A 56,862-nucleotide genomic window follows, 5' to 3' on the forward strand; every position below is an offset into this window, starting at 1 on the left:
TTGAGTTCTCAAGGAACGGACGCTTCCTTTGTACTCACCCTCTCGGGCTTTCCTCCGGGCGCTTCCCTTCGGTCTTGCGTTTCCGACTCTATCAGACCGTTTCCGTATCCGATTTCCTCGGTGCTTTCCAGGTTCCCGCTTCCGCGTTTCCCTTTCCGGCGAGTCCGACTCTATCAGATCCTTTCGGGCCTGACTCCCAGTCAGCGGGGCTTGTCTTCGGGCCTTTCAGCGCTTTCGCGTTTCGCGGCCTTTCGACATTCACTACGCTAGCCGATTCCCTCGGCGACTCATAATCGAGTTCCGCGAGTTCGAATTCAGGCATGCAGGCATGCCGAATAAGCCCCCGCTGGAGGGAAGTCGTAGGTAGTGGGTTGGCCGCTCTCGGCTGCTGGCTAAACGCCGTAACCGGTTCAAGCGGCTCGGGCTACATTACGGATCCCCCAGGGGCGCGTCAAGTTGAGCAGCGGCGGGGCGCATGGGCTCGATAAGGGCTCACCGTCAGGTCGTCGACGACCCGGAAGCGCCAGAGGTGGACGCCTCCGTCGCGGGAGACTCCGGTGTGCAGGCCGCTACGCACCTGGTCGGCGCGGACGGGGTACCCCTGAGCAGGGTCAAGGGCGAGTCCTCGGGGCCTCAGGCGTCCGCTCCGTCGAGTGAACGGTCGGACCGGTCCGCCCCCCGGTCCGATCGCGAGGCGTGCCGGCCCTTTGGCCCGTTCCTTGTCGTATCGGGCCGAGAGTCGACGTTTGCGGGCGAGGTCCGCGCCCTCGGTGACCTCGCCGGCCCGGCGAACCCATGCGGGCACAGCACTGGCTCGTCCCCTTGACCGCCCGCTAGCGCTTCCCGATGACCGCACGTTCGACGGCGTCGGCCACGTCTGCCCGGAGCCCGTCGCCGGTGTGGACGGACGTCACGTTGGTCTTGGAGTGTCCGCCACCGACGAGGATGAAGTCGGTCTTCTTGTACTGCGGTGCCGTCTCGGCCGCGGCCGAGACCTCGGGTCCGCCGACGGCGAGAACGACCTCGCAGGACCCCTGGAGCATGCCGTTGAGGAACGGCCGCGCGTTGCCGACGCTCTGCTCCCCGACCACCTGCTGGTAGTTGACCCGGGCGTGGGTCTTCAGGGAAGCGTCCTGCATGCCCTGCCAGACGGTCGCGGCGGTGGTGCCGGCCAAGATGCCGTCCTTGCCAGTGAGCAGGCAGGCGTCGACCTCGGTGTAGTGCCGCGCCGTGGTGTCGGCGATGGGCGGCCGCTCGTCCCCCCCGAAGAGGAAGGCACACGCCACGACGACCGCGGCGACGACGGCCAGGGCACCCGCGGCGAGCGTGATGGTGCGCCTGCTGAGGGAACGCAGCCAGGAGACGAGGCCGCGGCCGACGCGGGCAAGCCTCGTCTGCGTCTGCTGCGTCTGTGCCGGACGCGACCGCGTCACTTGCCTGACCTGCTTGGTCACGATGTACCTGCTCTCCTGCCCTGGACCGGTCCCGAAAGCTCAGCTCTTCCGACCGGTCTTCTCGTCCTGCTCTTCTTGCCGTTGCCGGTTCGGCCGATGACGGCGATCGGCCCGTCCCACACGTCGCGGTCGACGGTGATCGTGGCGCGCACGTACGCCGACGCGGCGTCGTTGCACGCCGTGTTCGCGGTGTCGTACGACTCCATGTCCAGGTGGCCCGGGCCGCCCGCCGTCATGCCGAGCGCGGCCGCTGAAGTTCTTCTGTGCCGCCAGGTGGTGTCGATAGGAACGCATACGCCGGACACATATGCGCTGCTGGAGCGGCGCACGACGGCGGTCGGCCGATGTACGTCCACTGGATCACTCGCTGCCCCCTGATACGGCGCGGGCTCTACGGCCGCTGACACGCATCCACGACGCCGAAATCGATTGGCACGGTAGCCGACGACGGTTCGACGTTCGGGAAAGATCTTGCCATGGATGTCACAGGACTCACTTATGCAACAGCAAAAAACGTGAGTGCCGCCAGGCACGGCCCCAGGCACCCCGGACAGCACAGGCCCTCTCTCCGGTCGGGTGTCTTCGCGCCCGGGCGGCGTGCCTGCCTGCCCGGGCGGCGCGGTTTCACATCCGGGTGGTGCGCCGCAGGATCCGTGCGGCGGGCCACGCCAGCAGGGCGCTGACCGCCCACAGGAAGCCCGAGAAGGCGATCCACTCGCCGGTGCTGATCTCCGGATCGCCGGCGCCGAAGACCGTGAGCGCGAGGGCGAGGAAGGCGAAGAAGCCGCTCAGAACGCAGAAGAGGACCACCGCCACCGTCTGGCCCCCGGTGCGCCGCCTGCGGGCGGCCTGCGCCGGCGCGGCGGCGGGGGCGGAGTCCGCGGAGCTCCCGGAACCCGCGGAGGCCCTTGCGGCGGCGGCCTTCTCGCGTGCCGCTGCTACCGCGCTCGCGCCCATGCCCCCGCCCGGGTCCCGTCGTGGCGGGTCCCGGGGATTTGTCAGCGGGCAGCGCGGGACAGCGGCGCCGGACGGCCCGCCTTCTCCCACCCGACGAAGGTGTTCGTACGGGCGTGGATGAACGCCTTGGCCGGGTCCGCCGAGTACGTCCACGGCACGCTGCCGATGTAACCGCCGATGGCCTGGAACTGCTCGACGCCCTCCGCGGACCGCTCGGCGCGGAAGCAGGCGTTGGCCAACAGGTGCCGTACGAGCGGAAGACGGTGGTGGCCGGCCGGCACCCGGGCGACCGCGTCGAGCGTGGCGTCGATGGCCGTCGTCATGAACGGCTTCGTGTAGACGGACAGATCGCCCTCGCGATGCTGGTGCTCGAAGGCCGCGTACAGCCGCAGTACCGGCAGCAGGCTTCCCTGGGGAGCGGAGGCCACGGCCTGCTCCGTGAAGGCGTACATCAGCTCGTCCGAGCCGCGCCACTTGGCGCACCAGTACTGCAGGGCCGACGTGTGCGCGGCGAAGTGGTGCGGGTCGCGGGCCACGATCTCGGCCCACAGCGCCCGGAAGTGCTCGTTCGACCAGCCCAGCCCCAGCGCGATGGAGATCTGCGCGACCCAGGGACTCGGGTCCTCGGGTGCCATCCGGGCCGCCTCCTGGCAGGCGGGCAGCGCTTCGGCGAGCAACTCGTTGAAGCCCGCGAACTGTTCGGCCGTGGTGTGCTTCGCGGTCTTGGCACCGCGGGCGTCGGCCGCGAGCGCCACCAGCGCGTCGGCGTGGACGAGGGCCACAGCCGGGTCGTACGGGTATTCGCTGCGCCAAGCCTGCAGCCAGCCGTCGTCCTTCACGGCCGCGTCGGTGAGGATGCCGAGCCGGTACCACCTCAAGTCCCAGTCCTGGCCGGCCCCCGCGAGGTAGGCGGCCGCCTGGCGCCAGTCACCGGCGATCGCCGCTGCGGCGACGGCGTCGGCCTCCGGGTCGGACCCGGCGAAGCGCGTGTCGAGCTGGTCCCCCGGTACGAGCCCGAACTCGGCGGGATCGATGACCACCCGCTTCTTCTTGGCCGCCTCGGCGGCCCGCTGGGCACGGGCCTTGCGGACGTTGCGGGGGATGGAGACGGCGGCGTAGCCGAGCAGGCCGGTGCCGGCTATGGCGACGAAGGGGTTCACGGGGCTTCCTTGAGAATTCGAGGAGGGTGAGGGACGGGATCATCGGGTTGCCGGCCCTGGGTCAGTACCGCGTCGAGCAGAGTCTCGCAGCAGTCTTCGTAGCGTCCGATGCCCAGTGCGCGGTGGTAGTGACCCAAGGAGCGGAGGAAGGTCTCCCCGTCGACGACGAGGCGCCGGGCCTTCTTTTCGCTGCGAGCCACCCGCAGATGCTAGCCGCACCCTCATGTCGGGTCCGGCCTCTGGGGCACAGTCGGTCTCCCCCTCGAAACCCCTGAAGGGGAGAGTCGTTTCCTCTGGGTGAGCGCGGGCTTGAACGGCTCGTCAGTAGGGCTCTTGGGCCGTGGGCTGGTGATTGACCCTCACCCCGCCCTCCCGTCCCCAGTGCCCGGCGCCGCCTTCCTGCGGCGCGGAGTGTGCCGCCGGTAGGGGCTGACTGTCGGATCGGCCGAGATCCAGAAGCGCCAGGGGATGTCGTGAGCGCGGGAGACGCCGGTCCGGGGACCGCTCATGACGAGGTCCGCCTGAACCGGGGCGCCGCGGGCGATGCGCACCTGCGAGTGCGGGTCGCAGACGTCCACGCCGTCGAGAGCGCGGGTGATGCCCAGTGCGTCGGCGAGGCGCCCGGGGCCCTTCGCCAGTTCCTTCGGGGAACGGGCGGCAGGGCGGCGGCAGGCGGCCTCGGCCTGCCCGGCAACAACCTCGCCGGCTCGGACAAGCACCGCGTGCGCCTCGCCGTCCGTGCCGCAGACGAGATTCGCGGCGTGGTGCATCCCGTAGATCCAGTAGACGTAGAGATGGCCCGGAGGGCCGAATATCGAAGCGTTGCGAGGAGTCCTGCCGCGCCAGCCGTGAGAGGCCGGGTCGTCCCCGCCCTCGTATGCTTCGACCTCGGTGATGCGCAGGGCCACGGCAGCGTCGCCCTCCCCGGAGACGAGGAGACGGCCCAGAAGTTCCGGTGCGACGACATGGGCGGGCCGGGAGAAGAACGAGCGCGGCAGCGGCGCGTCGGGGACGGGTGTCATCACATCGCTTCCCGCGGCCGACCCGGACCTGAGATGATCATCAGTCGAAGCGTGCACCTGCCGGCCAGGAGGAACAGCTTGCGAACCGTCACTCCCACTTGAGCCGGCCCATGTCCGGTACGCCTGGCATGCCGCTCAACTTTACCAGGAGCGGGGAGTCGCCCCTGAGGTCGTCAGGGGCGTACGGTCAGGGGCCCTCATCCACTTGTAAGGGTGAGGGCGCGGAACCGGTCGGGGCCGGATCGCGTTTGTAGGGATCAAGGGATCCATACAGACAGAGGACGAAACAGGCGTTGCCTGGGGAGGAAGTGACGACATGGGGTTCAAGCGGCTGCTTGCGAGCTTGGGGGCCGGTGGGGCTTCGGTCGAGACGGTGCTGACCGAGGCCAACACCGTTCCGGGCGGCGTCGTCCAGGGCGAGGTGCGGATCCAGGGTGGTTCGGTCGACCAGGCGATCGAGGGTCTGTCGGTCGGCCTTCAGGCCAAGGTCGAGGTCGAGGGCCACGACGACCAGGAGTACAAGCAGAACATCGAGTTCACGAAGCTGCGGCTCGGCGGGGCCTTCCAGCTCCAGGCCGGCGCCGTGCACACGGTTCCGTTCGGTCTGGAGATCCCGTGGGAGACGCCGATCACCATGATCGACGGGCAGAGCCTGCGCGGGATGAACATCGGTGTCACCACCGAGCTGCAGATCGCCCGCGCCATCGACCCGGGTGACCTCGACCCGGTCAACGTGCACCCGCTGCCGGCGCAGAAGGCGATTCTCGACGCCTTCATCCAGCTCGGCTTCCGCTTCAAGAACGCGGACATGGAGAAGGGCCACATCCGCAACACCCGTCAGCGGCTGCCGTTCTACCAGGAGATCGAGTTCTACCCGCCGTCGCAGTACCGCGGGCTGAACCAGGTGGAGCTGAGCTTCGTCGCGGACGACCGTGCGATGGACGTCATCCTGGAGATGGACAAGAAGCCGGGCCTCTTCAGTGAGGGCAGCGACTCGTTCCGCTCCTTCCAGGTGGGGCTGCACGACTTCCAGGGCACGGACTGGGCCGGATACCTGAACCAGTGGCTGTCGGAGGTCGGCAGCAAGCGCAGCTGGTTCTAGGCTCGGAGCACGGATTCCGCCGTTCAGGAGGTACTGACGTGACCGAGCTCAAGAGGCCGCCGCTCCCGCACGACTTCCATCCGCCGGTGCCGGCGTTCACGGTCGCCAGCGAGGATGTCGAGCCGGGCGCGGTGCTGAAGGACGCGCAGGTCCACGCGGCCGGGAACACCTCGCCGCAGCTGAGCTGGGAGGGCTTTCCGCCGGAGACCAAGAGCTTCGCCGTGACGTGCTTCGATCCGGACGCCCCGACGGGGAGCGGATTCTGGCACTGGGTGCTGTTCGACATCCCGGTCTCGGTGACGGAGCTGCCGACGGGCGCGGGCAGCGGCAAGTTCGAGGGGCTGCCCGACGGCGCGGTCCAGGTGCGCAACGACTACGGGTCCCGGGACTTCGGGGGCGCGGCGCCGCCGGCCGGCGATCCCGCGCACCGGTACGTCTTCACGGTGTACGCCGTGGATCAGGAGAAGCTCGGTCCCGACGCGGAGGTGTCGCCCGCCGTGGTGGGCTTCAACCTCCGGTTCCACACGCTGGCGCGCGCCCAGTTGATCGGTGAGTACGCCGCTCCCGCCGCAGACTGACGTTCGCCGAACGTTTGCCCGCCTCTGGTCATGGAAGTGATCAGGGGCGGGCATTTTTATTGCGTTGTCCATCTCGGCGTGCCCGGCCAGAGTTGATCCCAGCCCGCCGCAGGTGGGCCGGTGCGCAGGAGGAGGTGGGCTGGATGCGGGACACGCTGGTACTGAACGCGAGCTTTGAGCCGTTGTCGACGGTGACGTTGAACCGAGCCGTCGTTCTGGTGCTGCAGGACAAGGCCGTCGTCGAGCAGGCCCACCCCGAACTGCGCATGCGCGGAGCGGCGTTGGACATACCCGTGCCCCGGGTGATCCGGCTCTGCCGCTACGTCCGGGTGCCGTTCCGAAGACAAGCACCGTGGTCGAGGCGGGGTGTGCTGATACGTGACCGGCACAGGTGCGCCTACTGCGGCCGACGGGCCACGACCGTGGACCACGTGGTCCCGCGTGCCCAGGGCGGCCAGGACTCGTGGCTGAACACGGTGGCCTCCTGCGCGGAGGACAATCACCGCAAGGCGGCCCGTACGCCGGAGCAGGCCCAGATGCCGTTGCTGCGGCAGCCGTTCGAGCCGACGCCCGCGGACGCCATGCTGCTGGCGCTCGGCCAGGACGACTTCGACGCACTGCCGGAGTGGCTGGCTCAGCCGGCCGCGTAGCCCGTACGGCGCCGGTACGACGATGGGGCCCACCTCTCGCGGGAGGCGGGCCCCATCGTCGTACGGCATCAGCCCGTGTACGGCTCAGTCCGTGTACCGCATCAGTCGGTGATGGACGGCTTCTCGCGGCGTTCGTTGCCGCCACCGCCGGAGTCGCCGGAGGATCCCCGGTTGCCCGAACCCCCGCCCAGGTTGCCGAAGTTGCCCATGGCGCCACTGAGGCCCTTGAGGGCGTCGCCGATCTCGCTGGGCACGATCCAGAGCTTGTTGGCGTTGCCCTCGGCGATCTTCGGGAGCATCTGGAGGTACTGGTAGGAGAGGAGCTTCTGGTCCGGGTCTCCGGCGTGAATGGCCTCGAAGACCGTACGGACGGCCTGGGCCTCGCCCTCGGCGCGCAGGGCCGCGGCCTTGGCCTCACCTTCGGCGCGCAGGATCGCGGACTGCTTCTCGCCCTCGGCGGTGAGGATCTGCGACTGGCGGATGCCCTCCGCGGTGAGGATCGCGGCTCGCTTGTCGCGGTCGGCGCGCATCTGCTTCTCCATCGAGTCCTGGATGGAGGTGGGCGGTTCGATCGCCTTCAGCTCGACGCGGTTGACGCGGATGCCCCACTTGCCGGTGGCCTCGTCGAGGACGCCGCGCAGGGCCGCGTTGATCTCCTCGCGGGAGGTCAGGGTCCGCTCCAGGTCCATGCCGCCGATGATGTTGCGGAGGGTGGTGACGGTGAGCTGCTCGATCGCCTGGATGTAGCTGGCGACCTCGTACGTCGCGGCTCGCGCGTCGGTGACCTGGTAGTAGATGACGGTGTCGATGTTGACGACGAGGTTGTCCTGGGTGATCACCGGCTGCGGAGGGAACGGGACGACCTGTTCACGCAGGTCGATGCGGTTGCGGATCGAGTCTATGAACGGGACGACGATGTTCAGGCCGGCGTTCAGTGTCCGCGTGTAGCGGCCGAAGCGCTCGACAATGGCGGCGCTGGCCTGTGGGATGACCTGGATGGTCTTGATCAGGGCGATGAAGACCAGCACCACCAGAATGATCAGGACGATGATGATCGGTTCCATCGATGCTCCCCGTACCCTTCTCCACTCGGTAATTCCGAAAGATCTCATGGGTGTTGAAGATCTTGCTGGACGAGTGTGACAGAACGTCGTCTGCCACGTGGGGCGTTCGGTTCACTTGCGTTGTACGAGGTCACATGACGATCGCCGTGGCTCCGTCGATGTCCACGACATCCACTTCCTGGCCCACCTCGTAGGCCTGTCCGGCGTCGAGGGCACGCGCCGACCAGATCTCTCCGCCGAGCTTGATGCGGCCCCCGCCCGAACTGTCCACGCGTTCCAGGACGATGGCCTGCTTGCCCTTCAACGCCTCGATGCCGGTGGCGAGTTGGGGGCGTTGGGCGCTGTGCCGGGCGGCGATGGGGCGTACGACCCCTATGAGCGCGACCGACACGGCCACGAAGACGAGCACTTGGAGTACGACACCGCCACCGAGGCCCGCCGCGACCGCCGCGGCGACGGCACCCACGGAGAGCATGCCGAACTCCGGCATCGCGGTCACCACGAGCGGGATGCCGAGTCCGGCCGCCCCGACCAGCCACCACACCCATGCGTTGATGTCGTTCACGTGGTCATGGTAGGACCGTGCCCCTCCGGCGGACAGAGCGCACGATCAAGTCGGGTACGCCGGGTGAGGGGCGTGTGTCCGCATGCCGCTGCGGTTCAGGCCATCGGGAGGCCCTGCGCGGTCCAGCGCTCGCCGACCTGCTCGACGACGAGCGGGAGGCCGAAGCAGAGGGAGAGGTTGCGCGAGGTGAGTTCGAGCTCCAGCGGGCCGGCGGCGAGCACCTTGCCCTGACGGATCATCAGGACGTGGGTGAAGCCGGGAGCGATCTCCTCGACGTGGTGCGTGACCATGATCATGGAGGGGGCGATCGGGTCGCGGGCGAGGCGGCCGAGGCGGCGCACCAGGTCCTCGCGGCCGCCGAGGTCGAGGCCGGCCGCGGGCTCGTCGAGGAGGAGCAGCTCGGGGTCGGTCATCAGGGCGCGGGCGATCAGGGTGCGCTTGCGCTCGCCCTCGGAGAGGGTGCCGAACCTGCGGTCCAGGAAGTCGCTCATGCCGAGGCGGTCGAGGAAGGCGCGGGCGCGCTGCTCGTCGATGTCCTCGTAGTCCTCGTGCCACCCGGCGGTCATGCCGTACGCGGCGGTGAGGACCGTCTGCAGGACCGTCTGGCGCTTGGGGAGCTTCTCGGCCATCGCGATGCCGGCGATGCCGATGCGCGGGCGCAGCTCGAAGACGTCGACCTGGCCGAGGGTCTCACCGAGGATCGTGGCGGTGCCCGAGCTGGGGAAGAGGTAGCTGGAGGCGACGTTCAGGAGGGTCGTCTTCCCGGCGCCGTTGGGGCCGAGGATGACCCAGCGCTCCCCCTCCTTGACCGACCAGGAGACCTGGTCCACCAGAGCCCGGCCCTCGCGGACCACGGATACGTCCACCAGCTCCAGTACATCGCTCATGAGCGCGTTGTCTCCCATTGCAGTCTCGGCCGTCGCTTACGTCTGTGGACGAAGCCCCCAGGGAAAACCTACGCCACCGGTCGGCCGCACCGATCCATCGGCCGGTCCTTAGGGTGGGGGCATGCTCTCGAAACCACGCTCAGGACAGCTGGCAGCATGGGGAAATGCCCTATTGGCCGGACTTGTTTCTCCGGACGACGCCGTGCTCGCCATCGTCGGGGACGACGCGGTGCACCGGGTCGAGGGGTTGCCCGGTGAGTCGGGGCCCGTCGGGCTCACGCTCGCCCTCGGCCGGCTGCGCAGGCTCGGGGTGACCGGGCTGCGGGTCGCGCTGCCCGCGCCGGGCCATCCGCTCGGGCTCAGCGGACCGCCCGCGTTCAACGCGCGCGCCCTCGACGCCGAGGAGGCCGTGGTCTGTCACGGCGGGGCGCTGGGGCTCGTGCCCGAGGTGTACGAGGCCGGGCCCGTCGGCGATGTACATGTCGAGGTCGCCTGGCACTGCCTCGCCGTCCGCGAGGCGCCGCCCGCCGATGTGCCCTCGCTCGGGGAGGCCGAGCGGGAGCTGGCGGAGGCCCTCCGCGACGCGACGGAGGTGCTGTCGCGGCTGGACGTGGCAGGGTCGGGGCCGGTCGCGGCCGCGGCGATCGAGGCGTACCGGGCGCGGGCCGAGCGGGGGCGGGAGGTGCTGGCCCCCGGGTACCCGCCGCGTGCGGTACGCGTCCTGGAGCTGGCCCAGCGGGTCGGGATGCTGATTTCCGTGGCGCACGAGAGCGGGCACGGCGGCGCGGTGAGCGCTTCGGAGATCGCCGCTCGGGCGGAGGCCCTGCGGCCGGTGGAGCGGACGGCCCGGCGGGCGCAGGTGGCCGCGTACAACGCCTTCGTGGAGGAACGCGAGCGCGGGGTGCGCTGAGCGCCGCTCGGCGCGGAGTGCGGATGCCTTGCGTGGCCCGGTTCCTCAGGTGCGCGGGCACCTGGTGCGGCCCGCCTCCGGGGGCTTGCGCGTATCGCCGGGTCCTCGGGCGCACGGGTATGTGCGGTGCCCTGCTCGCTCGGGGGCTTGCGTGGCTCGCGTTCCGGGCCGCGCCAGCCTCCGTGCGCCCGGGGCCTTCGGCTGCCCGGGCACTTGGGGTCGTCCTTCGGCGCCCAGGCGCACGTACCGGACCCCAGCTCACGCCCGCCGCCGAGGCACCGTCGGCACGTGCGACCTGCGACCTGCGACCTGCGACCTGCGACCTGCGACCTGCGACCTGGTCCGAACGACAGCCCCTGGCCCGGGGCACGCGCCCGGACGCTCCGGCCGCCGACGGCGCGGACCCTCGGCGCCCGAACGCTCGGGTGTCTCCGGCGCTCGGGCCGGTGCGACGCGGAAGGGCCCCGCGAAACGTTTCCGTTCGCGGGGCCCTTGTCGCTCGTGGTGGCTCAGCCGTTGACGCCCACGTTGCCGAACGTCGGGTTCAGGGCGCCGATGACGTTGACGCTGTTGCCGACCACGTTCACGGGGATGTGGACCGGGAGCTGTACCACGTTGCCGGAGCCGACGCCCGGCGACTTCACGGCCGCGCCCTCGGCGCCCGCGTCGGCGACAGCGGCACCGGCACAGGCGCCCGCGGCGATACCGGCGACGGTGACGGCCAGGGCGGCCTTCTTGGCGATGTTCATGGGAAACGTTCCTCCTGCGTTCACGGATCCGACCCTGCCGCGGGTCGTACGCTGAGCAACGCCGGGGAGGCGAGGACGGCACGGGAAGGCCGTAACGATTGCCCCGACCGGTTCAGTCCACCGATGAGCCGACAAGCCGACCGGCCCCCCAGGGACTCCCTGGAAGGCCGGTGGTCGTGGTCGTTCCGGTGGGGAACCTCAGTGGTTGAGGCCGAGGTTGCCGAAGGCCGGGTTCAGGGCGCCGATGACGTTCACACTGTTCCCGACCACGTTCACCGGGACGTCGACCGGGGCCTGGACGAGGTTGCCGGAGACGACGCCCGGGGAGCCCACAGCCTTGCCGCCCGCCGACGCGCCGTCCGTCGCCGAAGCCATGCCCGCACCGGCGGCGACCAGGCCGCCCGCCACCATCGCGACAGCCGTGAACTTCTTCAGGTTCTTCACTTGCGAAACCCCTCCTCGCGAACGCCGCGGCAGACCGCCACGGCGCACTGGAGAACGGCCGGAATCCACGGAGGATGCGCCATCCGGGTGACATACACACGACGGTATGAATCTCATCCCGGAGCGGAACCCTCCGGGTTGCCGTGCGGTGGCACCGTTCCGTCCGCGCGCCACGCAACCGCGCCGACCACGGATCCCCTGCTGAGCGGCTCCTGACGATCAGTCCGCGATCCCGTGCCGTACGGCCCAGAGTGCGGCCTGGGTGCGGTCGGCGAGGTCGAGCTTCATCAGGATGTTCGAAACGTGGGTCTTCACCGTCTTCTCGGAGAGGACGAGGGCGCGGGCGATCTCCCGGTTGGAGCGGCCGTCCGCGATCAGGCCGAGCACCTCGCGCTCCCGCTCGGTGAGCGAACCGCTTCTCCCCTGGCCCGAGTTGACCTCCTCCTGGGACAACAGGGCGCCCGCTAGCTCGGCTTGGAGGACGACGTGCCCCGCGTGGACCGAACGGATGGCTCCGGCCAGCGCGTCGGGGTCCACGTCCTTGTAGACATACCCGGCGGCGCCCGCGCGCAGTGCCGGCACCACCGTGCGCTGCTCGGTGAAGCTGGTGACGATCAGCACGCGCGCGGGGTTGGCGAGTTCGCGGAGCTTGCGCAGCGCGTCGACGCCGTCCATCCCCGGCATCTTGACGTCCATCAGGACGACGTCAGGTTTCAACTCCTCGGCACGGTCGACGCCTTCGGCTCCGTCGGACGCCTCTCCGACGACCTCGATGTCGTCCTGCACTTCGAGGAAGGTGCGCAGTCCCCGGCGGACGACCTGGTGGTCGTCGACGAGCAGCACCTTGATTGCGTCAGCCACCAGGAACCTCCATTTCGATCACGGTGCCCTTTCCGGGCGCCGATTCCACGGTGAGTGTGCCGCCGACCCCACTCGTCCGGTCCCGCATCGACACCAGGCCGAGATGGCGGCCGGCGCTGCGTATCGCAGTGGGGTCGAAGCCGCTGCCGTCGTCGGAGACGTGCAGGACGGCGCCGGGGCCGCGCCTGTCCAGGGTGACGTCGACGCGGGTGGCGCCGGAGTGCCGCAACGCGTTGTGCAGGGCCTCCTGGGAGACCCTCAGCATGGCCTCCTCCTGGGAGGCGGGCAGCGCTCGTACACCGCGGCTGGCGAAGGTCACGCGCGCGGAGTGGGCGCGGTCGAGGACCTGGATCTGGGTGCGCAGGGTGGCGACCAGGCCGTCCTCGTCGAGGGCGGCGGGGCGCAACTCGATGACGGCGGCGCGCAGTTCCTCGGTGGCTTCCGCGGCGAGCGCGGCCACGTGCTGGAGTTCGCCCTTGGCGCGGGAGGGGTCGCGGTCGACGAGGGTGGCGGCGGCCTGCGCGGTGAGGCGCAGGGAGAACAGCTTCTGGCTGACCGCGTCGTGCAGTTCGTGCGCGAGCCGGGAGCGCTCCTCGGCGATGGTGAGCTCGCGGCTGCGTTCGTAGAGCCGGGCGTTCGTCAGGGCGATCGCCGCGTGCTGGGCGAGGATCGTGAGGAGTTCCTCGTCGTCCTCGGTGAAACCGCACCTGCCGTCCGGCGCGGGACACGGCTGTCCCCCCGAACGCACCTTGTTCGCGAGGAAGAGTGCGCCGATGATCTCGTCGCCGTCGCGGATGGGCAGGCCCAGGAAGTCGGACATGTCGGGGTGGGCCTCGGGCCAGCCCTCGAAGCGGGGGTCCGTGCGCACATCGGCCAGGCGCTCGGGGCGGGCCTCGCGAAGCATCGCGGCGAGGATGCCGTGCTGGCGCGGGAGCGGTCCGATGGCTTTCCACTGCGCGTCGCTGACACCGTCGACGACGAACTGGGCGAAGCCGCCGTGGTCGTCGGGCACGCCCAGCGCCGCGTACTGCGCGTCGAGCAGCTCTCGGGCCGAGGCGACGATCGTCTTGAGGACGTCGCGCACTTCGAGATGCCTGCTCATGGCCAGCAACGCGGAGCTCACCGCGTACAGGCCCGACCGGGGTCCGTGACTCATGAACCCAAACTACCGGCGGGGTGTGACAACGCGTATCGGACCCGTGATGGCGCCCGCCGGGCCATTGGGCCTAGGACGAAGGGCCCCTGATCATTGCGGCTCGCGCACGAGGCGGCCGGGCGGGCCCGGTTCCTACCGTGAGGACACCCGCCGGGAAGGCGGTCGGAGCGAGGGGACGGATGTCATGCCGGTAGCGATCATCACGGGGGCCTCGAAGGGGTTGGGGAGGGCGCTCGCCGCGGCTCTGGCGGAGCGCGGCTGGGATCTGGTGCTCGACGCCAGAACGGCCGGGGTGCTGGAGGAGACCGCGGGGGCGCTGTCGGCGTACGGGACACGTGTGGAGGCGCTGCCCGGTGATGTGACGGACGCCGGTCACCGTGCCGAGCTGGTGGCGGCGGCCCGGAAGCTCGGGGGTGTCGACCTGCTCGTGAACAACGCGAGCGCGCTGGGCGCGGAGCCGCTGGTGCGCCTGGAGGAGCTGGGCCTGGAAGGGCTGCGGCAGGCCCTGGAGGTCAATGTGGTCGCCGCGCTGGGCCTGATCCAGGAGGCACTGCCGCTGCTGAGGGCGGCCGGGGCGGGCACAGTCGTCGACATCAGCTCGGACGCCGCGGCGGAGGCGTACGAGACCTGGGGCGGCTACGGCGCCTCGAAGGCCGCTCTCGACCATCTCTCGGCGGTCCTCGGCGAGGAGGAGCCCGGCCTTCGGGTGTGGGCGGTGGACCCCGGGGACATGGGCACGGACCTCTACACGGCGGCCGTACCGGAGGACGACGGTCCGCGGCCGGCGCCGGACAGTGTGGTTCCGGCCTTTCTGCGCCTGCTCGACGAACGGCCGGCCAGTGGGCGCTACGCGGCTGAGGCCCTGCTGGAGGCGCGGTGACCACGGCGATGGGGGTTCCTCCGGTCGGGCGCGGCCGGGCGTGGGGAAGCGTTCCGGAGGAGTTGTCGGCGCGGGTGCCCGCGGAGCAGCGGGGTCCCGGCCGAGACCGGGATTCCGTACGGCTGCTGGTGTCGCGCGGTGCCGAGGTGTCGCATCACGCGTTCGTGGAGCTGCCCCGGCAGCTGAGGGCCGGGGACCTGCTGATCGTCAACACCTCGGCCACCCTGGCGGCGGCCGTGGACGGGCGGATCGGCCACGCGCGCGTGGTGGTGCATTTCTCCACGCGTGGCGATGACGATCGGTGGGCGGTCGAGGTGCGGGATCCCGACGGAAGGGGGACCACGCGTGCGCGTGCGGGCGGCCCCGCGGGGACAGTGGTGTGTCTGCCCGGGGACGTACGCCTCACCCTGGAGGAGCCGCTGAGCGCGGGCAGTCCGCGGCTGTGGTGGGGGCGGGTGCCGGACACGGACGTACTTGGACTGCTGCGGCGGCACGGGCGGCCCATCCGCTACTCCTATACGGACCGGGACCAGCCGCTGTCCGTGTACCAGACGGTGTTCGCGCTGCCGTCCGACGACGGGGCGGGCAGCGCGGAGATGCCGAGCGCGGCGCGCCCGTTCACCGCGCGTCTGGTGGCGGAGCTGGTGAGCCGGGGTGTGCAGTTCGCGCCGGTCACGCTGCACACGGGGGTCGCGTCGGCAGAGGCGCACGAGTCGCCGTATCCGGAGCGGTACGAGGTGCCGGCGGTGTCGGCCCGGCTGATCAACGCGGCGCGGGCCGGCGGGGGCCGGATCATCGCGGTCGGTACGACGGCCGTGCGGGCTGTGGAGTCCGCGACCGGCGCGGACGGGCTGGTCCGGGCGGCGAAGGGCTGGACCGGCCTCGTGGTGACCCCGGAGCGGGGTGTGCGGGCCGTCGACGGGCTGCTGACCGGGCTGCACGAGCCGGAGGCCTCGCATCTGCTGATGCTGGAGGCGATCGCGGGAGGGGCGGCGATCGACCGCGGTTACGACGCGGCACTGCGTATGGGCTACCTCTGGCACGAGTTCGGGGACGTGCACCTCATCCTCCCGGCGGAGTCCTCACTCTGAGCATTGCTCCCGCAACTCCAAGTCAGAATGATCTGGAGCCCCTGTGAGCCCGCGCATAGGGTGCAGGTCACGTACGAAGGAGCATAGGAGATAAAAGGGACAAGATGACCAGGGAAGACGTGCCAGTCTGCCCCAATTTGCCCCTTCCGGGTCCACTACCCGGCTTCGTAGGTCACAGCTTTGCCAGGGCATTTTGCGACCGCTAAGAATTGCGTTGTCGCTCAGCGCCGCGGGTTCCACTCCGCGGCGTTTGTTCCGGAAACACACAGTCCCCCACCGGGACGAAGAGCGACCTCCGCGCTATTCGAAGAGGTCCATCAGTCATGCCCAAGAACATCAACACTCCTGGTCATCGTCCGACGCTGACCAAGCTCCACAAGCTCTCGATCGCCGGTGTGGCCACCCTCGGTGCCGCCGCCCTCGCGTTCTCCCTGGTGCCGGGCAACTCGCACACCACCACGGACGACGCCGCCGCCCCCACGGCACAGGTCGCCTACAGCGAGCACCAGATCAAGGACGTCAAGGCCGGCGTCACCGGCCCGCTGGCCGGCGCCGACCTGAAGGCGCAGGCCATCGCGGCGAAGCAGAAGGCCGCGACCGGCTCCGCGGCCGCGGCGAAGAAGAAGGCCGCCGACGCGGTGGCCGCCAAGAAGAAGGCCGCTGCGCAGGCCGCCGCGAAGAAGAAGACCGCCGCCCAGGCCGCCGCGAAGAAGAAGGCCGCCGCGGCGCACGCCAAGGCCGCCGTCGCCAGCCGCTCCACGCAGCGCATCAAGCTCGAGACGGTCGCCGCGAAGACGTACGCCAACAACCTCGACGGCTGGATCCGCCAGTCCCTCGACATCCTGAAGGCCAAGGGCATCCCCGGCACCTACCAGGGGCTGCACAAGAACATCATGCGTGAGTCCTCGGGCAACCCGATGGCCATCAACGACTGGGACATCAACGCCATCAACGGCATCCCGTCGAAGGGTCTGCTCCAGGTCATCCCGCCGACGTTCAAGGCGTACCACGTGGCCGGTACCTCGTGGAACATCTACGACCCGGTCGCCAACATCACCGCCGCCTGCAACTACGCGGCCGACAAGTACGGTTCCATGGACAACGTGAACAGCGCGTACTGAGGACTCAGCGCGGAGTTCCCCACAGACGCCGAAGGGCGGCACCCCGGTCAGGGGTGCCGCCCTCGCGTCGTTCCCGGGCGTCTACTTGCGCATGACCTCGGGCTCGTGGCGGCGCAGGAAGCGGGCCACGAAGAAGCCGCAGACGACACCGAGGACGATCAGCGCGATCATGTCCACGGTCCAGGCCCCGGCCGTGTGGTTCCACAGCGGGTCCGTGCTCGTCGGGTCGTCCTGGTTCGGGAAGATGTTGTTCAGGTCCAGCGTGGCCCCGGAGGCCGCCACCGCCCAGCGGGCCGGCATCAGGTACGAGAACTGGTTGACACCCACCGTGCCGTTCAGGATGAACAGACAGCCGGTGAAGACGACCTGGACGATCGCGAACATGACCAGGAGCGGCATGGTCTTCTCCGCGGTCTTCACCAGCGAAGAGATGATCAGGCCGAACATCATCGACACGAAGCCCAGAGCCATGATCGGCAGCGTGAGCTCGATCTTGGGCAGGCTCTTGAGGATCAGCCCCTGGGCCGGCACCTCACGGCTGCCGAAGCCGATGGCACCGACCAGAGCGCCCTGCAGCAGGGTGATCACCCCGAGGACGATCACCTTGGACATCAGGTACGCCGAACGCGACAGGCCCGTCGCGCGTTCGCGCTCGTAGATCACCCGTTCCTTGATCAGCTCACGGACCGAGTTGGCGGCGCCCGCGAAGCACGCGCCGACCGCGAGGATCAGCAGCACGGTCGTGGCCGTGCCGTTCGCGACATGGGCACCCGAGGGCAGCACCTTGTCGTTGACCAGCAGCGTCTTGCCGTTGTCGATGAGCAGGCTGACCGAGCCCAGGACGGCCGGCAGGATCACCGTCAGCGCCAGGAAGCCCCTGTCCGACGCGATCACCGATGCGTAGCGGCGGATCAGCGTCATCAGCTGGGAGCCCCAGCTCTGCGGCTTCGGCGGCTTCATCGCCTGCGCGGGCGGCATCTGCGTCGACTGCGGAGCCACCGCGTCGATGTCCGCGGCGTACATCTGGTAATGCTGCGAACCCTTCCAGCGGCCCGCCCAGTCGTAGTCGCGGTAGTTCTCGAACGCGGAGAAGACGTCGGCCCAGGTCTCGTAGCCGAAGAAGTTCAGCGCCTCCTCCGGCGGACCGAAGTAGGCGACGGAGCCGCCGGGCGCCATCACGAGGAGTTTGTCGCAGATCGCCAGCTCGGCCACCGAGTGCGTGACGACGAGGACCGTACGGCCGTCGTCGGCGAGGCCGCGCAGCAGCTGCATGACATCGCGGTCCATGCCCGGGTCGAGACCGGAGGTCGGCTCGTCCAGGAAGATCAGCGACGGCTTGGTGAGCAGCTCCAGGGCCACCGAGACCCGCTTGCGCTGGCCACCGGAGAGGGAGGTGATCTTCTTCTCTTTGTGGATGTCCAGCTTCAGCTCGCGCAGCACCTCGTCTATCCGGGCCTCGCGCTCCTGGCCCGTGGTGTCGGCGGGGAAGCGCAGCTTGGCCGCGTACTTGAGGGCCTTCTTGACGGTCAGCTCCTTGTGCAGGATGTCGTCCTGCGGGACCAGACCGATGCGCTGACGCAGCTCGGCGAACTGCTTGTACAGGTTCCGGTTGTCGTAGAGGACGTCGCCCTGGTTGGCGGGGCGGTAGCCCGTGAGCGCCTTCAGGAGTGTCGACTTGCCGGAACCCGACGGCCCGATGACCGCGACGAGCGACTTCTCGGGTACGCCGAAGGAGACATCCTTGAGGATCTGCTTGCCGCCGTCGACGGTGACCGTCAGATGGCGGGCCGAGAAGGAGACCTCACCGGTGTCGACGAACTCCTCGAGGCGGTCGCCGACCAGACGGAAGGTCGAGTGGCCGACGCCGACGATGTCGTTCGGGCCGAGCAGCGCGGAGCCGCCCTTGGCGATCGGCATACCGTTGACGTACGTGCCGTTGTGCGAGCCGAGATCGCGGATCTCGAAGCGGCCGTCCGGCGTCGCGTGGAACTCGGCGTGGTGGCGGGAGACCTGGAGGTCGGAGACCACCAGTTCGTTCTCCAGCGCACGACCTATGCGCATCACGCGGCCGAGCGAGAACTGGTGGAAGGTCGTCGGGCTGCGGTCGCCGTAGACCGGCGGCGCCCCCGCGCCACCACCAGGTCCCTGCTGCTGCGGAATGCTCGCCGCCTGCTGCGGTTGCTGCACGGGCTCCGACGTCTGCGGCGTCGGCGGCTGAGCCCAGCCGGGGCCCGCACCCTGCGCCGCGAACGGCTGTTGCTGCGGCTGCGCCACCGGGGCCGCGGCACCGGACACGCTCAGCCGCGGTCCGTCGGTCGCGTTGCCGAGGTGCACGGCCGAACCGGGGCCGATCTCCAACTGGTGGATCCGCTGCCCCTGTACGAACGTGCCGTTGGTGCTCCCGTGGTCGTCGATGACCCAACTGCGGCCGTTCCAGCTGATCGTGGCGTGACGCCAGGAGACCCTGGCGTCATCGAGCACGATGTCACCCTGCGGATCACGTCCGAGGGTGTGAGGCCTGGACGCGTCGAGCGTCCAGGTCCGTCCATTCAATTCCAGTACGAGTTCCGGCACTCCAGCCCCACTGAGTTGTCCCCCGAGCTACCCCCATCACAGGGAGTCTAGGGATGTCGAACATCGTGGGGAACTATTTCAGTACAGGCCCCCTGACCGAAAGTCGGGCCTTGTGAACGATGGCCACGGGCGGGTTGCCCGTTCCCGTTGACGGGGTTGAAACCGGCCCGGAGAGTGGTAATCCCACGCGAGGGGGACATTCGCGGGGATCACCGCGGCGCGGATCGGGGGGTCTGGCGATGAGCATCGGGACCATGCACCACGGAGGGAACACCAGGAGTGTGCCGTGGGGGGATGCGCTGTTGTCCGCGATCGCCTCCGTGAGCTGGGCGTTGATCGGCATGGCGGGCACCGCCGCGCTCGGTCTGCACCTGCTCGGGGCGGATGCGACAGCCTCGCTCGGACCCATGACCGCCGCGGTGGTGGCCCTGGGAGCCAACGGTTCGGTGACGCCGTCCGGCAATGTCTCGGCCTTCGGGCTGAAGGGGGCGGAGGCGCACACCGCCATCCAGATCACGCCGCTCGGCGTCGGACTGGTCGGCGCCCTGCTGATGGCGTGGTTCTTCCTACGGTCCTTGCGCGGGGCGGGAGTTGTCATCGCGCCGGCCGAACTCCTGGCGCGGGCGGGCTCGGTGATCGTGCTGTTCGTGGCCACACTGGGCGGGCTCGCCTGGGCCGGACACGACGTCATCACGATCGACGGCGGCAAGCTCGGGCTCGACAAGGTCACGGGCGGTGGCGGCGGGCTCGGCAGCATCACGGACAAACTCCCGGGCGGACTCGGGGATCTCGGCGGTCTGCTGCCCGGCAAGATCGGCGACCTCGTGAAGGCGAAGGCGGCGGTGGGCTTCTCCGTCGACACCGCGCCGACGCTGCTCGGCGGGGCCGCGTGGGCCGCCGGGGTTCTGCTGATCGCACTGCTGGCCTCCCGGCGTACGCCGTTGCCGCGCGGCTGGGACGCCGTGCACCGCACGGTGCGGCCGGCCGCCTCCTCGCTCGTCGCCGTCCTGCTGGTCGCCGTCCTGGCCGGGCTCGCGGCGGCGGCGTACGCGGCGATCGGCGACGCCCACCCGAAGCGGATCGCGGGAGCGGCGCTGCTCGGCGCGCCCAACGGTGTGTGGCTCGGCATCCCCCTCGGGCTCTTCGTCCCGTGGGACGGCAAGGCCACCGGCGAGCTCGCCAAACTGCTCCCCGACCCCCTCGACAGGCTGCTGACCGTCGACACGTCCCGGCCCGTCACACTCGGGCGGCTCGCCGAACTCGACGGGCGCGTATGGCTGTTGGGGGTGGCTGCCGCCCTGATGATGCTGTACGCGGGCGTCCTGACGGCTGCGCGTACGCCATTTGTACGGGCGGGGCACGGCGCCGTTGCGGGAGCGGGGGATGCCTCAGATGTACGGGGCGACAGTGCCGTGCGGTTCGCAGGGCGCTGCGCACTTCGGCTCGGCGTCGTGTCGGCGCTGGCCCTGCCGCTGCTCGCGTGGCTGACGCAGGTGTCGGTGGACGCCTCCCTGTCCGTACTCGGGTTCGACGCGTTCGGGGCGGGGATCGAGTTGCACGGGCGGCTGGGGATGGCGTTGGTGCTGGGTGCTGTCTGGGGGGCGGGGGCCGGTGCCGTGGGGGCGTTGCTGGCTTGTGCGAGTGGGGCTGCGGGGCGGAGGGCTGCCGGGTTGGCACGGGGTGACTTGGGGGGTGGGGTGCTCGGGGGGCCCGGGGAGCTTGGCAGTGCTGGCGCTGGTGCTCGTGTTGATGCTGGTGCTGGCGCCGGGCCGTATCGGCCTCGGGGGTCGTACCGGGCGCCCAACCCCGACACCAATCCGTATCTGAAGGTGCCGGACGAGTTGCGGGAGCCGGCGGATCGGGGGCCGGCACCGAGGAGTTCTCGGGCCCCCGGTGATGTGTACGGGGCGCCTACCGTGGCGGGGCCGATCGGCCCCCCGTCGAAGCGGCGGCAGGACGGGCCGCCACCGCCACCTCCTCCACCGCCGGTTCCGCCCTCGCCGAATGATGGGCCACCACCCCCTCCGCGCAGGCCCCGACGCTGAGGACGCACGGCTGCGCCGATGCGAAACCCAGCCCTCCGGCACTTGAGGAGCGGGCTCCAGGGCGGAGCGCAGATCTAGCCCCTCCGGCGCTTGAGGAACGGGGTCCGGGGCGGAGCCCCAGGGGTGCGGGCAACGGCCGATGCCGGGTGGCGAAGACCAGCCCCTGCGCGTTCGAGGCCCGGGCTCCAGGGCGGAGCGAAGATCTAGCCCCTCCGGCGCTTGAGGAGCGGGGTCCGGGGCGGAGCCCCAGGGGTGCGGGCAACGGCCGATGCCGGGTGGCGAAGACCAGCCCCTGCGCGTTCGAGGCCCGGGCTCCGGGGCGGAGCCCCAGGGGTGCGGGCAACCGGCGGGGCGCGCGACCGGGCGGGGGCGCGGTGTCGTGGGATGTGGCGGACGCACCCGCGCAGCGGGGATGGTCCGTTTGTCACCCGTGTGCCGTTTGGGTGTCACCCAGTGTTCCGTGTCCGCTAGGCGGACCGGGCGGGCGGGAGGCACTGGGTGCCGGATACGGTGGGAACACCATGAGCGCTTCGCAGACCTCTGATGTGCCCACTCTTCTTGTCAAGATCTTCGGCAAGGACCGGCCGGGCATCACCGCCGGACTCTTCGACACCCTCGCCGCCTGGTCCGTCGACGTGGTCGACATCGAGCAGGTCGTCACCCGGGGCCGGATCGTGCTGTGCGCGCTCGTGACCGAGCCGCCCGCCGGCCTCGAAGGTGACCTGCGTGCCACCGTCCACAGCTGGGCGGAATCGATGAAGATGCAGGCGGAGATCATCTCCGGCCTCGGTGACAACCGCCCGCGCGGATCCGGACGTTCGCTGGTCACCGTGCTCGGGCATCCCCTCACCGCGGAGTCGACAGCCGCCATCGCCGCGCGGATCACGAAGACCGGCGGCAACATCGACCGTATCTTCCGGCTGGCCAAGTACCCGGTGACCGCGGTCGAGTTCGCCGTGTCCGGTACGGAGACCGAGGCACTGCGCACCGCGCTGGTGACCGAGGCCTCGGCACTCGGTGTGGACATCGCGGTGGTGGCCGCGGGCCTGCACCGGCGGGCCCAGCGGCTTGTCGTGATGGACGTGGACTCCACGCTCATCCAGGACGAGGTGATCGAGCTCTTCGCCGCGCACGCCGGGTGCGAGGACGAGGTCGCCGGGGTCACGGCCGCCGCGATGCGGGGCGAGCTGGACTTCGAGCAGTCCCTGCACGCGCGCGTGGCGCTCCTCGAAGGACTGGACGCGTCGGTGGTGCAGAAGGTGCGTGAGGAAGTGCGGCTGACGCCGGGCGCGCGCACCCTGATTCGTACGCTGAAGCGACTCGGCTTCCAAGTCGGTGTCGTCTCCGGCGGATTCACGCAGGTGACCGACGACCTGAAGGAGCGGCTCGGGCTCGACTTCGCCCAGGCCAACACACTGGAGATCGTCGACGGAAAGCTGACCGGCCGGGTCACCGGGGAGATCGTGGACCGGGCGGGCAAGGCACGGCTGCTGCGCCGGTTCGCCGCCGAGGCCGGGGTTCCGCTGGCCCAGACCGTGGCGATCGGTGACGGCGCCAACGACCTCGACATGCTCAACGCCGCGGGCCTCGGGGTCGCGTTCAACGCCAAGCCGGTCGTACGCCAGGCCGCGCACACCGCGGTGAACTTCCCGTTCCTCGACACGGTCCTCTACCTGCTGGGTGTCACCCGCGAAGAGGTCGAGGCCGCGGACATGCATGAGGACGACAACGCTCACTGAGTGACGTCCCTACGACGGACGGGGCCCGGCAGCGCCACGGTGCCGGGCCCCGTCCGTCGTAGGGGTGGGTTCACTCCGTCGGAGCCCAGTAGTCGGTCAGGGCAGCCGATCCGGGCTCCAGGGACTTCCAGGGGCCGTCGAAAGAGAGCACCGCGAAGGCGGCGGTGTGGAAACCGTGGGCGTTCATACGCGTGCGGGTGTCGTCCTCGGCCCGGCCCGCCAGGACGTCGGCGAGGCCCTGCACACCCGGGTTGTGACCGATCAGGATCACGTTGTGCGCGTCGTCCGGGGTTTCGTTGAGCACGGCGATCAGCTCGCCGGGCGAGGCTTCGTAGAGCCGCTCCTCATAGACCGTTTTCGGCCGGTGCGGGAGCTCCTGGACGGCATGCTTCCACGTCTCGCGGGTCCGAATCGCGGTGGAGCAAAGGGCCAGGTCCAAGGGGATGCCGGTGTCGGCCAGCCTGCGTCCGGCGACGGCGGCGTCCATGCGGCCCCGGTCGGCGAGCGGCCGCTCATGGTCGGAGATCTGCGGCCAGTCGGCTTTCGCATGCCGGAAGAGGACAATCCTGCGGGGTTCTGCGACGCTCATGCGTCCCAGCTTCGCACGAAACATGCCATGGGGCGCAGGGAGTTGATGCGGTCCCCCGGCGGGGGTGATGCCTTGCCCCGTCAGGGGTGATGCCGTGCCCCTTGAAAGGTCGAACGGCCTCCCCGGGTTGCGGGTGGCGTCCGTCTGTGTGGCATGCGCGATGCGGGATGGCTCGATTGGGGCGGTTGCGGTGGGACGGACCGCTCTATGGCGGGAGCAGGGTGGCAAGGGTGGGGACGGCGAGGGCGAAGCTGTGGCAGAGGCTGCCGGGGTGGCATGGGTTGCCGCGGGGCACTGCCTGCCGGGGTGGCATGGGTTACCGCGGGGCACTGCCTGCCGGGGCGGCATGGGTTACCGGGGTTCGACCGGTGGGATGGATCGCCGGTGGTCGCCGATGAGGCGAACGGTGGGGTCCGGGACGCCCGCGTGTGCGGCGGCGGGCGCGGTCTTCGCGGCTCACCGAGCGTTGTGCAGGACCGTCTGCTGAACGCGCTCGAACATGTGAGTGATCGCCGGGTCGCTGCCCGCGGCGTGCGCGTCCGCCGGATTGAGGATCATGAGCAGCAGGGTGATGAAGGCGAGCGTGGGCAGGGCGAGGGCCCACCAGGGCAGTCGGATGTCCACGCGGCCCGTGGTCGCCGGGTGGGGCCGGGTGTGCGTATGGGCCGACATGCCGCCTCCGTGAGTCTTCGAGTGGTCCCTGGGCCGCGTCTCGCGGTCACAACTCGAAGTTACGGACTCGGCGGCCCCCAACCCATCCGGTGATCCACCCACTTGACCCTGACACTCACCCCCTAGGGGATGGGGGGTTAGCCCTACCGTTCCTCAAGACTGAGCGGGAGTGAGCCCATTCAGCCGCACGCCCCGAACGGTCTTGAGCGTACTGGTCCCCGGCGTACTCAACCCCGGGGCGGCGACACACGTCCTGTGCGTGGTCCGATCGCGCCTCGCGTGCCCTCCCTGGCGAGCAGTTGCCAACACCCGGGCCCGCGGGTGATCAGGCGTCGGGGACGGCGCGTCCTGGAGGGGTGAGCGGGGTGCTACGGCGCCGGTGCGGCGGCGGTCAGCGTGAGGCCGTAGGTCGCGGGACTCCGCTGTTCACGGGGACGCGACGCTCGCGATGATGCCGATGATCACCGTGATGGCCAGCATCGCGCCGAGCACGAGCAGCAGCTTCTTCTGGCCGTTCTGGGGGTTCGGGTCGAGGACAGGCATGCCGCCAGTCTCGCACCCTTCGTCGGCCCTGCCGCCGCCGGGGCCCGTTTCCCGGGAACCGGGTCATCGGGGGTCATTGGCAGTCATCGGGGGTCATCGGGGGTCATCGGGGGTCATCGGGCAGCCTCGTCCTCCACCGTGCGGTTGCGGCCCGCCAGGATGCCTACGCCGATCTGCGGAACCATCAGCCCGGCCATCATCGCGAGCGGCAGGCCCCAGCCGCCGCTTTGCTGGTAGAGCACACCCACGAGCAGCGGGCCCGGGATCGAGAGCAGATAGCCCGTGCTCTGGGCGAACGCCGACAGCTTGGCGACACCGGCGCCGGTCCGGGCCCGCATGCCGACCATGGTGAGGGCCAACGGAAAGGCGCAGTTGGAGATGCCGAGCAGCAGGGCCCAGGCCCAGGCGCCCGCCGCCGGGGCCAGATAGAGGCCCGCGTATCCGGCGAGTCCGCAGAGGCCGAGGGCGACCACTATGGGCCCCTGGTGGGGCAGACGGGTGGCGAGGCGCGGGATGACGAAGGCCAGCGGCACACCCATCACCATGGTGACGGCGAGGAGCAGTCCGGCGGTGCCCGCGGCGACGCCCGCGTCGCGGAAGATCTGCGCCATCCAGCCCATCGTGATGTAGGCGGCGGTGGCCTGGAGGCCGAAGAAGACGGCGAGCGCCCAGGCCGTACGGCTGCGGGTGATGCGCAGTCCGTCGGGCTCGTGCCGGGTGGCGACGGCAGCAGCGGGGCCGCCGTCACCGGTGCGGGCGGGAGCGGCAGCAGCAGGCTTACGGTCACCGGTACGAACTGTGTCGGCGGCGGGCCCACGGCCACCGGTACGGGTTGCGACAGCAGTGGCGGGCCCACCGTCACCGGTGCGGGAACCGGTGCCCCGCGCGCGTGCCAGCAGAACCCACGGGAGGACGGCCGCGGCCGCGAGCCCCGCCCACACCACGAGACCGGACTGCCAGCTGCCTCCGAGGGCGTCGGTCATGGGGACGGTCACCGCGGCGGCGGCCGAGGTGCCGAGCGCGAGGGCCATCGAGTAGAGGCCCGTCATGGAGCCGACCTTGTCGGGGAACCAGCGCTTGACGATCACCGGCATCAGGACGTTGCTGACGGCGATGCCCATGAGCGCGAGCGCGCTGGCGGTCAGGAAGCCGGCCGTACCGCCGAGGTACGGGCGCACGGCCAGGCCCGTCGTGATGGCGACCATGCCCGCGCAGACGACGGCGCCGGGCCCGAAGCGTCGGGCGAGCCGCGGTGCCATCACGCCGAAGACGGCGAAGCACAGAGGCGGTACCGAGGTGAGCAGTCCGGCGACGCTGCCGCTCATGCCGAGGCCGTCGCGCACCTCTTCGAGGAGGGCACCGAGGCTGGTGATGGCCGGGCGCAGGTTGAGCGCGGCGAGGACGATGCCGACGACCACGAGTCGCGTCGTCCACGCGCGCGTGGCGGGCGATTCGGGTGCCGTTTCGGGTGCCGTGCTCTCGGTGGAGCGGCGTGTCGCTGGGGACGTCATCGTCGTCCGGGTCTCCTCGGTGGCCATGCCACCCATCATAGAATCATGGGATGATTGGCTGTCCAATCTCGCTGCGTTAATCTCCGGAGCCTCCGGCCCCGCGCGAACGATCACACCCGGGCCCGTACGAAGGACCGTCATGCCGCTGCGCCATCCCCGCCGTTCGGCCCTGTCCGAGCAGGTCATCGCCGAGCTGCGGAACCAGATCACCTCGGGCGAGTGGCCGGTGGGCTCCCGTATCCCGACCGAGCCGGAGCTCGTCGACCAGCTCGGCGTCGCCCGCAACACCGTGCGCGAGGCCGTCCGGGCGCTCGCCCACAACGGGCTGCTGGACATCCGGCAGGGCTCAGGAACGTATGTCGTGGCGACCAGCGAGCTGGCGGGAGTGATGCACCGCCGGTTCGCGGACGCCGACCCGCGGCACATCGCCGAACTGCGTTCCACGCTGGAGTCGAGCGCCGCCAGGCTGGCCGCCGAGCGGCGCACCGAGCGCGATCTCAAGCAGCTGGACGCACTCCTCGTACGCCGGGAGGAGGCCTGGGAATCGGGCGACGCGGAGGCCTTCGTGGCGGCCGACGCGACTTTCCATCTGGCGGTGGTGGCCGCGTCGCGCAACGACGTCATGACGGCGATGTACGCGGATCTGGGCGAGGTGCTGCGCGACTGGCTGCGTGAGGACGTCGGCAAGGAGCTGACGCCGGAGACGTACATGGACCACGCCCGGCTCGTCGACGCGATCAGGACGGGCGACGCGGAGGCCGCCGCCTCCGAGGCCGCGAGCTATCCGTTCCAGTGCCGCCCCGGCCGGCCGGGGGGCCAGGGGTAGGCGCGGGCACCCGGTCGCCGGGGGGGCCGGACGGATCTTGACCGGCAGGCGCCGGACCCGGCGGCCGGAAGGCACAACCCCCGGCTACCGGGAAGGCCGGAGGGCACAACCGGCAGGCACGGCCCGAAGCGGCCCGCAGGCGCCGGACCCGGCGGCCGGAAGGCACGGCCCCCGGCTACCGGGAAGGCCGAAGGGCACAAGCGGCAGGCCGCGGGCACGGCCCGGCGGCCAGTAGGCGCGGGCACCGGGACCCAGTCGGCCGGCAGGCGCAGGCACCGGACCCAGGCGGCCGGACTTCACGGCGACCCTCGCGTGCCTGCACCGGCGGCCGAGCGCGCCGGACCTCATGTCCCGTGGGTGATCCAGACCGTGCGGACCTCCTTCCAGCAGCGGCCTGTCAGCCTGACCGTCATCGCGGGTCCCACGTCGACGGGGGCGCTGTCGCTGTCGATGTCCCACCAGCGGGCGCACTCGACGTGCAGACGGACGCGGTCGGTGCCCACATAGGGGTTGTGGCAGTACGCGACGACATGGGAGCCGGTGACGGTGGTCCGGCACTCGGCGCCGAACGGCTGGGGTGCGGCGGGCCCCCGGGACCCCGCGCTCGCGCCCTCCAGGCGCGGGTGGGGCATCGCGTCGTACGGCACGGCCATCACCAGAGCGACGGCGGCGAACACCGGGGCAAAGCGGCGGGACAGGCGCACAAGGGGACCTCCTCGGCCGTACGGCTGCGGGGCGGTGCGTTCTCCCAGCGTGCGGGTCACGAGGTCCGGGCCGCCCGGTCGAATGGGCCGAACGGGCGACGCCCCGCTCCCCGCGCGCTGCGGGAAACGGGGCGTCAATGCCGTGCGTAAGCGTTTACGCGCCGATGGCGTGCAGACCGCCGTCCACGTGGATGATCTCGCCCGTGGTCTTCGGGAACCAGTCGCTCAGGAGAGCGACGACACCGCGGCCGGCCGGCTCGGGGTCCTTGAGGTCCCACTCCAGGGGCGCGCGCGAGTCCCACACGGCGGCGAGCTCGCTGAAGCCCGGGATGGACTTGGCGGCCATGGAGCCGATCGGGCCCGCCGAGACGAGGTTGCAGCGGATGTTCTGCTTGCCCAGGTCGCGCGCCATGTAGCGGCTGGTGGCCTCCAGGGCGGCCTTGGCCGGGCCCATCCAGTCGTACTGCGGCCAGGCGAACGAGGCGTCGAAGGTGAGACCGACGACCGAGCCGCCGTTCTGCATCAGCGGCAGGCAGGCCATGGTCAGCGACTTCAGGGAGAACGCCGAGACGTGCATGGCCGTGGCGACCGACTCGAACGGCGTGTTGAGGAAGTTGCCGCCGAGGGCGTCCTGCGGCGCGAAGCCGATGGAGTGCACGACGCCGTCGAGGCCGCCCAGCTCCTCGCCGACGATGTCGGCGAGACGCGCCAGGTGCTCTTCGTTGGTGACGTCGAGCTCGATGACCTTGGTGGGCTTCGGCAGCTTCCTGGCGATGCGCTCGGTCAGCGTCGGCCGCGGGAACGCGGTCAGGATGATCTCGGCACCCTGCTCCTGGGCCAGCTTGGCGGTGTGGAAGGCGATGGAGGACTCCATCAGCACACCGGTGATCAGGACGCGCTTGCCCTCAAGAATTCCGCTCATGGTGATCAGTGACCCATTCCCAGTCCGCCGTCAACCGGGATGACGGCTCCAGTGATGTACGAGGCGTCGTCCGAGGCGAGGAACCGCACCGTCGCGGCGATCTCCTCGGGCTGCGCGTAGCGGCCCAGCGGTACCTGCGACACGATGTTCGCGCGCTGCTCCTCGGTGAGCGACTGCGTCATGTCGGTGTCGACGAAGCCGGGCGCGACGACGTTGAAGGTGAGGTTGCGCGAGCCGAGCTCCCGGGCGAGCGAACGCGCGAAGCCGACCAGGGCGGCCTTGGACGCGGCGTAGTTCGACTGGCCCGCCGAGCCGAGCAGCCCGACGACCGACGAGATCAGCACGACGCGGCCCTTCTTGGCCCGCAGCATGCCGCGGTTGGCGCGCTTGACGACGCGGAAGGCGCCGGTGAGGTTCGTGTCGATGACCGAGGTGAAGTCCTCCTCGGACATCCGCATGAGCAGCTGGTCCTTGGTGACGCCGGCGTTGGCGACCAGGACCTCGACCGGGCCGTGCACGGCCTCGATCTCCTTGTAGGCCTGCTCCACCTGCTCGGTGTCGGTGATGTCGCACTTGACCGCCAGGCACCCCAATTCCGTCAGGGCGGCCGGCGGCTCACCGGACCGGTACGTGATGGCGACCTTGTCGCCTGCGTCGGCGAATGCGCGGGCGATGGCGAGGCCGATGCCCCGGTTGCCTCCGGTGACGAGAACCGAGCGGCTCAACGGATCACCCTTTCGTTATCGGACTGAAACCCCTGCAATACAGGCGCCTTCCTCGAAAACCTATCGGTCCGCCCGGCCTCCGAGAGAATCGGGCACCGACAGTGGCACGCTGCCACTCCTGTCGGGTCTCTACAGTTGCACCCAGCGTCGGTGGGCAAGAGCCAGCTCGTCGCACAACGCGCCGAGAGTGGCGTCGTGCAGGGCGCCCCGGTGCGCAAGGATGTTCCTGACCTTCACAAGTTCCTTCAGGAGACGCAGTTCCTCATCGGGGAGGGCCAGTGCGCCCGCGTAGCACGCGGTGAGCAGGGCTCCGACCTCAAGTTGTTCGAAAGCCTTCTCCGGGTGCGTCCGGTAGTTTGCGGGCGGTCGCTCGGCGTACGCCTCCACCATGGCTTCAAGGGGCCGGGACGCGTATCGAATACCCAGGCGCGCCAACCGTTCACGCGTGTCCTCGACCCACGGGAACAGCACGCGCTGCTGGGCCTGACCCACCAGAAGCTGGAGCTCGGTCGTCGCTTCCGAAGCGCCCTCGGCGTACCAGGCAGCTGGATGGCGCCGCAGCCTGCCCTCCCAGGACTGCACGAGACCAAGGGCCCAGGCCGACCGTATCCGTGAACCCGGGCGCCTCTGCGTTCCGGCTTCAAGAGCCGCTCGTGGGCAGGCACCGACGCGATCGATCATGTCGCCGTCCAGGCAGGACCTCAGAACGAAGCCGAGCCGGTCCGCCTTACCGTCCCAGGCCCCGGCCAACCGCCGGGCAAGCACCAGGTCGAACGCCGCAAGCTCCGTCACAACCTCTTCCCGTACGGCGGCGAGTACACGCCGCCTGACGGTGCCCGCAGGGCCACGCTCGCGGTCTGCCGCCACCACCGTCGCGGTGTCCAGGCGCCCGATCGTGCCCCACCACCAGTGCACGGCCGAGGTCGCGATGTCCCGATCCAGCTCGTTGATGAGCGCCGCCGGGACGTCACCCAGCCGGGCCACGACGAGCAGTCGCGGACGTGCCTGCGGTGGCAGGCCCGCATCCTTGACCGCGGCGGACAGGGAATGGAAGAGCCGCTGGACGGCCCCGCCCCGGACGACAGCGACGCCGAGGCCCTGCCCGGCGTCGTCCGGCTCCGCCCAGGCCCGGAGGCCGATCACCGGCCGCCACCTCTGACCGGGATCCGAGAGCTGTGTGACGACCTCGCTCGGACCTACGGCCAGTTCCTTCCCGAGCCTCTCGAAGAGTTCCGGCACAGCACGGTCGCGTACAGCGGGACCCGCGGTGCGCACCGGGCCGGTGCCGGACCAGCCGATGTCGAAGCCGTCGTCGAAGTCGAGGTCCGGGAGATCGCCCCAGGCCTCGCCGTCGTCCGGGGTCCACGGCGCCTCACCCGATGCGACGGCCTGGCCCACCGCTGCTTGCAGGCCGGGGCCTCGGGGAGCGGGCACGGCCAGCACGGTCGGCGGGGACACATCCAGCCGGTCGGGCATGCTGTGCAGCACGGTCCGGAACAGCTCCTCCGCCTGCCCGGTGTCGACCAGTTGGTCAGGCAGCAGCCACAGGCAGTTCAGGCCCGCCGTCAGATCAGCAGCGATGTCGCCGACCTGGGCCCTGACCCCGGGCAGGTCGAGGAGCGCCGGACGAGGCAGCTCCACGGTCACTCGAGTTCCGCGGCTCGCGTGCGCACGGCCCGGAAGGTCACGGGGTCCAGAGCCATTCCCCCGTCCGTCTCGTCGACGACACCGAGCTGGTCCAGATGGACCAGCCACTCCCGGGTCTCCTCCTGGCCAAGGCCGGTGGCCGCCTCCACGTCGTCGACGGGGACGCCCTGCCCTTCCTCGACATATTCGGTCCATGAGGCGAGCAGAGAGATGTCTCTCGCGCCCAGGCCGGACTGCTTGAGGTGTGCCTCCGCATTCGCCGGTTTGGCGGTCATGGCGCGAATGTGGTCCAGGGCGTCGTCGAGCGTCGCTCCTCGCAGCGAGACATCGGCGACCGCGACCTCCGTCCAGTGGGGCCATCCAGACGTCGCGTGCGTCAGCCGGTGGCGGTCTTCACGCGAGACGAAGGGGCATTCGGGCCATGCTCGCAGGGAGTCCGCGGTCCAGCGACGCGGCTGCAGGATCCGCATGCGCAGACGCCGTCCCTCGTCAGTTGCACGCACGGACGCGACCGCTTCGGCATCGGCGACGACAAGGATCGAACGACTCTGCTTGTTCTTTCGGCCTTCGTTCTGCGGCACGTGCTTCTCGGCGGCTGGGCCGGCGAGTTCGACGCAGCGCCGCAACTCGTCCGCCAGTTCGTCCGCCGTCATGCCCCGGAGATCAGCCAAAATCACATGCGCCGTACGCAGGCGGGCAGTCGCCGCCGTGAGGACGTCGGTCAGGCCCTCCCCGCGGTTTGCGCGGACCACCTTCACACCGCGTCCCTCGGCGAACGCGGAAACGGCCTGAAGGACCAGTTCCGGGCGGTACAAGTCAGTCGTGGACACCACCGACACTCCCGGCTGGGCGGCCTCGTGGAGCTGTCCCTCCGTCAGCGGGCTGTAGCGCTGGACGCCGCTGTTGCGGTCTCGGCCGAGTACGCGCCGGGCCGCACGCGGGTTGTAGTCGTACGGAAGGCCGAACTCCGTTTCGTGGAGCTCAAGTTCCAGCTCCTCGCGGGTGCCGAGCATATTGACGACGTTCGGGCTCCGCACCGCGAAACGGGCCCGGTCACCCAAGCGGATCAGCAGGCCGAGTCCGGCCATCTCCGTGAGGTAGATCTCGGCCTGCTGCACCCCGCATTCCTCAAAGCCTTCCGGCCAGGCCTCGCGAGCCAGGTCGAGCAGTTCCTTGGCGCTGTAGTCGCCGCGGTAGCCGTCCTCCAAGCTCTCCAGAGCTATGACCAGCGCGAGCACCCGGTAGCGGTCCTCCAGGTTGATCGTGAACCTCAACCGCTCGGCGATCCGGCGGCGCAACGTCTCGGACGCCGCGACCTCCTGCACGTCGCGCTCGGAGATCGCCGTGGCGCGACCCGTCGCAAGGTAGGAACGCGAATGGAGCGTACGAACCAGCTCGCTGCAGAAGATCTGTACCAGATTGGCCTGGTAGTTGGTGATGGCAAGGATCCGCCAAACCAGTTCCGGTCGCTCGAACACATAGCCCAGCGCCGCCATCGGCTCCGTGACGAGCCGGAGAGCAGCCTGCTGCTTCAGCGGGCCCACGAGGACGTCGGGACCACCATGCGCCGTCGAGACATTGGAAAGCGCGCCGAACCGCTGCACCTGGTGGAGCCCGGCGAAAACAATCTTGAACCGGCGCTCCGAGTGCTCCATGAGTTGTTGAAAGCGTTTGACATTCGGGAACGTCGACTCGCCACCCGCCCGGAACGTCCTTCGCGAGTCGGCCGTCAGGAAGGCGTCCGCCTCGTCCGCGAGTACCAGCAGGCGCCGCGACTGGTCCGCGTCGAGCCAGTCGGTGAGCCGGCGCACGATCACGTCCGGACCGGCTTGCTCCGGAACCTTGTTGCCGAAAACGCCCCGGCGCTTCAGTTCCTCCGCAAGGAGACTCCAGATCTTGTCAGGCGCCTCGGCCTGGCCGATCTCCGCCTTCAGCAGGTCGAGGTAGACAGCTACGTAACTGTCCGAACGGCTCGGGAAGATCCTGGCCACCCGGCGCAGCAGAGCGGACTTACCAAGTTGCCGACCGCCATAGAGGAAAAGACCGCCATGGGGGTCCATGACCTCTCGCATCTCCTCGTCCCGGCCGTAGAAGACCTCTGGAGGAACCAGCCCCGCGACGAAGGGCGTGTACGGGTTGTACGCCGCCCAGGGCAAGGTGACACGCTGGAGAACCCGGAAGCTGCCCGGGGCACGGGCAGCCATCCAGCCCATCACGGCCGGATCCACCACCAGCGCCTGCTGCGCTCCCGCGCGTGCGGTATCCGCCAAGCGGCGCCGCCCTTCGGCGCCCAGCGGGTGGAGGTACAGCACGATGTTGGCGTCGACATCGGCGTCTTCCAGGTGGGCGAGCGGGCCGTTCGCCCGCTGCTCCTCCCAGATCAGCTGGACGGTGTACGAAGTGGCCTGGGAACCCAGCGCGGCAACGTATCCGATGCGCTCGGCCACCCTGGCCCGCACCTTGAACCTGCGCACCCCCTGTGTCCGGGTTTCCACCGCAGGCTGCCCACTGGGCTCCAGGCCGAGCAGCCGCAGCACCCGCGGGAGGTGCTGCTGCCATTCGCTGTTGCGTCCGTGTCGGGTGCACAACGCCTTCCAAGAGCGCAGCCCGAGATCCGCTGCCTCCGTCAACTGGGCGCCCGAGCCATAGCGGGCGACCCACCAGTCGGCGTCGACGCCGTCACCGCCCGGCTGTGGAACACCGGGGCCGGTAAGGCCACCGAGGAAGTCGGAGAGTTCCTCCACGTCGTCCTCGGGCCGTTCCGGCAGTTGCTGGCCACCACGTGCGAGGGCCAGGAACTCCTCGGCAGTCACCGTGTCGCCCTCGGTGATGAGCCTGGCGATCCGGTCGTAGTCCGACGGGTCGAGTATGCCCTTCGGAGCGACCCGGAGCTGTTCCAGTTCCTGGCGCTGCCTGCGAGTGGACTTTTGCACCAGGTGCGACAGCTCCTGTCCGAGCTCCTCGAGTCGGTCCGTCGCATAGCGGTAGCGGCCGGCCTGCTCGCCGTCGGCGAACTCCTGAAGTCGGCCCGTGAAGTCCCGCTCTTGGTCGGGTGCGAGCAAATTGAGCGTGCGCATCTGGGCGAGCAGGCTCGCCGCCTCGGCGTGGCGCCGCCGCAAGGTTTCCCGCCAGTGCTCCTGTGCCTGCTGGACGCGCCGCTCAGCCCCCTCGGCCCACTCCGCGTCCAGGGTGCCGTAGCCGGTCGGGTCCTGTCGCACGGCGTCGACGAGCGCACGCGCGATGTGGAGGTCACCCCGTGCGATGTAGCCGCGCAGGGCGTGCTCCGCCTCCGGAGGCGCCATGAGCGCCGCCATACGACGGGCGGTACGCGGATCATCCAGATCCGGCATTCCGACGCTGTCACGTGGCAAGTCGGACAGACAGAGGAGGCAGTCAGTGGCAGGAGGAGCACCGTCCTCGCCATCACTGGGCTGGTTCTCGGCTGTCGAATGCCGCATCTCGCCTTCGATCCAGCGGAGGAGCAGTTCCAGGGACGCGCCGCCCACACCGGGCGGTGGCGGAACGTCCCGCAGCCCTCGGCGCACTGACGCCAAGTCGGGGATGCCGGGCTGTGAGAGCCCGGTCGGGTGCAGCAGATTGGCCGCCACCGCGTCCGCCTTGGTCAGGACATCCGCCACCGACCGGCAGGCCGCGTGCAACTGGCGCAGGGCGCCTGCGGTGATCGGTTCCTTGGCCTGCTTGGGGGTACGAAACCTGCTGTCCGTCTGCTCGATCAGCCGGTCCACATGATCGGCGTTGCGCAAATGCTCGATCCTGGCCCGGAATTCAGTGGCGGGGAGGGGACCACCGTCGACCCATTGGATGACGTCGCGCAGAGCCAGGCCAAGTTCTCCACTCGGTCCGACCATGTCTTGCAGAACGCGGGTGGCACGCTGGTACTTCGTCTTGCGACGGGACAGGATCTCGAGCAACTGGTTTGCTTCCGTGCGGAGTTCATCACGGAGGTCGTGGTCCCGCTGTGCGTCGTCGGTGTAGTGGACGCCGGGGTCGAAGGCGCGACCGTTGCGGACAGCCGCCACGAGCACGGTGAGCAACTCCTGCCAAGGCTCTGCCAACCCGACCGGCGGCGAGTAGTCACTGACGAGCACGTGCGGCCAGCACGCGGTCAATCCCGCACGCAGCGCAGCGACGAAAGCCACGAGATAGGCGTCACGATCCTGGGCGAGCCGAGCCGGGTCGAGGTCATGCGTGATCTGCACGTCCGTGGCATGCGACTCCGTCACACACTCGAAGGCCGCAGCCGCGAACGCCAGCGATCGTGCGCGCACGTCGGGTTCGGCGGACGCCTGGGTCATCCAGTAGGCCTCGACCAGCCGACCGGACCGTACGAGCGCGGCGACCGGTGGCTCCTTGCCGGTCTCCCAGGGGGCACGTACGTCCCAGTCGGCGTCCGCAACCGACACGGGCCACGGTTCCTGCTCCGTCCCCGAAGGACTCACCACATCCGCGATGGCTCCAGGGCTGCCGGCGGAGGGAACGTCCGGGTTCTCGCCGGGTGCGTCGTCCAGCGCAACGGGGGAAGCAGGCTCCATGGCGAAGGTGTCGTGCGACTCGGGCTGCGGCTCCACGGCCAAAGGCGCCGTCGGAGAGCTCGGTGCCGCCTCGTCCGCATCCGACGTCGCTTCGGTGGCCTGCGACTGCGTCTCCGTCACGGTCGGCGAGGTGTCGAGGGCGGTGTCCGCCGGCGCTTCCGGAGCGTCGTCGCCGGTCTCCACCTCGGCGCCGGGGGATGACGAGTCGGCGGGCGCGCCCGCCTCAACAGGCGAAGCGGCTCCGGCCAGGTTCGGAACGAGGGCGTCCGCGTCGGGCCTGAACTCAACGGGCATCGTCCCCTCGGGCACGGACCCGCCGTCCCCGAGGGACCTCTCGACTTCCTCGATCTGCGCCTGCAGCCGGTCGCGCAACATGGTGAGCGTCGCCGTCTCGTCCGGATCCATGGCAGCTTCGATCAAGGCACCGTACGAATCAGCCCTCTCCCGCAGCGCGGCGAGTTCCGCCCGGGACCTGTCCAGCCGGGCGCGCTCCTCGGCCAGCCAGGTGTAGTCGGACTCGTGCGACCAGTCGACTCCCTCGTCGGCGCAACAATCGGCCGCACGATCCCGCAGCGCGGCCCACGCTCCCGCCATGTCCGTCAGATCACGCGCGGCCGAGGGGAGTCGACCCGACTCCACCGCGTCGGCGGCACCGCGCAGTATGACAGTCAACCGGCGGCCGGATTCCGCGAGTTCAGTGAGCAGACCTTCCAGTGTCGACCTCTGATCGGCCCCAGTCTCCACTATCGAACCCTCTCCCACGTCTCTCGCTTCACGGACCCCGCCATCAGCGCCGTGGTGTCCTGCTGCTGTCACGGCACTCCTGACGATCTCGGCGGGATCGGGCGGCGGCGAGCGATCGGCCGCTCGGCGCAAGGCATCCTCGTGGTCCTGGGCCATCTGGACGGTCGGCGTGCTCCGTATGTCAGGAGAGAGCAGTCCGTACAGTGCGCAGTTGGCGATCGACGGCTCAAGAATCCACAGCAGGGCCTCGAGTTGTTCGAGCGTCGGCTCGTCCACCAGGTCCTCGGGGCAGCGAAGGTCCTCGATCAGCGCACGACGCGCCCACGTCAGGCCACAGGCAGCGGCCGATTGCAGCTGCGGTTGTCTCGCTCTGGTGGTCCACACCCGGAAGGCATTGACGTCACGGCGGATGACCGGCATGCGGTTGCGGGCGGCGTGTCCGCGTCCACAGGACTGGTGGCGCAGACAATGATGCACCGTCAACAGGCTGCGAATATCTGACTCGTCCAGCGACGAGAGCCAGGTACGAAAATCACTCCCCCACCCCTGCATGGCGTCATCATGCCACCGCGTCTTCACCTTGGGGGGCATGCCCGGGGCATTTCCCGGGCCACACTGCCTGCCATGCCGAAAACCGGTGGACGTGCCGCGGCGCGAGGTGGCGTGCTTGACTGCGAACCGTCCGCCTCACACTGCGGGCGTCCAGATCAGCCTCGTCCTCCAGCCGTCCGAGAAGCTGAGAAAAGTCAATGACAGGGGAGATCCTCACTGTGGCCCACGGCATCGATCCATCCTTTGTTGCGCTACCGCTGCGCGCACTCGCCGACGCCGCGCTCGCGCGGGCGCGGGCACTGGGCGCCGATCACGCGGACTTCCGGTTCGAGCGGGTGCGCAGCGCGTCCTGGCGGTTGCGCGACGCCAAGCCGGCCGGGTCGTCGGACACCACCGACCTGGGGTACGCGGTGCGGGTCGTGCACGGCGGGACCTGGGGGTTCGCGTCGGGCGTGGATCTGACGATGGACGCGGCCGCGAAGGTCGCCTCGCAGGCCGTCGCGATGGCGAAGCTGTCGGCCCAGGTGATCAAGGCGGCCGGTTCCGACGAGCGGGTGGAGCTGGCCCAGGAGCCGGTGCACGCCGAGAAGACGTGGATCTCGTCGTACGAGATCGATCCCTTCTCCGTACCGGACGAGGAGAAGGCGGGGCTGCTCACGGACTGGAGCGCGCGGCTGCTGGCGGCCGACGGCGTCAACCATGTCGACGCCTCGCTGATGACCGTGCACGAGAACAAGTTCTACGCCGACACCGCCGGGACCGTGACCACGCAGCAGCGGGTGCGGCTGCATCCGCAGCTCACCGCGGTCGCCGTCGACGAGTCCAGCGGCGAGTTCGACTCGATGCGGACGATCGCACCGCCCGTCGGGCGCGGCTGGGAGTACCTGCGGGGCACGGGCTGGGACTGGGACTCCGAGCTGGAACGGATTCCCGAGCTGCTCGCGGAGAAGATGCGGGCGCCGAGCGTCGAGGCGGGGCTGTACGACCTCGTCGTCGACCCGTCCAACCTGTGGCTGACCATCCACGAGTCCATCGGGCACGCCACCGAGCTGGACCGCGCGCTCGGCTACGAGGCCGCGTACGCAGGAACCTCCTTCGCCACCTTCGACCAGCTCGGCAAGCTGAGGTACGGCTCCGACCTGATGAACGTGTCCGGTGACCGCACCGCCGAGCACGGCCTCGCGACCATCGGGTACGACGACGAGGGCGTCGAGGGCCAGTCCTGGGACCTCGTGAAGGAGGGCACGCTCGTCGGCTACCAGCTGGACCGGCGGATCGCGAGGCTGACCGGCTTCGAGCGGTCCAACGGTTGCGCGTACGCCGACTCGCCCCGGCATGTGCCCGTGCAGCGGATGGCCAACGTGTCGCTCCAGCCGGACCCCGGGGGGCTGTCCACCGAGGATCTGATCGGGGGCGTCGACCGCGGCATCTACGTCGTCGGCGACCGGTCCTGGTCCATCGACATGCAGCGCTACAACTTCCAGTTCACCGGTCAGCGCTTCTTCAAGATCGAGAACGGCCGGATCACGGGTCAGCTGCGTGATGTCGCGTACCAGGCCACGACCACCGACTTCTGGGGTTCGATGGCCGCGGTGGGCGGCCCGCAGACGTATGTCCTGGGTGGTGCCTTCAACTGCGGCAAGGCCCAGCCGGGCCAGGTCGCCGCGGTGTCGCACGGCTGCCCTTCCGCCCTCTTCAAGGGTGTCAACATCCTCAACACCACGTCGGAGGCCGGTCGATGAGCATTCAGCAGGGGAACGGCCGGGGGTCCGGGGGTCGCCCCCCGGGACAGCACAGTCTCAACACCACGCAGGAGGCCGGTCGATGAGCGCCCGTACGAGCAAGCCGCACGAGGTCGTCGAGCGCGCCCTCGAACTGTCCCGGGCCGACGGCTGTGTGGTGATCGCCGACGAGCAGTCGACCGCCAATCTGCGCTGGGCGGGCAACGCGCTCACCACGAACGGGGTCACGCGCGGGCGCACGCTCACCGTGATCGCCACCGTCGACGGCCGCGAGGGCACCTCGTCCGGTGTGGTCTCGCGCTCGGCGGTGACCGCCGACGAGCTGGAGCCCCTGGTGCGGGCGGCCGAGGCGGCTGCGCGGGGCGCCGGTCCGGCCGAGGACGGCCGGCCGCTGGTGACGGGCGTACCGGAGTCCCCCGACTTCACGGACGCGCCCGCCGAGACCTCCTCCACCGTCTTCGCCGACTTCGCGCCGGCGCTCGGCGAATCGTTCGCACGCGCGCGTGGGGGCGGCCGTGAGCTGTACGGCTTCGCCAACCACGAGCTCGTCTCCAGCTACCTCGGTACATCGACGGGGCTGCGGCTGCGGCACGACCAGCCGAACGGCACGCTGGAGCTGAACGCCAAGTCCCCGGACCGTACGCGTTCGGCGTGGGCGGGACGTTCGACGCGGGACTTCAAGGACGTCGACCCGGCGGCGCTGGACGCCGAACTGGCCGTACGGCTGGGCTGGGCCGAGCGGCGCGTCGACCTGCCCGCCGGGCGCTACGAGACGCTGCTGCCGCCGACCGCCGTCGCGGACCTGCTGATCTACCAGATGTGGTCGGCCGCCGCCCGGGACGCGGCCGAGGGCCGGACCGTCTTCAGCAAGCCAGGCGGCGGCACCCGGATCGGCGAGCGGCTCACCGAGCTGCCGCTGACGCTCCGCAGCGACCCGAACGAGCCGGGCCTTGAGTCCGCTCCCTTCGTCCTCACGCACTCCTCGGGCGACGACGCCTCGGTGTTCGACAACGGGTTGCCGCTCAAGGCCACCGACTGGATCCACGAGGGCGAGCTGCGGCATCTGTCGACCACCCGGCACAGCGCCGGGCTGACCGGGCTGCCGGTGACGCCGACGATCGGGAACCTGGTGCTCGACGGCGGCGAGGACCGCTCCCTGGAGGAGATGGTCGCCGCGACCGAGCGCGGTCTGCTGCTGACCTGCCTCTGGTACATCCGCGAGGTCGACCCGGCGACCCTGCTGCTGACCGGGCTCACCCGGGACGGCGTCTACCTCGTCGAGAACGGCGAGGTCGTGGGCGAGGTGAACAACTTCCGGTTCAATGAGTCGCCGGTCGGGCTGCTGGGGCGGGCCACGGAGGCGGGGCGGACGGAGAAGACGCTGCCCCGGGAGTGGAGCGACTGGTTCACCAGGGCCGCGATGCCCGCCCTGCGGGTGCCGGACTTCAATATGAGCTCTGTCAGCCAGGGCGTATAACCTCGTACCTGATTCACGAGACCACTCAAGGAGATACGAGAACCGTGACGGACATCGTCGACGAGCTGAAGTGGCGGGGACTGTTCTCCCTGTCCACTGACGAAGATGCATTGCGCAAGGCGCTCGCGGACGGTCCCGTCACGTTCTATTGCGGCTTCGACCCGACCGCGCCCAGTCTGCACGTCGGCCACCTGGTGCAGGTGCTCACCATGCGCCGGCTCCAGCAGGCGGGCCTGCGGCCGCTCGCCCTGGTGGGCGGGGCGACGGGCCAGATCGGTGACCCGCGCCCGACGGCCGAGCGCACGCTGAACGACCCGGAGACGGTCGCGAACTGGGTGACGCGGCTGCGTTCGCAGATCGAGCCGTTCCTGTCCTTCGAGGGCGAGAACGCCGCGGTCATGGTGAACAACCTCGACTGGACGGCCGGTCTGTCGGCCATCGAGTTCCTGCGGGACATCGGCAAGCACTTCCGCGTCAACAAGATGCTGACCAAGGACTCGGTGGCCCGCCGCCTGGAGTCCGAGGAGGGCATCAGCTACACGGAGTTCAGCTACCAGCTGCTGCAGGGCATGGACTTCCTGGAGCTGTACCGACGCTACGGCTGCACGTTGCAGCAGGGCGGCAGCGACCAGTGGGGCAACCTCACGGCGGGCCTGGATCTGATCCACCGCCTGGAGCCCGGCGCCCATGTGCACGCGCTGGCGACGCCGCTGATGGTCAAGGCGGACGGCACCAAGTTCGGCAAGACCGAGGGCGGCGCCATCTGGCTCGACCCCGAGATGACGACGCCGTACGCGTTCTACCAGTTCTGGCTGAACGTGGACGACCGGGACATCTCGACGTACATGCGCATTCTGTCCTTCAGGTCGCCCGAGGAGCTGGAGGAGCTGGAGAAGCAGACCGAGGAGCGTCCGCAGGCCCGTGCCGCCCAGCGCGCGCTGGCCGAGGAGCTGACGACGCTGGTGCACGGCGCCGATCAGACGGCCGCCGTGATCGCCGCGTCCAAGGCCCTGTTCGGGCAGGGCGAGCTGACCGGACTCGACGAGCGGACGCTGAGCGCGGCCCTGTCCGAGGTGCCGCACATCCAGGTCGCCGAGGCGGGTCTCGTCGTGGACCTCTTCGCGGAGGTCGGCCTGGTGGCCAGCAAGTCCGCCGCGCGCCGCACGGTCAAGGAGGGCGGGGCGTACGTGAACAACGTGAAGGTCGCCGCCGAGGACGCGGTCCCGGGCAAGGAGGACCTGCTGCACGGGCGCTGGCTGGTGCTGCGCCGGGGCAAGAAGAGCCTGGCCGCGGTCGAGGTCACGGGCGGCTGAGGCCTCCCCGCGCCCACGACCCGCGCAGACGAAGGGGCGGCTCCCTGACGGAGCCGCCCCTTCGTCGTACCGCCGTTCCCGGGGAGGCCGGGCGGTCGGCCGTGGTCTCAGGTCTTCACCTTGTCGCCCCGGATGGCCATGTAGAGCATGTCGCCGAGGAAGACGAGGACGATCGCGGCGGCCAGCTGCAGCGCGTGCCGGCCCCAGTCGATGCCTCTGGTCTCGGCGATGCCGATGCCCCGCGCGATCGCGTTGCCGACGATCGCTCCGAGGATGCCGAAGATGGTGGTCAGCCAGAGAGGACTGTGCTGCTTCCCGGGAATGATCGCCTTGGCGATCAGGCCCAGCACGAACCCGACGATGATCGCCCACAACCAGCCCATGTCCGCCTCCTCGTACCCCTCCCCGTGAGTAGTACCGTCAGTCTCTTGCTGTCCGCCATACGGCGCATGTCGGGCGGAGCCGTACGCGCTACGACGCACCATGTCCACCCAGTCCGGACATCCCCCGGTCTCGAAGGCGGCGCAGACGCGGCGTAACGTGGAAGGAGTCCGGACTCGCTTCCTCGTCGGGTTCGTACCGGGTACGGACCGGGGAGCGTCCGACGCAGGCGGGTGGTGGAATGTGATCAGGAAGCAGAGCAACGTCCAGGTCTTCCGGATCACCGGAGCCAGGCAGAGCCTGGACGACGATGTGCGCGGCCGGCAGCGCCGCTATGTCATCTCGATGTCCGTGCGTACGGTGTCCGTGATCCTGGCGGCCACCCTGTGGAACGTCGAACGGCCCGTCGCTCTCGTCGCGCTGGTCCTCGGGATTCTCCTCCCGTACGTCGCCGTGGTCATCGCCAACGCCGGACGCGAGAACACGCCGTCGCTCCCCTCGACATTCGTCACCGCCCCGTCGCGTCCGATGATCACTCCGCCCCGGCAGGACGGCTCCGAGGAAGCGTTCCCGAAGGACTCCGCGGCCGGTCCCGGAGCTCCGACGGGGGCCGAGTCGCACGACCCGAGCTGAATCCGGACCGGAGTCGAACCGAGCCCGAACTCGCCGCGGTACAAAGCCGGTTCAGCTCTGGAAGGGCGTCGGAGGATTCGCCGAAAACGGAATATCGCCGCGCAAACAAGCTCAAGAAAAGCTCAGATCAATCATGTTGTTCCGGTGCCGGGCTGTGGGCTACCCGTGACATACTTCGTACGCGCTCCGCATCCCCCGTCGGAGCGACGGACCGACGCCGGGCAGCTCCCCCCGTGGCTGCTCGGCGTCGCCTTTATGTACCGTCGGAGCGCTACCGACGAACGGCCGGCCCACCGCGCGGAACATGTGACGCGAGGCCTCGGCTAGGGTCGGCAGAGTGATTCTGAACGCCCCCGGCTCCGATCCCGCCTCCCCCGTCTGCTCGGCCAAGGCCTGCCGCGCGGATGCCGTGTGGGTGCTCGCCTGGAACAACCCGAAGCTGCACACGCCCGAGCGCCGCAAGACCTGGCTCGCGTGCGAGGAGCACCGCGAGCACCTGTCGAAGTTCCTCGGTGTACGCGGCTTCCTGAAGGACGTCGTGACGCTCGACGAGTGGGAGGCTTCCCGGCCGGTCGAGCACGGCGAGGAGTAGCCGGCGGACCGCGTCAGCCACCGATCGCCGACATCGGGCGGTCGGGCTGCACGAACGACGGGTCGTCCAGACCCGCCCCCGCCTTCTTGCCCCACATCGCGACGCACCATATCCGGGCGATCTCCTCGTCGGGCGCGCCCGAGCGCAGCGCGGCCCGCAGATCGGTCTCCTCAGTGGCGAAGAGACAGGTGCGCACCTGGCCGTCGGCGGTGAGGCGGGTGCGGTCGCAGGCCGAGCAGAACGGGCGGGTGACCGAGGCGATCACACCGACGCGATGCGGGCCGCCGTCGACGAGCCAGCGCTCGGCGGGTGCGGAACCCCGCTCGTCGGCGCCTTCCTCGGTGAGCTCGAAGCGGGTGCGCAGCGAGGCCAGGATGTCACCGGCGGTGACCATTCCGTCGCGCTTCCAGCCGTGCTGGGCGTCCAGCGGCATCTGCTCGATGAAGCGGAGTTCGTAGTCCTGCTCCACGGCCCAGGCCAGCAGGTCCGGGGCTTCGTCGGCGTTCAGGCCCGGCATCAGAACCGAGTTGATCTTGACGGGGGTCAGGCCCGCTTGGTGGGCGGCTTCGAGGCCCGCGATGACGTCCTTGTGGCGGTCGCGGCGGGTGAGGGTCTTGAAGACGTCGGGGCGCAGGGTGTCCAGCGAGACGTTCACCCGGTCCAGGCCCGCGGCCTTCAGGGCGGCCGCGGTGCGCTTGAGGCCGATGCCGTTGGTCGTGAGGGACGTCTGAGGGCGGGGGGCGAGAGCCGCGACCCGCTCGACGATGCCGACCAGGCCGGGGCGGAGCAGGGGTTCGCCGCCGGTGAAGCGGACCTCTTCGATGCCGAGGCGGGTGACCGCGATCTCTATAAGGCGGACGATCTCGTCGTCCGTGAGCAGATCGGGCTTGGCGAGCCACTGCAGGCCCTCTTCGGGCATGCAGTACGTGCACCGGAGGTTGCACCGGTCGGTCAGTGAGACACGCAGGTCGGTGGCGACCCGGCCGTAGGTGTCGATGAGCACTTGGGCCCCCTCCCTCGATGCCGATCTCGTTTTCCGGACACCTGTGAGCCTACGTGACGGGACGGACAAGAACACGGGTCCGATCCCACGAGACGCGGCGCGAGCCCGTCGTAGGGACCTACCAGTGCCCCACGGCGGGCCCGCGCGATGCCGGTGTCCGAGCCGGTGTCTAGTGCGCTCCGGTGCCCGTCAGGGAGCGGACCTCCAGTTCGGCGTACTTGCCGGCGTCCGGTTCCTCCTTGGACAGGACAGTGCCCAGCCAGCCCAGCAGGAAGCCGACCGGGATGGAGATGAGGCCCGGGTTCTCCAGCGGGAACCAGTGGAAGTCGACGTCCGGGAACATCGAGGTGGGCTTGCCCGAGACCACCGGGGAGAAGAGCACCAGACCGACCGCGGTGACCAGACCGCCATAGATCGACCAGAGCGCGCCCGGGGTGGTGAACCTCTTCCAGAACAGGCTGTAGAGGATCGTCGGCAGGTTGGCGGAGGCGGCGACCGCGAAGGCGAGCGCGACCAGACCGGCGACGTTGAGGTCGCGGGAGAGGGCGCCCAGCAGGATGGAGACGGCTCCGATCCCGACCGTCGCGTACCGGGCCGCCGCCATCTCCTGTTTCTCCGACGCCTGCCCCTTCTTGATGACGTTCGCGTAGATGTCGTGCGCGAAGGAGGAGGACGAGGCGAGTGTCAGTCCCGCGACGACCGCAAGGATCGTGGCGAAGGCGACGGCGGAGATGGTGGCGAGCAGGATCGCGCCCCAGGTGGAGTCGACGCCGCCGAGGTGCAGGGCGAGCAGGGGTGCCGCCGTGTTGCCCGCCTTGTTGGAGGCGATGATCTCGTCCGGTTTGATCAGCGCGGCGGCGCCGAAGCCGAGGGCGAGGGTCATCAGGTAGAAGGTGCCGATGAGGCCGATCGCCCAGTTGACCGACTTCCGCGCGGTCTTGGCGGTGGGCACGGTGTAGAAGCGGATCAGGATGTGCGGCAGGCCCGCGGTGCCGAGGACCAGCGCCATGCCGAGGGAGATGAAGTCCAGCTTGGTGGTGGACGTGGCGCCGTACTTGAGGCCGGGTTCCAGGAAGGGGGAGCCCTTGCCGCTGTTCTCGGCCGCCTTGCCGAGCAGGTCGGAGATGTTGAAGTGGAACTTCAGCAGCACCAGGAAGGTGAGCAGCAGGGCGCCGACGATCAGCAGGACCGCCTTGACCATCTGCACCCAGGTGGTGCCCTTCATGCCGCCGATGGTGACGTACACGATCATCAGGACGCCGACGAGCGCGACGATGCCGATCTTGCCGCCGTCGCTGGTGATGCCGAGGAGCAGCGAGACGAGGACGCCCGCGCCCGCCATCTGGGCCAGCAGGTAGAAGATCGACACGACGATGGTGGAGGTGCCCGCGGCGGTACGGACCGGGCGCTGGCGCATGCGGTAGGCGAGGACGTCGCCCATCGTGTACCGGCCGGAGTTGCGCAGCGGTTCGGCGACCAGGAGCAGGGCCACCAGCCAGGCGACCAGGAAGCCGATGGAGTAGAGGAAGCCGTCGTAGCCGAAGAGGGCGATCGCGCCGGCGATGCCGAGGAAGGACGCGGCGGACATGTAGTCGCCGGAGACGGCGAGTCCGTTCTGGAAGCCGGTGAACTGGCGGCCGCCCGCGTAGAAGTCGGCGGCGTCCTTGGTCTGGCGGCCGGCCCAGACGGTGATGACGAGGGTCGCGGCGACGAACACCGAGAACAGGGCGATGATCAGCGGCCGGTGCTGGCTCGCCTCGCCCGCGGCCAGCATCGTGGTGTGCGCGGTCGTCCGTACGGAGCTCATGCGCCGCCCTCCATCCGGGACTTGATGGCGTCGGCCTTGGGGTCGAGCTGGGTGGCCGCGTGCCGCGAGTACCACCAGGCGATGAGGAACGTGGTGAGGAACTGGGCGAGACCGAGCACCAGGGCGACGTTGACGTTGCCGAACAGCTTGGTGCCCATGAAGTCGCCCGCGTAGTTCGAGAGCAGCACGTACAGCAGGTACCAGAGGATGAATCCGACGGTCAGCGGAAAGGCGAAGGAGCGGTGGGAGCTGCGGAGTTCACCGAACTCGGCGCTCTCCTGCATCTCGACGAACTCCTCGGTGGACGGGAGTGGGGCTCCGGTTTTCGCGGGTGGTGGTGCGTCGGTGGCCACGGTGTCTCCTCGCGTTGCGGGTGCGGTTACGACGGTGGACGGGGGCAGGTCGGGGCCCGCGGGCGGGGGCGGTTCGGGTACGGACATGGGACTTCGACCTCACAGCGACATGGTTCCCGTAACGAGTTGTAATGATGTGAATCCGTTACGTGATCGGAGCGGGGGGCTCGATCGTCCACGGGCTCCCTGTCCAAGGTCACGGCGCCACGCGTGGAGCGGTTCAACTCCCCTGACTTCTTTCGGAAGTCGTCGCCATAAGCCATTGCTGGCCCGGTCGGCGGGAGGATAGCTTCGGCCTGCACCAATCCGTCATGTACCTGCCCGAGCACCATCCGTGTTCGGGCAGCTCCGTTTTCCGGATGATGTGGAGATCCCATGGCTCATCTGCGTTCCAGACGCCGTCTCGCCCTCGCCGTGCCGGTCGTTCTGTCGCTCACCGCCTCGCTCGGCTTCCTGCCCGGCGCCGCGTCGGCCACACCCCTGACCGCGCCCGCCGCGACGAGCGCGGACGGACCGAACCTCTCGTACGTGGTCAACACGACGACGGACCACAGCACGATCGAGTCGGTGAAGAAGGCGATCGGCGCGGCCGGCGGCAGCGTCGTCATCGCGTACGAGCAGATCGGCGTGATCGTCGTCCACTCCGCGAACCCGGACTTCGGACGGCAGATCCGGACGGCACGCGGAGTGCAGTCGGCCGGTGCCACGCGCACCTCGGCGCTGACCGCCGCGGGGACGACGGACGAGGGCGCGGCGCAGGTGCTGTCGGCCGCCGAGGCCGCCAAGGTCGCGAAGACCGCCGGCACGGGCGAGGAGCCCCTCGAGGCCGACCAGTGGGACCTGCGCGCGATAGGCGCCGACAAGGCGGCCGCGATCAACCCGGGCAGCAAGAAGGTCACCGTCGCCGTGATCGACGTCGGCGTCGACGACACGCACCCGGACATCGCGCCGAACTTCTCGGCCTCGCAGTCCGCGAACTGCGTGGGCGGCAAGCCGGACACGACGTACGGCGCCTGGCGCCCGGTGGACGCCGACCACTACCACGGCACGCATGTCGCGGGCGAGATCGCGGCGGCCCGCAACGGCATCGGCGTCGCCGGGGTCGCGCCGGGCGTGAAGGTCGCGGGCATCACGGTGGCCGAGCCCGACTCCACCCAGTTGTTCTATCCGGAGAGCGTCGTCTGCGCCTTCGTGTTCGCCGCCGACCACGGCGTCGAGATCACCAACAACAGCTACTACGTGGACCCGTGGCTGTACAACTGCGTCGACGACCCCGACCAGAAGGCCATAGTCGACGCCGTCAACCGGGCCCAGCTGTACGCCCAGCGGAAGGGCACGCTGAACGTTGCCGCGGCGGGCAACTCCAACGACGACCTCGACTCCAACGCGCTGACCGACGCGTCCAGCCCCGACGACTCGACCGCCACGACGCGGACGGTCGACCCGCACAAGTGCTTCGACATACCCACCCAGTTGCCCGGTGTCGTCACGGTCGCCTCGACCGGCTTCAAGGGCGCCAAGTCCTACTTCTCCAGCTACGGCGACGGCGTCATCGACGTCGCGGCGCCCGGCGGCGACCGGTACCAGATCCCGGACACGCCGTCGCAGAACGGCCGCATCCTCTCGACGCTGCCGAACAACACGTACGGCTACCTGCAGGGCACCTCGATGGCGACGCCGCACGTCGCCGGCGTGGCCGCGCTGCTGAAGTCCAAGTACCCGTGGGCCACGCCGGCTCAGCTCCAGATCCTCCTCAAGGCCCAGGCGGACAACCCCGGTTGCCCGACCGCCCCCTACGACGGGAACGGCGACGGCGTCGTCGACGCGACCTGCGTGGGCGGCAAGAAGATGAACGGCTTCTACGGATTCGGGATCGTCAACGCCCTGCGGGCGGTCAAGTAGCGCCTGCCGAAAGTCCCGTGGCCCCGGTCGTCCTGTGCGGCGACCGGGGCCGCGCCGTCGCCGGGGCGCCTTCCATGTTGATCGCGTCCACGCTGCACAGTGCCCGTATGACACATTCACCGATGGCCGTTGTGTGGGAGGAGCTGGGCGGAGACCCGGCGCTGCTCCCCGGGGTTTCGACCGTGAGGCGTGCGGGTGCGCTGGAAGCCCGGCTGCCCGTACGCGAGTTGGCACGCGCCTGTGTGGGAGCCTGCGCGCTGGCGGCCGCCGAGCTGGGGGCCCGGCGGGCCGGACTCGCGCGGGTGCCACGGGTGAGCCTCGACGACGGCGCCGTCGCCACGGCCTTCGTCAGCGAAAGGCATCTGCGGATCGACGGACGCGCACCGGTCAACTTCGCGCCACTGTCCCGGTTCTGGCGGACCGCGCACGGCTGGGTGCGGACGCACGCGAACTATCCGCATCACCGGGCGCGGCTGCTGGACGCGTTGGGGGCGGCGGACGACGCGACCGTCGAGGACGTGGCGGGGGTGCTCGCCGGGCGGTCCGCACGGGAGATCGAGGAGACGGTGTACGCCGCCGGTGGGCTCGCCGTCGCGCTGCGCACGGCGAAGGAGTGGGCCGCGCACGAGCAGGGTCTCGCCCTGGCGGAGCGGCCGTTGATCGAGCGCGACAGGTCTGCCGAGCGGAGTGAGCCGGCCACCGCGGGCGTGCGGGCCCTCGCCCCGCCGCACGACGGGGGCCCGCTGCTGCCCGCCGCCGGGGTGCGCGTCCTGGACCTGACCCGGGTCATCGCGGGCCCGGTCGCCACCCGCACGCTCGCCCTGCTGGGCGCCGACGTGCTGCGCGTGGACGGGCCGCGCCTGCCCGAGGACCCGGACGCGCACGCGGACACGGGCTTCGGGAAGCGCTCGACGGTGCTGGACCTGGTGGCCGACCGGCGCGCCTTCGACGAGCTGCTGGCGGCGGCGGACGTCGTCGTCACCGGCTACCGGCCCGGCGCCCTGGACCGCTTCGGGCTCTCCCCCGAGGCGCTGGCCGAGCGCCGCCCCGGCCTCGTCGTGGCGCAGGTGTCGGCGTGGGGGACGTACGGACCCTGGGGCGGGCGGCGGGGCTTCGACAGTCTGGTGCAGGTGGCCACCGGGATCGCCGGGACGGAGGGGTCGCCGGAGCGGCCGGGCGCGCTGCCCGCACAGGCCCTCGACCACGGCACCGGGTACCTGCTGGCGGCGGCCGTCCTGCGCGCGCTGACCGAGCGGACGGAACAGGGCCGCGGGTGCGTCGTACGGCTGGCGCTGGCGCGCACGGCGATGTGGCTGACGGACGGGATCGGGCGGGAGGAGACGCCCGGCGATGCGCCGGACCCCGCGGCGGGAAAACCGTACGACCGCCCCGACGCCTGGCTGTCCGAGCGCGGCAGCCCCATCGGCCGCCTGGGTCACGCCCTGCCCCCGGTCTCCTTCACGGGCGGCCCCACCGACTGGGCACGCCCGCCGGGGCGTTGGGGGACGGACCCGGCGCGGTGGGCGTGACCCTCGCACCCTCGCGCCTTCGCACCCTCGCACCCTCGTGCCCGAACACCGTACGGGTTACGGTGACTTGTCCGGATCCGTGACCGCTGGCGAGGACCGTGGGGTGACGTTGATACGACCGACAGCCGGGGCGGCGGACGCGGGCGGGGCGGCGCGCCGACAGGCCACCCGCCGGGCCGTCGCCGTCCTCGCCCTGGTGGCCGTCGCGGCCCTGATCCCGTTGCTCGGCCCGCGCACCGCGCTCACCGGCACGGGAGAGGCCGCGGCGCCCGGCGTCGGTGGCATCGCCCTGCTGCGGACGGTGCTGTTCGCGGCGCTCTGCGTCCCCGTGGGGGAGCTGTTCGCGGCAAGGCTGGCGCGCCGGGTGCCCGGTGCGTTGCCGGTGCGGGCGCCGCACAGCTGGGCGGCGTACGCGGCCACCACCGGGTTCGTCGCCGCCCTGGGCCTGGCCTCCGTCGTGGCGACGGGCAATCTGCTGCCGCGTCACCTCTCCGACCTGGACGTCGGCGGCCTGTACCGGACGCGGGACGGCAAACTGGCGCTCGGGGAGGTCAACGCGTTCGCGGTGGCCTGGCTCTGCGCCCGCTCGAGCCGGCCGGCCGCCCAGGTGTGGCCGTTGGCCGTGGTAGTACTGGCGGAGGCGCTGCGCGCGCATCCCGCGTCGGAGCACGACACCCTGGTCGGCTCCGGTCTGACCCTCGTTCATCTGACCTGCGCGGCGCTGTGGGCCGGCGGCCTGCTGCACGTCCTACGGCTGCTCCACGGCCGGCGGGCCGCAGAGGGCGTACCCGCCGGAACGGGAGAGGCCGGACCCGCCGGAACGGAAGGGGTCGGACCCGCCGGAGCATCACAGGCCGGACCCATCGGGACGGGGACGGCCACGGCCACCGGGCCGGACGCAGCCGGGAGTTCACGTGCCGGGGCCGCGCTGCTCGGCATCTACGCGCGCGTGGCGGCCGTTCTGTTCGCGGTGATCACCGCGACGGGTACCTTGAGCGCGCTGCGCCGGATGCCGCCGGGCACCGTCCTGGAGCAGCTGACGTCGACGGCGTACGGGCGCACCCTGCTCGCGAAGGTGATCCTCGTGGCCACCGTCGCCGGACTGGCGCTCTGGGCGCGGCTGCGGCTTCGCCGCGCGAAGGACCCGCTCAGCGCCTGCTCCCCCGCGCGCGCGGAGATCGTGACGCTGGGCCTGGTCGTCGCGGTGTCGGGCCTGCTGACGGCGCTGCCGCTGCCCATCCGGTGGTGAGCCGCCGGACGGGCCACGACCGTCGCCGAGACGGGCCACGACCACCGCCGAGCCCGTGAGTGCCGTCCCCCGGGCGTCAGTTGGTGACGAGGACCTTCAGCGCGGTCCGCTCGTCCATCGCCTTGTAGCCCTCGGGCACGCTCTCCAGGCCGATGGTCATGTCGAAGACCGGCGACGGGTCGATGGTCCCGTCCAGGACGTCGGGCAGCAGCTCGGGGATGTAGGCGCGGACCGGGGCGACTCCGCCGCGCAGGGCGATGTTCCGGTCGAACATGACGCCCAGGTCGAGGCCCGTACCGCTGCCGTGGGGCACTCCGACGAAGCCGATGGCGCCGCCGTCGCGGGTGATGTTCACAGCCGTGCTCATGGACTGCTCGGTGCCGACCGCCTCGACGACACAGTGCGCGCCCTGTCCCCCGGTCAGCTCGCGCACGGCCTCGACGGCCGCTTCGCCGCGCTCGGCGACGACGTCCGTGGCACCGAAGCGGCGCGCGATGTCGGTGCGCACCTGGTGGCGGCCGAGCGCGATGATCCGCTCGGCGCCGAGCCGCTTGGCGGCGAGCACCGCGCACAGGCCGACGGCCCCGTCCCCGACGACGGCCACGGTCGAGCCCTTGCGGACGCCGGCGCCGAGGGCCGCGTGGTGGCCGGTGCCGAGGACGTCGGAGAGCGTCAGCAGCGCCGACAGCAGGTGGTCGTCGGAGGCCGCCTCCTTGGGCAGCTGTACGAGGGTGCCGTCGGCGAAGGGAACGCGTACGGCCTCGCCCTGGCCGCCGTCGTAGCCGACGGCACCCCAGAAGCCGCCGTGCCGGCACGACGTGGTGAGTCCGTCGCGGCAGTAGTCGCACACGCCGTCGGACCACATGAAGGGCGCCACGACCAGGTCGCCGCGCCGGACGCCGGTCACGGCGGAGCCCGTCTCCTCGACGATGCCGAGGAACTCGTGCCCGATCCGCTGGCCCGGCTGCCGGGCGGCCTCGCCCCGGTAGGCCCACAGGTCGCTGCCGCAGATGCAGGAGCGCAGCACCCGCACGATCGCGTCGGTGGGCAGCTGCACCATGGGCTCGGGCACGTCCTCCACGCGCATGTCGTACGGGGCGTGGATGGTGGTGGCGCGCATGGCGAGGGTCCCTCTCGTGCGGGGCGTGGGTGAGATGCGCTCAGGGGGTGGTTGAGCGCATCTCACCGTACGCCGCCGCGGGCGCGCGTCGCGCGGCGAGGGGGCCCAGCACGCCTCGGACCAGCAGGAACTGGGCCACGACGTACGTGAGCATGATCCAGAAGTCCGCCTTCGGCGGCTGCGGCCAGTCGGCGACGCCGGTGGCGATGAGCGTGTCCGAGAGCATGAAGAGGGCGCCGCCGAGCGCCGCGACGGGCCCGAGCCGCGTGGCCCCGTACGCCATCGCGGTCAGCAGCAGGCTGTAACCCGCGACAGGGACGCGCAGGCCGGCCGGCAGACCGGGCCACAGGAGGGTGACGAGGACGACGAGGACGGTGGCGTACGCGCCGGGGAGCCATGCGACGCGCACCCGTGACGTCCGCGTTCTGCCGAAGAGCACGAGGTAGCACACGTGCCCCGCCGCGAAGGAGGCCATGCCGACGAGGAACGCGGGGTCGGCGTCGGACATGAGCGCCAGGTCGCCGCACCAGCCGAGGAGCAGGGCCGCCACGAGGAGGCGGGGTCCGCCGCGTACACCCGCGTACACGGCGAGCAGCGGCATCAGGAGCGGCTTGGCGACCTGGTGCCCGAGGTCGGATCCGGCGAGCAGCGAGAAGAGGTCCACGGCCGCCGTCAGTGCGAAGCCGACGAGCAGGACGCGCGCCACACGCGGGGTCACGCGACGGGCTCCGTGACCGGGGTCTGCGCGACGGGCTCCGTGACCGGGGTCTGCGCGGCCGTGGACGGCGGTGCGGGCTGCCAGCCGGGCCCGGCGAGGATCCGCCCGGCGCGCTCGCGCCAGTTCGCCGCCGCCCGCACGTCCCTGGCGATGGCGGTGTACTCGTGGGTGGCCACGCGCAGCGGGTTGTACGTGGAGATGTTCTTGGTGAGCCCGTAGACGGGCCGTTCGGTCTCCGCGACCCAGGATCCGAAGAGCCGGTCCCAGACGATGAGGATGCCGCCGAAGTTGCGGTCCAGGTAGCCGCCCTGGGCGGCGTGGTGGACGCGGTGGTGGGAGGGCGTGTTGAGGACGAACTCGAACCAGCGGGGCATCTTGTCGATGCGCTCGGTGTGGATCCAGAACTGGTAGACGAGGCTCACCGACGAGCAGAACGCGAGCGCGGCCGGGTGCACGCCGAGGGCGACCATCGGGAGGTAGAAGGGCCACGACGTGAGGCCGGTCCACGGCTGGCGCAGCGCGGTGGTGAGGTTGAACTTCCTGCTGGAGTGGTGCACGACGTGGCAGGCCCACAGGACGCGGATCACGTGGTGGCCGCGGTGGGACCAGTAGTAGAAGAAGTCCTGTGCGAGCAGCATCAGCGGGATCGTCCACCACAGGACGGGCACCCGCAGCGGGGTCAGTTCGTAGACCGCCGAGTAGACCGCGACGATCGGGATCTTCCACAGGAAGTCGAAGAACAGGCTGCCGAGTCCCATGCCGAGACTGGTCGCGGCGTCCTTCGTCTCGTACCCCGCGGCGTCGTCGTCCGGATGGATCCGGACGCTCACCATCTCGATCACGGCGAGGAGCACGAAGGCGGGTATCGACAAGAACACGACATCGGGCAGGTTCGGCATGGGTGAACCGTAGATGCGCTGGTCGGCCGCGTACAGATGCTGTTACCGATAAGTATTACCGCCGGTACGCGCTTGCTTCTTGGTGATGTCCGCCAAGAGCCGTCCCGCATCCGGTCGTACGGTCACACACGCGCCGGTATGTTCATGCACGCGCCGGTACTCTCATACGCCCGCCGCTCCGAGCAGGGCTCCGGCCGCGTACGTCACCGCCATGGCAAGCGCTCCCCCGGCCGTGTTCCGCAGCACCGCGCGCCGTGGGTCCGCCGACCCCAGCCGTGCGCTGCTCCAGCCGGTGAGGGAGAGCGCGGCCAATACCGAGACCACGGTGACGCCGAGCCGCCAGGACGCAGGCGGCAGCACGATCGCCAGCAGGGGCAGCAGCGCTCCGGCGGTGAACGCGAGGAAGCTCGCCCATGCGGCGTGCAAAGGGTTGGTCAGGTCGTCGGGGTTGATCCCGAGTTCCTCGGAGGCGTGGGCCCGCAGGGCGTCCCGCTCGGTGAGCTGTCCGGCCGCCTCGCGGGCCACCTCCCTCGACAGGCCGCGCTGCTCCAGGAGCTCGGTCAGCTCCTCCAGTTCGGCCTCCGGCTGCTCCTTGAGCTCCCGTTTCTCCATGGCCAGGGCCGCCAGCTCCGAGTCCCGCTGGGTGGAGACGGACACGTACTCGCCCGCCGCCATGGACATCGACCCGGCGAGCAGTCCCGCGAGGCCCGCGGTGAACAGCGCCGCGCGGTCGCTCGTGGCGCCGGCCACGCCGACGACGAGGCCCGCCGTGGAGACGATGCCGTCGTTGGCGCCGAGGACGGCGGCCCGCAGCCAGTTCAGCCGCGAGCCGAGGGTGCCGCCGTGGGCCTCGTCGTGGGCATCGTCGCGCGTCGGTTCCGTCACACGGGGAGGATCGCACCTGGGGTGCGGCCGACGACAGACCGACCCGGTGTCCCCCGGGCGCACGCCGCCGGAAGGACGCAAGGCCCGCCCGGAAGCCACCACGCCGTACTCCTCCGGGCGAACGCCGGACCACACGCGCCGGAAGCTGCCGGGCCACGTCACCACCCGGGAGGCACCGGGCGACCGCTGCCCCGGCGCTCACCACACGCGCACCGAGCCTCCTCTCGCGAACGCCGGGCTCGTCGCGTCGGCGGGCGGGGTGCCCAGCGGTTCGGCGATCTCGGCCACCGTGGGGCCGACCTTCGCGGCGATCTCGTCGAGGTACGCCAGGTCGAAGCCGTAGACGCGGGCCGCGTTGCCGCCGACCATGGCGGCGATCTCGGCGCGGGGCAGGCCCGCGTAGGCGATGCGCAGGCCCTCGCGGGTGTAGGGATGGGTGCCTTCGTCGTGCGGGTAGTCGCTGCCCCACATGATCTTGTCGAGGCCGATGCGGTCGCGCAGCGGCACCTCGTGGGGGCGCATGAAGCTGGCGCCGACGAAGCAGTTGTCGCGCCAGACCTCGGAGGGGCGCTCGCCCATCGTCGCGGCCAGCCCCGCGCCGAACTTCGACTCGGCGGTCGACGTCTTCGACGCCTTGCCCGCGGCCGCGACCAGCCGCCCGTGGTAGTAGTCCAGCATGTCGAGCACCCCGGGGATCCAGCCCGAGCCCTGCTCGGTGAGCACCAGTCTCAGGCCGGGGTTGCGGCGGAACGCGCCGCCGAACACCAGGTGCCACAGTGCCCGGTGCGAGAACCAGGTCGTCTCCACCATGTACACGGCGCGGGCCGCGGGTTCGTCCCCGAGGGGCGGCGAGGCGGAGCCCGCGTGGTGGTTCACCGGGACACCCAGTTCGGCGCAGGCCGCCCAGATCGGGTCGTACGCCGACGAGTACAGCTCGGGCAGGCCCGAGCCGGGGGGTGTGCCGGGCAGCAGCAGTCCGCCCCTGAGGCCCGCGCCCGCTGACCGGTGGATCTCCCCGACCGCCGCGTCGACATCGTTCAGGAGGATCTGGAAGACGCCCGCGCGCCGGCCGGGTGCCGCCGCGCAGAAGTCGGCGAGCCAGCGGTTGTGGGCCCGCAGACCCGCCCAGCGCAGTTCGAGCTCCTGCGCCGTCGGGGCCGGTGCCATCAGGGAGCCCGACGGGAAGAACGGCGGGATGGTGTTCGGGAAGACCACCTCCGCGACGATGCCGTCCTCCTCCAGCTCCGCGACGCGCCGCCCGGAGTTCCAGTTCCGGTCGGCGGTGTCGGCGAGCAGGTCCTCGTACGGGTTGACGTAGCCGGCCGCCCAGGCGTCGAAGTCCTCGTGGTGCCGCCGCTCCAAGTACGGCCTGTAGTCGAGGAGATCGGCGCCCGCGTGGCAGTCGGCGGAGATGACGGTGTAGCGGTCCTCGGCGGTCATGGGCTCACTCCCAGCACGGGGAAGTCGTGGTCCGTCAGCCAGTGGCGGCCCACTTCCCGCGAGCGCGCCCAGGACGCCTCGACCGCCGACTGGTCCTCCGCCTGGCCCAGTTCGGTGGGTGTGGGGCCGATCCGGCGGGCGAGCGGGGCCAGTTCGCCGACGTCGAAACCGAAGACCTCGGCCGCCGCGAGGCCGAGCATGCGACGGGTCTCCTCCACCGGGATGTCGTGGAAGGTCTTCGCCAGCCACGCCCGGGTGTCGGGCCAGGTGCCCTCGGGGTGCGGGAAGTCGCTGCCCCAGAGGATGTTGTCCACGCCGATCTCGTAGCGCTGGGCGAGCTCGCGGCGCTTGGTGTTGGTCGCGCAGATGAAGACCTGCCGGTCCAGGTACTCGTGCGGGGGCCGTTTCAGTTCGGCGAAGGGCGACAGCTTCTTGCCGCCGTGCGCGCCGAGGTAGAGACGGTCCATGAACCACAGCAGGTTGGGCAGCCACCAGCAGCCCGACTCCGCGACACCGAACCGGAGTCCGGGATGCCGCTCGAAGACCCCCGACCAGAGGAGGAACCAGAGGGGGCGCGCCGGCCACCAGGTGACCTCGGAGACGTAGATCCCGAGGTGGTCGCCGTATTCGTGGCGGGGTGCCGCGCCGGAGTGGGTGAGCACGGGCATCGCGCACTCGGCGGCCGCCGCCCACACGGGGTCGTAACGGCGGTCGTGGTACGGCTCCTTGTCGACCCACATGGAGGGAATCATCAGGGCGCCGAGGCCGGACTCCTTGGCTCGGTACACCTCGGCGACGACCCGCCCGGTCTCGCCGGTGACC

50 protein-coding genes and 1 pseudogene (1 of these 51 only partly in view) are annotated in these 56,862 nt (G+C 70.4%); 18 read left to right on the forward strand and 33 right to left on the reverse strand.

The window, feature by feature from the left end:
* Positions 1-833 precede the first annotated feature (833 nt).
* The 6 genes from ACFYR3_RS00005 to ACFYR3_RS00030 form a co-directional block, all read right to left on the reverse strand.
* Complete coding sequence (locus tag ACFYR3_RS00005) at positions 834-1,454, reverse strand: hypothetical protein (RefSeq protein ID WP_355843909.1); 621 nt, start codon at positions 1,452-1,454, stop codon at positions 834-836.
* Positions 1,451-1,810, reverse strand: coding sequence for a hypothetical protein (locus ACFYR3_RS00010; RefSeq protein WP_355843906.1), 360 nt, complete (start codon positions 1,808-1,810; stop codon positions 1,451-1,453). The genes ACFYR3_RS00005 and ACFYR3_RS00010 overlap by 4 nt, the downstream gene beginning before the upstream one ends.
* 268 nt (positions 1,811-2,078) lie before the next feature.
* Complete coding sequence (locus ACFYR3_RS00015; protein WP_355843903.1) at positions 2,079-2,411, reverse strand: hypothetical protein; 333 nt, start codon at positions 2,409-2,411, stop codon at positions 2,079-2,081.
* Positions 2,412-2,452: 41 nt separating this feature from the next.
* Entirely contained in the window at positions 2,453-3,571 is a 1,119-nt protein-coding gene (locus tag ACFYR3_RS00020; RefSeq protein ID WP_389280764.1) for a hypothetical protein, read from the reverse strand.
* Positions 3,568-3,771: a hypothetical protein gene (locus ACFYR3_RS00025; RefSeq protein ID WP_355843897.1), complete on the reverse strand. Its 204-nt coding sequence runs from the start codon at positions 3,769-3,771 to the stop codon at positions 3,568-3,570. The genes ACFYR3_RS00020 and ACFYR3_RS00025 overlap by 4 nt, the downstream gene beginning before the upstream one ends.
* A gap of 159 nt (positions 3,772-3,930) precedes the next feature.
* Positions 3,931-4,593: a DNA-3-methyladenine glycosylase gene (locus ACFYR3_RS00030; protein WP_355843894.1), complete on the reverse strand. Its 663-nt coding sequence runs from the start codon at positions 4,591-4,593 to the stop codon at positions 3,931-3,933.
* A gap of 316 nt (positions 4,594-4,909) precedes the next feature.
* Here ACFYR3_RS00030 and ACFYR3_RS00035 point away from each other — a divergent pair, with 316 nt between their 5' ends.
* The 3 genes from ACFYR3_RS00035 (at position 4,910) to ACFYR3_RS00045 (ending at position 6,923) form a co-directional block, all read left to right on the forward strand.
* On the forward strand, positions 4,910-5,695 hold the full coding sequence (locus ACFYR3_RS00035; protein ID WP_261703216.1) for a sporulation protein: 786 nt from the start codon (positions 4,910-4,912) through the stop codon (positions 5,693-5,695).
* A 38-nt stretch (positions 5,696-5,733) separates the two neighbouring features.
* Positions 5,734-6,273: a YbhB/YbcL family Raf kinase inhibitor-like protein gene (locus ACFYR3_RS00040; protein ID WP_355843890.1), complete on the forward strand. Its 540-nt coding sequence runs from the start codon at positions 5,734-5,736 to the stop codon at positions 6,271-6,273.
* Between the two features lie 143 nt (positions 6,274-6,416).
* The gene (locus ACFYR3_RS00045) at positions 6,417-6,923 is read left to right on the forward strand and encodes an HNH endonuclease (protein WP_355843887.1); all 507 of its coding nucleotides are present in this window, start codon (positions 6,417-6,419) and stop codon (positions 6,921-6,923) included.
* Between the two features lie 101 nt (positions 6,924-7,024).
* On the opposite strand, the gene ACFYR3_RS00050 is transcribed toward ACFYR3_RS00045, so the two are convergent.
* From ACFYR3_RS00050 to ACFYR3_RS00060, 3 genes are all read right to left on the reverse strand, one after another.
* Entirely contained in the window at positions 7,025-7,987 is a 963-nt protein-coding gene (locus ACFYR3_RS00050) for an SPFH domain-containing protein (protein WP_355843884.1), read from the reverse strand.
* Positions 7,988-8,117: 130 nt separating this feature from the next.
* Positions 8,118-8,552 carry an NfeD family protein gene (locus ACFYR3_RS00055; RefSeq protein ID WP_355843881.1) on the reverse strand — a complete coding sequence of 145 codons (435 nt, stop codon included), beginning with the start codon at positions 8,550-8,552 and terminating at the stop codon, positions 8,118-8,120.
* Between the two features lie 95 nt (positions 8,553-8,647).
* Positions 8,648-9,439, reverse strand: a complete 792-nt coding sequence (locus ACFYR3_RS00060; RefSeq protein ID WP_355843879.1) for an ABC transporter ATP-binding protein — start codon at positions 9,437-9,439, stop codon at positions 8,648-8,650.
* 121 nt (positions 9,440-9,560) lie between these two features.
* On the opposite strand from ACFYR3_RS00060, the gene ACFYR3_RS00065 reads away from it, so the two are divergent.
* On the forward strand, positions 9,561-10,349 hold the full coding sequence (locus ACFYR3_RS00065) for a hypothetical protein (RefSeq protein WP_389280768.1): 789 nt from the start codon (positions 9,561-9,563) through the stop codon (positions 10,347-10,349).
* 509 nt (positions 10,350-10,858) lie between these two features.
* On the opposite strand, the gene ACFYR3_RS00070 is transcribed toward ACFYR3_RS00065, so the two are convergent.
* The 4 genes from ACFYR3_RS00070 to ACFYR3_RS00085 all read right to left on the reverse strand — a co-directional run bounded on the left by ACFYR3_RS00070 (position 10,859) and on the right by ACFYR3_RS00085 (position 13,559).
* Positions 10,859-11,098 carry a chaplin gene (locus ACFYR3_RS00070; protein ID WP_355843873.1) on the reverse strand — a complete coding sequence of 80 codons (240 nt, stop codon included), beginning with the start codon at positions 11,096-11,098 and terminating at the stop codon, positions 10,859-10,861.
* Positions 11,099-11,296: 198 nt separating this feature from the next.
* Positions 11,297-11,542 carry a chaplin gene (locus ACFYR3_RS00075; protein ID WP_355843870.1) on the reverse strand — a complete coding sequence of 82 codons (246 nt, stop codon included), beginning with the start codon at positions 11,540-11,542 and terminating at the stop codon, positions 11,297-11,299.
* A 219-nt stretch (positions 11,543-11,761) separates the two neighbouring features.
* Positions 11,762-12,403 carry a response regulator transcription factor gene (locus tag ACFYR3_RS00080; RefSeq protein ID WP_355843867.1) on the reverse strand — a complete coding sequence of 214 codons (642 nt, stop codon included), beginning with the start codon at positions 12,401-12,403 and terminating at the stop codon, positions 11,762-11,764.
* Positions 12,396-13,559, reverse strand: a complete 1,164-nt coding sequence (locus ACFYR3_RS00085) for a GAF domain-containing sensor histidine kinase (protein WP_355843864.1) — start codon at positions 13,557-13,559, stop codon at positions 12,396-12,398. The genes ACFYR3_RS00080 and ACFYR3_RS00085 overlap by 8 nt, the downstream gene beginning before the upstream one ends.
* A gap of 184 nt (positions 13,560-13,743) precedes the next feature.
* Between ACFYR3_RS00085 and ACFYR3_RS00090 the strand changes: the two genes are divergently transcribed.
* From ACFYR3_RS00090 to ACFYR3_RS00100, 3 genes and pseudogenes are all read left to right on the forward strand, one after another.
* Positions 13,744-14,439: an SDR family NAD(P)-dependent oxidoreductase gene (locus ACFYR3_RS00090; protein ID WP_356782491.1), complete on the forward strand. Its 696-nt coding sequence runs from the start codon at positions 13,744-13,746 to the stop codon at positions 14,437-14,439.
* An 8-nt stretch (positions 14,440-14,447) separates the two neighbouring features.
* A pseudogene (locus ACFYR3_RS00095) lies at positions 14,448-15,561 on the forward strand (S-adenosylmethionine:tRNA ribosyltransferase-isomerase).
* Positions 15,562-15,853: 292 nt separating this feature from the next.
* A complete protein-coding gene (locus ACFYR3_RS00100) occupies positions 15,854-16,651 on the forward strand; it encodes a transglycosylase SLT domain-containing protein (protein WP_355843858.1) in 798 nt (265 codons plus the stop codon).
* Positions 16,652-16,732: 81 nt separating this feature from the next.
* Here ACFYR3_RS00100 and ACFYR3_RS00105 read toward each other — a convergent pair whose 3' ends face one another.
* Entirely contained in the window at positions 16,733-19,225 is a 2,493-nt protein-coding gene (locus ACFYR3_RS00105; RefSeq protein WP_355843855.1) for an FHA domain-containing protein, read from the reverse strand.
* A 239-nt stretch (positions 19,226-19,464) separates the two neighbouring features.
* Here ACFYR3_RS00105 and ACFYR3_RS00110 point away from each other — a divergent pair, with 239 nt between their 5' ends.
* Positions 19,465-21,270 carry a streptophobe family protein gene (locus ACFYR3_RS00110; RefSeq protein WP_389280771.1) on the forward strand — a complete coding sequence of 602 codons (1,806 nt, stop codon included), beginning with the start codon at positions 19,465-19,467 and terminating at the stop codon, positions 21,268-21,270.
* A 521-nt stretch (positions 21,271-21,791) separates the two neighbouring features.
* Positions 21,792-23,009 carry a phosphoserine phosphatase SerB gene (serB, locus tag ACFYR3_RS00115; protein ID WP_356782493.1) on the forward strand — a complete coding sequence of 406 codons (1,218 nt, stop codon included), beginning with the start codon at positions 21,792-21,794 and terminating at the stop codon, positions 23,007-23,009.
* Between the two features lie 70 nt (positions 23,010-23,079).
* Here the strand turns inward: serB and ACFYR3_RS00120 are convergent, their stop codons facing one another.
* From ACFYR3_RS00120 to ACFYR3_RS00135, 4 genes are all read right to left on the reverse strand, one after another.
* Positions 23,080-23,598, reverse strand: a complete 519-nt coding sequence (locus tag ACFYR3_RS00120; RefSeq protein WP_389280773.1) for a SixA phosphatase family protein — start codon at positions 23,596-23,598, stop codon at positions 23,080-23,082.
* A gap of 456 nt (positions 23,599-24,054) precedes the next feature.
* Positions 24,055-24,270: a hypothetical protein gene (locus ACFYR3_RS00125; protein ID WP_355843843.1), complete on the reverse strand. Its 216-nt coding sequence runs from the start codon at positions 24,268-24,270 to the stop codon at positions 24,055-24,057.
* Positions 24,271-24,696: 426 nt separating this feature from the next.
* Positions 24,697-24,813, reverse strand: a complete 117-nt coding sequence (locus ACFYR3_RS00130) for an SGM_5486 family transporter-associated protein (RefSeq protein ID WP_326788600.1) — start codon at positions 24,811-24,813, stop codon at positions 24,697-24,699.
* Positions 24,814-24,926: 113 nt separating this feature from the next.
* Complete coding sequence (locus ACFYR3_RS00135) at positions 24,927-26,363, reverse strand: CynX/NimT family MFS transporter (RefSeq protein ID WP_355843840.1); 1,437 nt, start codon at positions 26,361-26,363, stop codon at positions 24,927-24,929.
* Positions 26,364-26,463: 100 nt separating this feature from the next.
* Between ACFYR3_RS00135 and ACFYR3_RS00140 the strand changes: the two genes are divergently transcribed.
* On the forward strand, positions 26,464-27,150 hold the full coding sequence (locus ACFYR3_RS00140; RefSeq protein ID WP_355843837.1) for a FadR/GntR family transcriptional regulator: 687 nt from the start codon (positions 26,464-26,466) through the stop codon (positions 27,148-27,150).
* Positions 27,151-27,494: 344 nt separating this feature from the next.
* Here ACFYR3_RS00140 and ACFYR3_RS00145 read toward each other — a convergent pair whose 3' ends face one another.
* The 5 genes from ACFYR3_RS00145 to ACFYR3_RS00165 all read right to left on the reverse strand — a co-directional run bounded on the left by ACFYR3_RS00145 (position 27,495) and on the right by ACFYR3_RS00165 (position 36,373).
* The gene (locus tag ACFYR3_RS00145) at positions 27,495-27,854 is read right to left on the reverse strand and encodes a hypothetical protein (protein ID WP_355843834.1); all 360 of its coding nucleotides are present in this window, start codon (positions 27,852-27,854) and stop codon (positions 27,495-27,497) included.
* Between the two features lie 154 nt (positions 27,855-28,008).
* The gene (gene fabI, locus ACFYR3_RS00150; protein ID WP_355843831.1) at positions 28,009-28,776 is read right to left on the reverse strand and encodes an enoyl-ACP reductase FabI; all 768 of its coding nucleotides are present in this window, start codon (positions 28,774-28,776) and stop codon (positions 28,009-28,011) included.
* A 5-nt stretch (positions 28,777-28,781) separates the two neighbouring features.
* Positions 28,782-29,501 (reverse strand): 3-oxoacyl-[acyl-carrier-protein] reductase, encoded by a 720-nt coding sequence (gene fabG / locus ACFYR3_RS00155; RefSeq protein WP_355843828.1) that lies wholly within the window; start codon positions 29,499-29,501, stop codon positions 28,782-28,784.
* A 129-nt stretch (positions 29,502-29,630) separates the two neighbouring features.
* Positions 29,631-31,148 (reverse strand): hypothetical protein, encoded by a 1,518-nt coding sequence (locus ACFYR3_RS00160; RefSeq protein WP_389280777.1) that lies wholly within the window; start codon positions 31,146-31,148, stop codon positions 29,631-29,633.
* Positions 31,145-36,373 (reverse strand): hypothetical protein, encoded by a 5,229-nt coding sequence (locus ACFYR3_RS00165; protein ID WP_389280779.1) that lies wholly within the window; start codon positions 36,371-36,373, stop codon positions 31,145-31,147. The genes ACFYR3_RS00160 and ACFYR3_RS00165 overlap by 4 nt, the downstream gene beginning before the upstream one ends.
* Before the next feature lie 821 nt (positions 36,374-37,194).
* Between ACFYR3_RS00165 and ACFYR3_RS00170 the strand changes: the two genes are divergently transcribed.
* From ACFYR3_RS00170 to tyrS, 3 genes are all read left to right on the forward strand, one after another.
* The gene (locus ACFYR3_RS00170; RefSeq protein WP_389280781.1) at positions 37,195-38,739 is read left to right on the forward strand and encodes a TldD/PmbA family protein; all 1,545 of its coding nucleotides are present in this window, start codon (positions 37,195-37,197) and stop codon (positions 38,737-38,739) included.
* Between the two features lie 82 nt (positions 38,740-38,821).
* Entirely contained in the window at positions 38,822-40,216 is a 1,395-nt protein-coding gene (locus ACFYR3_RS00175; RefSeq protein WP_355843819.1) for a metallopeptidase TldD-related protein, read from the forward strand.
* A 44-nt stretch (positions 40,217-40,260) separates the two neighbouring features.
* Positions 40,261-41,529 carry a tyrosine--tRNA ligase gene (gene tyrS, locus ACFYR3_RS00180; RefSeq protein WP_355843816.1) on the forward strand — a complete coding sequence of 423 codons (1,269 nt, stop codon included), beginning with the start codon at positions 40,261-40,263 and terminating at the stop codon, positions 41,527-41,529.
* Positions 41,530-41,636: 107 nt separating this feature from the next.
* Here the strand turns inward: tyrS and ACFYR3_RS00185 are convergent, their stop codons facing one another.
* On the reverse strand, positions 41,637-41,912 hold the full coding sequence (locus ACFYR3_RS00185; protein WP_355843813.1) for a GlsB/YeaQ/YmgE family stress response membrane protein: 276 nt from the start codon (positions 41,910-41,912) through the stop codon (positions 41,637-41,639).
* A 244-nt stretch (positions 41,913-42,156) separates the two neighbouring features.
* Here ACFYR3_RS00185 and ACFYR3_RS00190 point away from each other — a divergent pair, with 244 nt between their 5' ends.
* Positions 42,157-42,543, forward strand: a complete 387-nt coding sequence (locus ACFYR3_RS00190; protein WP_355843942.1) for a DUF3099 domain-containing protein — start codon at positions 42,157-42,159, stop codon at positions 42,541-42,543.
* Between the two features lie 337 nt (positions 42,544-42,880).
* Positions 42,881-43,135 carry a hypothetical protein gene (locus tag ACFYR3_RS00195; protein ID WP_389280784.1) on the forward strand — a complete coding sequence of 85 codons (255 nt, stop codon included), beginning with the start codon at positions 42,881-42,883 and terminating at the stop codon, positions 43,133-43,135.
* A 13-nt stretch (positions 43,136-43,148) separates the two neighbouring features.
* Here the strand turns inward: ACFYR3_RS00195 and moaA are convergent, their stop codons facing one another.
* From moaA to ACFYR3_RS00210, 3 genes are all read right to left on the reverse strand, one after another.
* Entirely contained in the window at positions 43,149-44,138 is a 990-nt protein-coding gene (moaA, locus tag ACFYR3_RS00200) for a GTP 3',8-cyclase MoaA (RefSeq protein ID WP_389280786.1), read from the reverse strand.
* A gap of 169 nt (positions 44,139-44,307) precedes the next feature.
* Complete coding sequence (locus ACFYR3_RS00205; protein WP_355843807.1) at positions 44,308-45,945, reverse strand: cation acetate symporter; 1,638 nt, start codon at positions 45,943-45,945, stop codon at positions 44,308-44,310.
* Positions 45,942-46,298: a DUF485 domain-containing protein gene (locus ACFYR3_RS00210; RefSeq protein ID WP_355843804.1), complete on the reverse strand. Its 357-nt coding sequence runs from the start codon at positions 46,296-46,298 to the stop codon at positions 45,942-45,944. Before ACFYR3_RS00210 ends, ACFYR3_RS00205 begins: the two co-directional genes overlap by 4 nt.
* A gap of 375 nt (positions 46,299-46,673) precedes the next feature.
* On the opposite strand from ACFYR3_RS00210, the gene ACFYR3_RS00215 reads away from it, so the two are divergent.
* From ACFYR3_RS00215 to ACFYR3_RS00225, 3 genes are all read left to right on the forward strand, one after another.
* Positions 46,674-48,200, forward strand: coding sequence for a S8 family serine peptidase (locus ACFYR3_RS00215; RefSeq protein ID WP_355843801.1), 1,527 nt, complete (start codon positions 46,674-46,676; stop codon positions 48,198-48,200).
* A gap of 107 nt (positions 48,201-48,307) precedes the next feature.
* The gene (locus ACFYR3_RS00220; protein WP_389280789.1) at positions 48,308-49,729 is read left to right on the forward strand and encodes a CoA transferase; all 1,422 of its coding nucleotides are present in this window, start codon (positions 48,308-48,310) and stop codon (positions 49,727-49,729) included.
* A gap of 103 nt (positions 49,730-49,832) precedes the next feature.
* A complete protein-coding gene (locus ACFYR3_RS00225; protein ID WP_389280791.1) occupies positions 49,833-50,978 on the forward strand; it encodes a CopD family protein in 1,146 nt (381 codons plus the stop codon).
* Between the two features lie 76 nt (positions 50,979-51,054).
* On the opposite strand, the gene ACFYR3_RS00230 is transcribed toward ACFYR3_RS00225, so the two are convergent.
* The 6 genes from ACFYR3_RS00230 to ACFYR3_RS00255 all read right to left on the reverse strand — a co-directional run.
* A complete protein-coding gene (locus ACFYR3_RS00230; RefSeq protein WP_355843792.1) occupies positions 51,055-52,098 on the reverse strand; it encodes a zinc-dependent alcohol dehydrogenase family protein in 1,044 nt (347 codons plus the stop codon).
* A 40-nt stretch (positions 52,099-52,138) separates the two neighbouring features.
* Positions 52,139-52,816, reverse strand: coding sequence for a lysoplasmalogenase (locus tag ACFYR3_RS00235; protein WP_355843789.1), 678 nt, complete (start codon positions 52,814-52,816; stop codon positions 52,139-52,141).
* Positions 52,813-53,715: a sterol desaturase family protein gene (locus ACFYR3_RS00240; protein ID WP_355843786.1), complete on the reverse strand. Its 903-nt coding sequence runs from the start codon at positions 53,713-53,715 to the stop codon at positions 52,813-52,815. Before ACFYR3_RS00240 ends, ACFYR3_RS00235 begins: the two co-directional genes overlap by 4 nt.
* A 162-nt stretch (positions 53,716-53,877) precedes the next feature.
* A complete protein-coding gene (locus tag ACFYR3_RS00245; RefSeq protein ID WP_355843783.1) occupies positions 53,878-54,600 on the reverse strand; it encodes a VIT family protein in 723 nt (240 codons plus the stop codon).
* A 198-nt stretch (positions 54,601-54,798) separates the two neighbouring features.
* The gene (locus ACFYR3_RS00250) at positions 54,799-56,040 is read right to left on the reverse strand and encodes an amidohydrolase family protein (protein ID WP_356782513.1); all 1,242 of its coding nucleotides are present in this window, start codon (positions 56,038-56,040) and stop codon (positions 54,799-54,801) included.
* On the reverse strand, positions 56,037-56,862 hold the 3' portion of the coding sequence (locus ACFYR3_RS00255) for an amidohydrolase family protein (RefSeq protein ID WP_389280795.1). Its footprint extends 458 nt past the window's final position; 826 of the gene's 1,284 nt are visible here — the last part of the coding sequence; its start codon lies off the right edge, out of view — the gene reads right to left on this strand; it ends in the stop codon at positions 56,037-56,039. The genes ACFYR3_RS00250 and ACFYR3_RS00255 overlap by 4 nt, the downstream gene beginning before the upstream one ends.

The organism is Streptomyces sp. NPDC005784, from assembly GCF_042871525.1.
Lineage (GTDB): Bacteria > Actinomycetota > Actinomycetes > Streptomycetales > Streptomycetaceae > Streptomyces.

Excerpts from the sequence above, each read along its gene's own strand:
- ACFYR3_RS00015 (WP_355843903.1), bottom strand. The coding sequence starts at position 2,411 with ATGGGCGCGAGCGCGGTAGCAGCGGCACGCGAGAAGGCCGCCGCCGCA.
- ACFYR3_RS00030 (WP_355843894.1), bottom strand. The coding sequence starts at position 4,593 with ATGACACCCGTCCCCGACGCGCCGCTGCCGCGCTCGTTCTTCTCCCGG.
- ACFYR3_RS00035 (WP_261703216.1), top strand. The coding sequence starts at position 4,910 with ATGGGGTTCAAGCGGCTGCTTGCGAGCTTGGGGGCCGGTGGGGCTTCG.
- ACFYR3_RS00045 (WP_355843887.1), top strand. The coding sequence starts at position 6,417 with ATGCGGGACACGCTGGTACTGAACGCGAGCTTTGAGCCGTTGTCGACG.
- ACFYR3_RS00050 (WP_355843884.1), bottom strand. The coding sequence starts at position 7,987 with ATGGAACCGATCATCATCGTCCTGATCATTCTGGTGGTGCTGGTCTTC.
- ACFYR3_RS00060 (WP_355843879.1), bottom strand. The coding sequence starts at position 9,439 with ATGAGCGATGTACTGGAGCTGGTGGACGTATCCGTGGTCCGCGAGGGC.
- ACFYR3_RS00065 (WP_389280768.1), top strand. The coding sequence starts at position 9,561 with ATGCTCTCGAAACCACGCTCAGGACAGCTGGCAGCATGGGGAAATGCC.
- ACFYR3_RS00070 (WP_355843873.1), bottom strand. The coding sequence starts at position 11,098 with ATGAACATCGCCAAGAAGGCCGCCCTGGCCGTCACCGTCGCCGGTATC.
- ACFYR3_RS00085 (WP_355843864.1), bottom strand. The coding sequence starts at position 13,559 with ATGAGTCACGGACCCCGGTCGGGCCTGTACGCGGTGAGCTCCGCGTTG.
- ACFYR3_RS00090 (WP_356782491.1), top strand. The coding sequence starts at position 13,744 with ATGCCGGTAGCGATCATCACGGGGGCCTCGAAGGGGTTGGGGAGGGCG.
- ACFYR3_RS00100 (WP_355843858.1), top strand. The coding sequence starts at position 15,854 with ATGCCCAAGAACATCAACACTCCTGGTCATCGTCCGACGCTGACCAAG.
- ACFYR3_RS00110 (WP_389280771.1), top strand. The coding sequence starts at position 19,465 with ATGAGCATCGGGACCATGCACCACGGAGGGAACACCAGGAGTGTGCCG.
- serB (WP_356782493.1), top strand. The coding sequence starts at position 21,792 with ATGAGCGCTTCGCAGACCTCTGATGTGCCCACTCTTCTTGTCAAGATC.
- ACFYR3_RS00120 (WP_389280773.1), bottom strand. The coding sequence starts at position 23,598 with ATGAGCGTCGCAGAACCCCGCAGGATTGTCCTCTTCCGGCATGCGAAA.
- ACFYR3_RS00125 (WP_355843843.1), bottom strand. The coding sequence starts at position 24,270 with ATGTCGGCCCATACGCACACCCGGCCCCACCCGGCGACCACGGGCCGC.
- ACFYR3_RS00130 (WP_326788600.1), bottom strand. The coding sequence starts at position 24,813 with ATGCCTGTCCTCGACCCGAACCCCCAGAACGGCCAGAAGAAGCTGCTG.
- ACFYR3_RS00135 (WP_355843840.1), bottom strand. The coding sequence starts at position 26,363 with ATGATGGGTGGCATGGCCACCGAGGAGACCCGGACGACGATGACGTCC.
- ACFYR3_RS00140 (WP_355843837.1), top strand. The coding sequence starts at position 26,464 with ATGCCGCTGCGCCATCCCCGCCGTTCGGCCCTGTCCGAGCAGGTCATC.
- fabI (WP_355843831.1), bottom strand. The coding sequence starts at position 28,776 with ATGAGCGGAATTCTTGAGGGCAAGCGCGTCCTGATCACCGGTGTGCTG.
- ACFYR3_RS00170 (WP_389280781.1), top strand. The coding sequence starts at position 37,195 with ATGACAGGGGAGATCCTCACTGTGGCCCACGGCATCGATCCATCCTTT.
- ACFYR3_RS00175 (WP_355843819.1), top strand. The coding sequence starts at position 38,822 with ATGAGCGCCCGTACGAGCAAGCCGCACGAGGTCGTCGAGCGCGCCCTC.
- ACFYR3_RS00185 (WP_355843813.1), bottom strand. The coding sequence starts at position 41,912 with ATGGGCTGGTTGTGGGCGATCATCGTCGGGTTCGTGCTGGGCCTGATC.
- ACFYR3_RS00205 (WP_355843807.1), bottom strand. The coding sequence starts at position 45,945 with ATGAGCTCCGTACGGACGACCGCGCACACCACGATGCTGGCCGCGGGC.
- ACFYR3_RS00215 (WP_355843801.1), top strand. The coding sequence starts at position 46,674 with ATGGCTCATCTGCGTTCCAGACGCCGTCTCGCCCTCGCCGTGCCGGTC.
- ACFYR3_RS00220 (WP_389280789.1), top strand. The coding sequence starts at position 48,308 with ATGACACATTCACCGATGGCCGTTGTGTGGGAGGAGCTGGGCGGAGAC.
- ACFYR3_RS00230 (WP_355843792.1), bottom strand. The coding sequence starts at position 52,098 with ATGCGCGCCACCACCATCCACGCCCCGTACGACATGCGCGTGGAGGAC.
- ACFYR3_RS00240 (WP_355843786.1), bottom strand. The coding sequence starts at position 53,715 with ATGCCGAACCTGCCCGATGTCGTGTTCTTGTCGATACCCGCCTTCGTG.
- ACFYR3_RS00250 (WP_356782513.1), bottom strand. The coding sequence starts at position 56,040 with ATGACCGCCGAGGACCGCTACACCGTCATCTCCGCCGACTGCCACGCG.